51 protein-coding genes and 2 pseudogenes are annotated in these 55698 nt (G+C 69.2%); 29 read left to right on the top strand and 24 right to left on the bottom strand.

Translation table 11 applies throughout. The features are described from left to right. Positions 1 to 88 precede the first annotated feature (88 nt). Complete coding sequence (locus tag L0984_RS17905; RefSeq protein ID WP_234195117.1) at positions 89 to 982, top strand: alpha/beta fold hydrolase; 894 nt, start codon at positions 89 to 91, stop codon at positions 980 to 982. Positions 983 to 988: 6 nt separating this feature from the next. Here L0984_RS17905 and L0984_RS17900 read toward each other — a convergent pair whose 3' ends face one another. Next, positions 989 to 1669: a TetR/AcrR family transcriptional regulator gene (locus tag L0984_RS17900; protein WP_234195115.1), complete on the bottom strand. Its 681-nt coding sequence runs from the start codon at positions 1667 to 1669 to the stop codon at positions 989 to 991. A gap of 123 nt (positions 1670 to 1792) precedes the next feature. On the opposite strand from L0984_RS17900, the gene L0984_RS17895 reads away from it, so the two are divergent. From L0984_RS17895 to L0984_RS17850, 10 genes are all read left to right on the top strand, one after another. Beyond that, the gene (locus tag L0984_RS17895) at positions 1793 to 3547 is read left to right on the top strand and encodes an FAD-dependent monooxygenase (protein ID WP_234195113.1); all 1755 of its coding nucleotides are present in this window, start codon (positions 1793 to 1795) and stop codon (positions 3545 to 3547) included. Further along, positions 3544 to 4119: a VOC family protein gene (locus tag L0984_RS17890; protein ID WP_234195112.1), complete on the top strand. Its 576-nt coding sequence runs from the start codon at positions 3544 to 3546 to the stop codon at positions 4117 to 4119. Before L0984_RS17895 ends, L0984_RS17890 begins: the two co-directional genes overlap by 4 nt. Positions 4120 to 4146: 27 nt before the next feature. Then, positions 4147 to 5151, top strand: coding sequence for an ABC transporter substrate-binding protein (locus L0984_RS17885; RefSeq protein WP_234195111.1), 1005 nt, complete (start codon positions 4147 to 4149; stop codon positions 5149 to 5151). Between the two features lie 8 nt (positions 5152 to 5159). After that, entirely contained in the window at positions 5160 to 5945 is a 786-nt protein-coding gene (locus tag L0984_RS17880) for an ABC transporter permease (protein ID WP_234195110.1), read from the top strand. A gap of 3 nt (positions 5946 to 5948) precedes the next feature. Further along, entirely contained in the window at positions 5949 to 6779 is an 831-nt protein-coding gene (locus tag L0984_RS17875) for an ABC transporter ATP-binding protein (RefSeq protein WP_234195109.1), read from the top strand. Then, on the top strand, positions 6776 to 7522 hold the full coding sequence (locus L0984_RS17870) for an ABC transporter permease (protein WP_234195108.1): 747 nt from the start codon (positions 6776 to 6778) through the stop codon (positions 7520 to 7522). The genes L0984_RS17875 and L0984_RS17870 overlap by 4 nt, the downstream gene beginning before the upstream one ends. A gap of 23 nt (positions 7523 to 7545) precedes the next feature. Next, on the top strand, positions 7546 to 8328 hold the full coding sequence (locus L0984_RS17865; RefSeq protein WP_234195107.1) for a fumarylacetoacetate hydrolase family protein: 783 nt from the start codon (positions 7546 to 7548) through the stop codon (positions 8326 to 8328). Continuing rightward, entirely contained in the window at positions 8325 to 8723 is a 399-nt protein-coding gene (locus L0984_RS17860; protein WP_234195105.1) for a nuclear transport factor 2 family protein, read from the top strand. The genes L0984_RS17865 and L0984_RS17860 overlap by 4 nt, the downstream gene beginning before the upstream one ends. Before the next feature lie 20 nt (positions 8724 to 8743). Continuing rightward, positions 8744 to 9727 (top strand): Bug family tripartite tricarboxylate transporter substrate binding protein, encoded by a 984-nt coding sequence (locus L0984_RS17855; protein ID WP_234195104.1) that lies wholly within the window; start codon positions 8744 to 8746, stop codon positions 9725 to 9727. A 278-nt stretch (positions 9728 to 10005) separates the two neighbouring features. Beyond that, complete coding sequence (locus L0984_RS17850) at positions 10006 to 10602, top strand: nitroreductase family protein (RefSeq protein WP_234195103.1); 597 nt, start codon at positions 10006 to 10008, stop codon at positions 10600 to 10602. A gap of 27 nt (positions 10603 to 10629) precedes the next feature. Here the strand turns inward: L0984_RS17850 and L0984_RS17845 are convergent, their stop codons facing one another. From L0984_RS17845 to L0984_RS17815, 7 genes are read right to left on the bottom strand one after another with little or no spacing between them, the layout of a single operon-like run. After that, positions 10630 to 11574, bottom strand: a complete 945-nt coding sequence (locus L0984_RS17845; protein ID WP_234195102.1) for an NAD(P)-dependent oxidoreductase — start codon at positions 11572 to 11574, stop codon at positions 10630 to 10632. 14 nt (positions 11575 to 11588) lie between these two features. After that, positions 11589 to 12566 (bottom strand): Bug family tripartite tricarboxylate transporter substrate binding protein, encoded by a 978-nt coding sequence (locus L0984_RS17840; RefSeq protein ID WP_234195101.1) that lies wholly within the window; start codon positions 12564 to 12566, stop codon positions 11589 to 11591. Positions 12567 to 12607: 41 nt separating this feature from the next. Next, the gene (locus L0984_RS17835) at positions 12608 to 13585 is read right to left on the bottom strand and encodes an MBL fold metallo-hydrolase (RefSeq protein ID WP_234195100.1); all 978 of its coding nucleotides are present in this window, start codon (positions 13583 to 13585) and stop codon (positions 12608 to 12610) included. After that, positions 13582 to 13782: a DUF2783 domain-containing protein gene (locus tag L0984_RS17830; protein WP_234195099.1), complete on the bottom strand. Its 201-nt coding sequence runs from the start codon at positions 13780 to 13782 to the stop codon at positions 13582 to 13584. The genes L0984_RS17835 and L0984_RS17830 overlap by 4 nt, the downstream gene beginning before the upstream one ends. Next, positions 13779 to 15452 carry an FAD-dependent oxidoreductase gene (locus L0984_RS17825; RefSeq protein ID WP_234195097.1) on the bottom strand — a complete coding sequence of 558 codons (1674 nt, stop codon included), beginning with the start codon at positions 15450 to 15452 and terminating at the stop codon, positions 13779 to 13781. Before L0984_RS17825 ends, L0984_RS17830 begins: the two co-directional genes overlap by 4 nt. Before the next feature lie 20 nt (positions 15453 to 15472). After that, positions 15473 to 16594, bottom strand: coding sequence for an alpha/beta hydrolase family protein (locus L0984_RS17820; RefSeq protein WP_234195096.1), 1122 nt, complete (start codon positions 16592 to 16594; stop codon positions 15473 to 15475). Continuing rightward, positions 16587 to 17141, bottom strand: coding sequence for a VOC family protein (locus L0984_RS17815; RefSeq protein WP_234195095.1), 555 nt, complete (start codon positions 17139 to 17141; stop codon positions 16587 to 16589). Before L0984_RS17815 ends, L0984_RS17820 begins: the two co-directional genes overlap by 8 nt. A gap of 107 nt (positions 17142 to 17248) precedes the next feature. Between L0984_RS17815 and L0984_RS17810 the strand changes: the two genes are divergently transcribed. The 13 genes and pseudogenes from L0984_RS17810 to L0984_RS17755 all read left to right on the top strand — a co-directional run bounded on the left by L0984_RS17810 (position 17249) and on the right by L0984_RS17755 (position 32405). Further along, entirely contained in the window at positions 17249 to 18145 is an 897-nt protein-coding gene (locus L0984_RS17810; RefSeq protein ID WP_234195094.1) for a LysR family transcriptional regulator, read from the top strand. A 12-nt stretch (positions 18146 to 18157) separates the two neighbouring features. Next, complete coding sequence (locus L0984_RS17805; protein WP_234195093.1) at positions 18158 to 19111, top strand: LysR family transcriptional regulator; 954 nt, start codon at positions 18158 to 18160, stop codon at positions 19109 to 19111. A 103-nt stretch (positions 19112 to 19214) separates the two neighbouring features. Then, positions 19215 to 20003: a class II aldolase/adducin family protein gene (locus L0984_RS17800; RefSeq protein ID WP_234195092.1), complete on the top strand. Its 789-nt coding sequence runs from the start codon at positions 19215 to 19217 to the stop codon at positions 20001 to 20003. Between the two features lie 444 nt (positions 20004 to 20447). Further along, a pseudogene (locus tag L0984_RS17795) lies at positions 20448 to 21110 on the top strand (two-partner secretion domain-containing protein); the annotation flags it as partial. A gap of 91 nt (positions 21111 to 21201) precedes the next feature. Further along, positions 21202 to 21453: pseudogene (locus L0984_RS30010) on the top strand (hypothetical protein); the annotation flags it as partial. Positions 21454 to 21483: 30 nt separating this feature from the next. After that, complete coding sequence (locus L0984_RS17785; RefSeq protein ID WP_234195808.1) at positions 21484 to 24270, top strand: beta strand repeat-containing protein; 2787 nt, start codon at positions 21484 to 21486, stop codon at positions 24268 to 24270. After that, positions 24183 to 24377, top strand: a complete 195-nt coding sequence (locus L0984_RS30005; protein ID WP_370646058.1) for a polymorphic toxin type 22 domain-containing protein — start codon at positions 24183 to 24185, stop codon at positions 24375 to 24377. Before L0984_RS17785 ends, L0984_RS30005 begins: the two co-directional genes overlap by 88 nt. A 264-nt stretch (positions 24378 to 24641) precedes the next feature. Further along, positions 24642 to 24977 (top strand): hypothetical protein, encoded by a 336-nt coding sequence (locus L0984_RS17780; protein WP_234195091.1) that lies wholly within the window; start codon positions 24642 to 24644, stop codon positions 24975 to 24977. Between the two features lie 936 nt (positions 24978 to 25913). Further along, positions 25914 to 26930, top strand: a complete 1017-nt coding sequence (locus L0984_RS17775) for a hypothetical protein (protein WP_234195090.1) — start codon at positions 25914 to 25916, stop codon at positions 26928 to 26930. Positions 26931 to 26984: 54 nt separating this feature from the next. Next, the gene (locus L0984_RS17770) at positions 26985 to 27302 is read left to right on the top strand and encodes a hypothetical protein (protein ID WP_234195089.1); all 318 of its coding nucleotides are present in this window, start codon (positions 26985 to 26987) and stop codon (positions 27300 to 27302) included. Between the two features lie 173 nt (positions 27303 to 27475). Continuing rightward, on the top strand, positions 27476 to 28000 hold the full coding sequence (locus L0984_RS17765) for a hypothetical protein (protein WP_234195088.1): 525 nt from the start codon (positions 27476 to 27478) through the stop codon (positions 27998 to 28000). 174 nt (positions 28001 to 28174) lie between these two features. After that, the gene (locus L0984_RS17760; protein ID WP_234195807.1) at positions 28175 to 29917 is read left to right on the top strand and encodes a ShlB/FhaC/HecB family hemolysin secretion/activation protein; all 1743 of its coding nucleotides are present in this window, start codon (positions 28175 to 28177) and stop codon (positions 29915 to 29917) included. Positions 29918 to 30152: 235 nt separating this feature from the next. Next, positions 30153 to 32405 carry a gamma-glutamyltransferase family protein gene (locus tag L0984_RS17755; RefSeq protein WP_234195087.1) on the top strand — a complete coding sequence of 751 codons (2253 nt, stop codon included), beginning with the start codon at positions 30153 to 30155 and terminating at the stop codon, positions 32403 to 32405. Between the two features lie 80 nt (positions 32406 to 32485). On the opposite strand, the gene L0984_RS17750 is transcribed toward L0984_RS17755, so the two are convergent. Beyond that, entirely contained in the window at positions 32486 to 33820 is a 1335-nt protein-coding gene (locus L0984_RS17750; RefSeq protein ID WP_234195086.1) for a lyase family protein, read from the bottom strand. Positions 33821 to 33843: 23 nt separating this feature from the next. Continuing rightward, complete coding sequence (locus tag L0984_RS17745; protein ID WP_234195085.1) at positions 33844 to 34863, bottom strand: Bug family tripartite tricarboxylate transporter substrate binding protein; 1020 nt, start codon at positions 34861 to 34863, stop codon at positions 33844 to 33846. A gap of 116 nt (positions 34864 to 34979) precedes the next feature. Here L0984_RS17745 and L0984_RS17740 point away from each other — a divergent pair, with 116 nt between their 5' ends. Further along, entirely contained in the window at positions 34980 to 35951 is a 972-nt protein-coding gene (locus L0984_RS17740) for a LysR family transcriptional regulator (RefSeq protein WP_234195084.1), read from the top strand. On the opposite strand, the gene hpaI is transcribed toward L0984_RS17740, so the two are convergent. From hpaI to L0984_RS17720, 4 genes are all read right to left on the bottom strand, one after another. Beyond that, positions 35945 to 36742, bottom strand: a complete 798-nt coding sequence (gene hpaI / locus L0984_RS17735) for a 4-hydroxy-2-oxoheptanedioate aldolase (RefSeq protein WP_234195083.1) — start codon at positions 36740 to 36742, stop codon at positions 35945 to 35947. The genes L0984_RS17740 and hpaI overlap by 7 nt on opposite strands. Positions 36743 to 36766: 24 nt before the next feature. Beyond that, on the bottom strand, positions 36767 to 38236 hold the full coding sequence (locus L0984_RS17730; protein WP_234195082.1) for an NAD-dependent succinate-semialdehyde dehydrogenase: 1470 nt from the start codon (positions 38234 to 38236) through the stop codon (positions 36767 to 36769). A gap of 240 nt (positions 38237 to 38476) precedes the next feature. Further along, complete coding sequence (locus L0984_RS17725) at positions 38477 to 40003, bottom strand: UxaA family hydrolase (RefSeq protein ID WP_234195081.1); 1527 nt, start codon at positions 40001 to 40003, stop codon at positions 38477 to 38479. Between the two features lie 49 nt (positions 40004 to 40052). Next, positions 40053 to 41039, bottom strand: coding sequence for a tripartite tricarboxylate transporter substrate binding protein (locus L0984_RS17720; protein ID WP_234195080.1), 987 nt, complete (start codon positions 41037 to 41039; stop codon positions 40053 to 40055). A gap of 108 nt (positions 41040 to 41147) precedes the next feature. Here L0984_RS17720 and L0984_RS17715 point away from each other — a divergent pair, with 108 nt between their 5' ends. Further along, positions 41148 to 42089 carry a LysR substrate-binding domain-containing protein gene (locus L0984_RS17715; protein ID WP_234195079.1) on the top strand — a complete coding sequence of 314 codons (942 nt, stop codon included), beginning with the start codon at positions 41148 to 41150 and terminating at the stop codon, positions 42087 to 42089. A 52-nt stretch (positions 42090 to 42141) separates the two neighbouring features. Further along, entirely contained in the window at positions 42142 to 43566 is a 1425-nt protein-coding gene (locus L0984_RS17710) for a diguanylate cyclase domain-containing protein (protein ID WP_234195078.1), read from the top strand. On the opposite strand, the gene L0984_RS17705 is transcribed toward L0984_RS17710, so the two are convergent. The 4 genes from L0984_RS17705 to L0984_RS17690 all read right to left on the bottom strand — a co-directional run bounded on the left by L0984_RS17705 (position 43528) and on the right by L0984_RS17690 (position 46195). Further along, a complete protein-coding gene (locus tag L0984_RS17705; protein ID WP_234195077.1) occupies positions 43528 to 44043 on the bottom strand; it encodes a DoxX family protein in 516 nt (171 codons plus the stop codon). The genes L0984_RS17710 and L0984_RS17705 overlap by 39 nt on opposite strands. Then, entirely contained in the window at positions 44040 to 44930 is an 891-nt protein-coding gene (locus tag L0984_RS17700) for an HvfC/BufC N-terminal domain-containing protein (protein WP_234195076.1), read from the bottom strand. The genes L0984_RS17705 and L0984_RS17700 overlap by 4 nt, the downstream gene beginning before the upstream one ends. A 98-nt stretch (positions 44931 to 45028) precedes the next feature. Beyond that, positions 45029 to 45883 (bottom strand): MNIO family bufferin maturase, encoded by an 855-nt coding sequence (gene bufB / locus L0984_RS17695; protein ID WP_234195075.1) that lies wholly within the window; start codon positions 45881 to 45883, stop codon positions 45029 to 45031. 21 nt (positions 45884 to 45904) lie between these two features. Next, positions 45905 to 46195 carry a BufA1 family periplasmic bufferin-type metallophore gene (locus tag L0984_RS17690; protein ID WP_234195073.1) on the bottom strand — a complete coding sequence of 97 codons (291 nt, stop codon included), beginning with the start codon at positions 46193 to 46195 and terminating at the stop codon, positions 45905 to 45907. A 177-nt stretch (positions 46196 to 46372) separates the two neighbouring features. Between L0984_RS17690 and L0984_RS17685 the strand changes: the two genes are divergently transcribed. Together L0984_RS17685 and L0984_RS17680 are read left to right on the top strand one after the other, a co-directional pair. Further along, positions 46373 to 46930 carry a sigma-70 family RNA polymerase sigma factor gene (locus L0984_RS17685; protein WP_234195072.1) on the top strand — a complete coding sequence of 186 codons (558 nt, stop codon included), beginning with the start codon at positions 46373 to 46375 and terminating at the stop codon, positions 46928 to 46930. Beyond that, positions 46927 to 47568, top strand: a complete 642-nt coding sequence (locus L0984_RS17680) for a DUF1109 domain-containing protein (RefSeq protein ID WP_234195071.1) — start codon at positions 46927 to 46929, stop codon at positions 47566 to 47568. The genes L0984_RS17685 and L0984_RS17680 overlap by 4 nt, the downstream gene beginning before the upstream one ends. A gap of 6 nt (positions 47569 to 47574) precedes the next feature. Here the strand turns inward: L0984_RS17680 and L0984_RS17675 are convergent, their stop codons facing one another. The 6 genes from L0984_RS17675 to L0984_RS17650 form a co-directional block, all read right to left on the bottom strand. Next, entirely contained in the window at positions 47575 to 48531 is a 957-nt protein-coding gene (locus tag L0984_RS17675; RefSeq protein WP_076506207.1) for a LysR substrate-binding domain-containing protein, read from the bottom strand. A gap of 67 nt (positions 48532 to 48598) precedes the next feature. Beyond that, the gene (locus L0984_RS17670; protein ID WP_234195070.1) at positions 48599 to 49597 is read right to left on the bottom strand and encodes a Bug family tripartite tricarboxylate transporter substrate binding protein; all 999 of its coding nucleotides are present in this window, start codon (positions 49595 to 49597) and stop codon (positions 48599 to 48601) included. 41 nt (positions 49598 to 49638) lie between these two features. Next, entirely contained in the window at positions 49639 to 50826 is a 1188-nt protein-coding gene (gene tcuB, locus L0984_RS17665; protein ID WP_234195069.1) for a tricarballylate utilization 4Fe-4S protein TcuB, read from the bottom strand. Then, the gene (tcuA, locus tag L0984_RS17660; RefSeq protein WP_234195068.1) at positions 50813 to 52273 is read right to left on the bottom strand and encodes an FAD-dependent tricarballylate dehydrogenase TcuA; all 1461 of its coding nucleotides are present in this window, start codon (positions 52271 to 52273) and stop codon (positions 50813 to 50815) included. Before tcuA ends, tcuB begins: the two co-directional genes overlap by 14 nt. 160 nt (positions 52274 to 52433) lie before the next feature. Then, on the bottom strand, positions 52434 to 53222 hold the full coding sequence (locus L0984_RS17655; RefSeq protein ID WP_234195067.1) for a cyclase family protein: 789 nt from the start codon (positions 53220 to 53222) through the stop codon (positions 52434 to 52436). 70 nt (positions 53223 to 53292) lie between these two features. Beyond that, positions 53293 to 54891 (bottom strand): phytoene desaturase family protein, encoded by a 1599-nt coding sequence (locus tag L0984_RS17650; protein WP_234195066.1) that lies wholly within the window; start codon positions 54889 to 54891, stop codon positions 53293 to 53295. Between the last annotated feature and the right edge of the window lie 807 nt (positions 54892 to 55698).

Raw genomic sequence — 55698 nt, 5'->3', positions numbered from 1 at the left:
GTCGCCCCCTCTCCCCCGCCCTCTCCCGCGAGGGGAGAGGGAGCAAGGCCCGTCGACCGGGTCAAGCCGTTCGCAGCACACTCAGCCCATGACGCCCGATCCTTCGCCGCCCCCCACCGACTTCGTCCCACTCGCACCGCGTGCCAGCCGGCTCGACGCCCTGGCGCAGCAGCTGGACACCGGCCCCAGCGGTAGCCGCGTGCGTTGGCGCGGTTGGGGAACCCACCACACGGGGCGTGCCCCGCTGGTGCTGCTGCATGGCGGCCATGGCAACTGGATGCACTGGGTGCGCAACATCGAGGCGCTGGCCCAGGACCGCGCCGTGTGGGTGCCCGACATGCCGGGCTACGGCGATTCCGATGCCGTCGACGAGGGCGGTTTCGACACGCTGCTCGACCGGCTGATGGCCGGCATCGCGCAACTGCCGGGCGCGCGGGGCCGCGGCATCGACCTGGCTGGCTTTTCCTTTGGCGGGCTGGTCGCGGCACATCTGGCCGCGCGGGCGGCTGCGGCATTGGACGAGACGGTCGCGCGCGTCCATCACCTGCTGCTGCTCGGCCCCGCCGGCCATGGCGGCGCCCGCCGTCCGCGCGGCCCCTTGCATGACTGGCATGCCGCCGCCCAGGCGCAGGACCACGCGGCGCTTGCGGCCATCATGCGCCACAACCTGCTCATGCACATGCTGCACGACGAGGCCACCATCGACGACGAGGCGCTGGCCGTGCACACCTGGGCCTGCCAGGCCACGCGCTTTCGCAGCAAACGGCTGTCGCGGGCGGGTGGCCTGCAGTCGTTGCTGGCGGCCCATGCCGGCCCCGTGGCGGCGGTCTGGGGTGCCCACGACGTGACGGCCGACCCGGCCGAGGCCGCGGCGCTCGTCGGCTGCCCGGCGCAGGTCATTCCCGGTGCCGGGCACTGGGTGCAGTACGAGGCCGCGGCGCAGGTCGATGCCTGGCTGCGCGATGCGCTCGCAGGCGACTGAGTTGAACTACCCGGCGGATGCGGATGCGGATGCGGATGCGGACGCGCCGCCAGCGGCACGGTCCAGGTCCACCGACAGCACGTCGGCCGCCAGATGCTCCAGCTGCTTCATCGTCCAGTCCATCACCTGCCGTTCGCTGATCGTGCGCTCGGAAAGCCACGCCAGCACCAGCTGGTCGTGAAAGCCGATCCAGGCGCGCAGGCAGACCCGCATCGCGGGCGTGGGCGCCTCCAGCCCCAAGGCCTCGCAGACCCGGTCGATGGCCTCCTGCCGGGAGGCCTCCCAGATCGCGGCCACCTTGGCGTGCGTGGCGACGTTGTGCGAGCGGGCCCGGAAGAGGGCGTCTCCCTCGCGCTGCTTGACCGAGCGCAGATGCGCGCGAAGGAAGGCCGCCACCTGCTCGCGTGCGGTCCTGCCGCGGAATGACGCGAGCTGCACCTCGTTCATGCGCTGCGCCGCCATGCGGCTGACCTCGGCGTAGAGGTCCTCCATCGCCCCGAAGTGATGGAAGAGCAGGCCGTGCGCCACGCCGGCCTCGCGCACGATCTCGGCGGCCGACACGTCGAGGAAACCGCGACTCGCGAAGAGTCGCTCGGCCGCTTCCAGGATGCGTTGCTTGCCCGTGGGTGCCTTCTCGGCGGGGGCCTCCTTCTTGCGGCGTTGGGGCCGGCTGGCGGTATCGGTCATGCGTTCCATGATAGGTCGGGGTCGGCGCCGCGGCCTTCGCGGCTTCAGGGAAAACGAGCAATGGCGGCGACGTTCACGCGATTAAGCTGACTGACAGTCAATCAGCAATCGAGCGAATTCGCCATGTCGAGCATCAAGCTTTCCGCGGACGACCAAGTCCTGCGCCCCGACGTCCTCATCGTGGGCGGCGGGCCTTGCGGGCTCGCCGCCGCCATCGCCCTGGGGCGCTGCGGCGTGCAAACGCTGCTGGTCGAGCGCCATGCCTCCACCAGCTTTCATCCCCGGGGCCACGTGGTGAGCGCCCGGACGATGGAGATCCTGCGGACCTGGGGCCTGGACGACGCCGTGCGCGCGCGCGGCATTCCGCAGGACCGCAATCGGGGCGTGGTCTTCGTGCGCTCGGTCGCGGGCGAGACCATCGGCGAAATCGACACCTATGCGGACCGCCAGCGCAATCGCCTGGCGGAAACGCATGGGCCCAGCGCCAAGACCTCGTGTCCGCAGGACGTGCTGGAGCCCGTGCTGCGGCGCGCGGCGGAGTCGCAGACGAGCGTCGATGTGCGCTTCGGCACGCAGGTCCAGGACCTGACGCAGGACGACGACGGCGTGAGCGCGCGGATCGTGGACGCCGACGGTGCCGCGCGCGCCGTCCGGGCGCGCTATGCGATCGCCGCCGACGGCGCGCGCGGCAACCTGCGCGAGCCATTGGGCATTCCGCTCGACGGCGCCGAAGCGCTGGGCCAGCAGATCGGCGTCTATTTCGAGGCCGACCTGTGGCCCTGGGTCGCGAAGCGTCCGCATCTTCTCTGGTGGATCTACAACGCCGAGACCGTGGGCGTGCTGATCGCGCTGGATGGCCGCCACCGCTGGACCTACAACTTCGGCTACGACGCGGCCCGCGACGCGCCGGAGCGTTTCACACCGGAGCGCTGCGCCGCCATCGTGCGCGCGGCCATTGGCGTGCCGGACCTGCCGCTGCAGGTGCGCGACGTGCGCGCCTGGCGCATGCAGGCGCGCATCGCCCGGCGGCTGCGCAGCGGCCGGGTGTTCCTGGCCGGCGACGCGGCGCATCCGCTGCCGCCCACTGGCGGTCAGGGCATGAACACGGCCGTGGGCGACGTCCACAACCTGTGCTGGAAGCTGGCGCTCGTGCTGCGCGGCCAGGCCGAGGCGTCGATCCTGGATTCCTACGAAGCCGAGCGCCTGCCGGTGATCCGCTTCAACGTCGAACAGAGCGTGCGCAACGCGCGGCGGATGGAGAGCGCCGGGCTGGGCGGGATCATGAAGACCCACGAGGACTTCCGCGAAGAGGACATCGCCCGCATGCGCGAGGCCATCCCCGGCCAGCGCGCGCACTTCGACTACCACGGCCAGACCTTCGGCTATGCCTACCGCTCCGACCTCGTCCTGGGCACCGACGAGACGTTGAGCGACCTTGAGGTCGACACCTATGTGGCCTCGGCCGCGCCGGGCCGGCGCGCGCCGCATTGCTGGCTCCGCCGCGCCGAAGGGGGCGCCACCGTCTCGACCGTCGAGTTGTTCAAGGACCGGTGCTTCACGCTGCTGGCCGGTCGCGAGGGGCAGGCCTGGACCGCGGCGTTCCTGAAGGCTTCAGTGCCGGCGGGCCTGGTCGCCCAGGCTTTCGTGGTCGGGCCGCAGGGCGACCTGATCGACCACGGCGGCGCGTTCCACGACCTCTACGGCATCGGTGCCGACGGGGCAGTCCTGGTGCGCCCGGACGGCCATGTCGCGTGGCGCAGCGAGGGCGCGCGCGACGACGCAGAGAAGACCATGCGGCAGGCCATCGCCGCGCTCACCGGCCGGCCAGCAGGCGTGCGGGCCGAGCCGATCCAACCGCTTCAGGAAGCCCAGGCATGAACACCACGACCCAGACCGCCACCACCACTGCCGACGGGCCCGTCGTCCGGCCCCGGCGTCTCGCCCACGTCGCCCTGCGCACGAACCGCCTCGACGATCTCGTGGCCTGGTACTGCACGGTGCTGGGCGCCCATGTGGCCCATGCCTCGTCCAAGGTCGCCTTCCTGACTTACGACGACGAGCACCACCGCCTCGCGCTGATCGCGCTGGAGGACTACCAGCCACGCGACGACGCCTTCCGCGTGGGCCACTACCACACGGCCTTCGCCTATGACTCGCTGGCCGAGCTGCTGGGCACCTACCAGCGCCTGCGCGCGCTGGACATCCTGCCCTACCGCGCGATCAACCACGGGCCCACCGTGTCCTTCTACTACGCCGATCCGGAAGGCAACCAGATCGAGCTGCAGGTCGACAGCTTTCCCGATGCCGAGGCCACCAACGCCTGGATGCGCAGCGAAGTCTTTCGCCGAAACCCCATTGGCATCGACTTCGACCCCGACGACATGGTGTGCCGGCTGGCTGCCGGCGTGCCGGAGGCCGAACTGCTGCGTCGCCCCGATTCGCTCGATTGACACCCCTTACAGAAGAAGGAGACACGCATGATCAACCCACTCGTCCGGCGCCTCGCGATCGGTGCCCTCCTGGCCGCGGCCTCGCTGGCCGCATCGGCCCAGGCCACGAAAGCCAGGCTGGTGCTGCCCGCGCTGTCCGTCCTGTTCGCGCCGGTGTACATCGCCGAGGACGCGGGCTACTTCAAGGAGGCCGGCCTCGACGTGGACGTCAGCCAGCTGGCCGGCCCGGCCGCGCTCAACGCCCTCATCGGCGGCAGCGCCGACTTCACCACCATCGCCGGCCTGCTGCAGTTGCGCGCGGCGCAGCGGGGCCAGAAGACGCTGGCCATCGCCGGGTTGCAGGAGAACGCGACGACCGAGGTGGTCCTGTCCGCCGAGGCGGCCCAGCGGCTGTCCGCGGCCCGCTCGCCGGTGGAGCGGGCCCGCGCGCTCAAAGGGCTCACGCTGGCCGTGGATGCCGCCAACGGGCTGCCGCACGCCTTCCTGCGCTATGTGGCGCGCCAGGCCGGCATCGATGCGGACCGAGACATCCGCCTGGTCTTCATCGCGCCGCCGGGCATGGATGCGGCGCTGCAGAAGAAGGAGGTGGACGGCTTCGTCTTTTCGAGTCCCTTCACCCTCGAAGCCGTGCGCCGCGGCGCGCAACTGTGGATCAGCGGCCCGCGCGGCGACTTTGCGGACCTGAACCCGACGACCTACAACGTGCTGGTCGCGCGCGACGGCCACTGCACCAGCGCCGCGGACACGTGCAGGAAGATGGTCGCCGCGCTGGACCGCAGCCTGGCGCTGATCGGCACCGAGCCGCAGAAGGCCCTGGCCCTGCTCGGCAGACGTTTCGACAAGATGGATCCCGAGCTGCTGAAGCAGGCCTTCGAGAGCTTCCAGCGCAATACGCCGGCGCGCGCCATGCCCATGGGCAAGGCCTTTGCCCACACGGTGGAGACCATGTTCGGGCCGCAGGACGACAAGGCGGCGCTGTCCGCGCTCGCCCGGACGATCTATACCGATGACTTCGTGGGCGGTACCCGTTGAGCCAGCGCATGCATTCCGCCACGCATCGTCCGTGGCTCGACCGGCTGGTGCTGGGCGTGGTGGTGCTGGCAGCCTGGGAGGCGGTGTCCCGTCTGCTGGGCGCCTACTGGATCAGTTCGCCGCTGCTGGTCGTGAGCCGGCTCGTGGCGATGGCCGCGAGCGGCGACCTCTGGTTCCATGGTCGCTTCACGCTGGGCGAGGCGCTGGGCGGCTTCCTGCTGGGTGCCCTGCCGGGTTGCGCACTGGCCATGGCGCTGCGCCGCCATCCATGGACGCGTGAGGCGGTCCTCGCCCTCGCGGGCATCGGCTACGCCATACCCAAGACGGCGATGGTGCCGCTGTTCATCCTGTGGATGGGCGTGGGGCCAGGGGCCAAGGTGGCCCTGGTGGCCACGGCCATCTTCTTCATCGTGTTCTACAGCACCCTGGACGGCGTGCGGGCCGTCGACACCCGCCTTCTGGCCACGGTCCGCGTCTTCGGCGCGAGCGAATGGCAGCTGCTGCGGCATGTGGTGTGGCCGGCGGTCGTGCCCTACCTGTTCGGCGGGCTGCGCGTGGCCGTGCCCTATGCCATCGCCGGGGCCATCGTCGGCGAGATCATCTCGTCGAACCGCGGCATCGGCTACCTGGTGCAGTACGGCGCCTCGGACTTCGACACCACGCTGGTGTTCGTCGCCCTGGTCACCGTGATGGGCATCGTGCTCGGCCTGGGCGCGGTGCTGTCGATGCTCAACCGGCGGCGGCTGCGCTGGCAGGCCCCGCAGGCGCGTGCGGCGCGCTCCATCGGAGCCTGAGGCATGAGACCCGAGACACCCGCGGTGGCCCAGTCCGCCGCACTGCTGCAACTGTCGCAACTCGGCGTCTGCTACGACGGTGGCAAGGCCCAGGGGCCGCGCTGGATCCTGCGCGACGTGGACCTGACGGTGCACGAGGGCGAATTCGTGACCATCATGGGCTCCTCGGGTGCCGGCAAGTCGACGCTGCTGAACGTGGTGGCCCAGACGCTTGCGCCGTCGGCCGGCCGCATCCTGTTCCGGGGCCGACCGGTGGGTGGCGAGGGCATGCCGGCCCAGCCCGGCAGCGGCCGGCAGATCGGCTATGTGACGCAGGACGACAACCTGCTGCCCTGGCGCTCGGTGTGGGACAACGTGATGTTCCCGCTGACGCTCGCCGGCAAGCCGTCGGCGGCGGACGTGGAGCGCGTGCGACATCTGGTGGAGCAGGTGGGCCTGGCGCGGTGGGCCGGGCACTACCCGCACCAGCTCTCCGGCGGCATGCGCAAGCGCGCCTCGCTGGCGCGCACCCTGGCCTACAACCCGCCGGTCGTGCTCATGGACGAGCCCTTCGGGGCCCTCGACGCCGAGACCCGCGCGCAGCTGCAGGCGGAGCTGCTGGCGCTGTGGGCGGTGGAGCGCAAGACCATCCTCTTCGTCACGCACGACATCAACGAGGCCATCGCGCTGGGCGACCGGGTGGTGCTGCTGTCCGGCTCGCCGGGCCGCGTGGTGCTCGAGCGGCGCATCGACATCGCCCGCCCGCGCGATCCGGAATCGATCTTCAAGGCCCCCAGCTTCGGCGCGCACTACGACGCCATCCGCGGCTGTCTGCGCCACGGGGCCGCGCCATGAACGGGCGCACGCAGCTGGCCGCGCGTCTGCTGGGGCTCGCCGGCTTCGCGTTGGTCTGGGAGCTGGCCAGCCGCTCGCTGGGCGCCTACTGGGTGCCCGGCATCGGGCAGGTGGTGGGCCGCATCGCCCAGGATTGGCAGGCCGGGCGACTGCTGGCCGCCGTGGCATCGACGTCGGCGCTGCTGGCGGCAGGCACGGTGCTGGGCGCACTGGCGGGCGCCGGCCTGGCCGTGCTGCTGCGCCTGTCGGCCCGTGCCGACGCCATGACGCAGCCCTTCGTCACCGCGCTGATGAGCATCCCGAAGCTCGGGCTGGTGCCGCTGCTGGTGCTGTGGTTCGGCACCGGTTGGTTGCCGAAGGTGCTGCTGGTGGCGCTGACGGTGCTGTTCATCGTGTTTTCGCTGACCCATGCCGGCCTCTCGGCGGTCGATGGGCGCCTGCTGATGGCCGCGCGCGTCTTCGGCGCGACGCCGGCCCAGCTCACGTGCCATATCGTGGTGCCGAGCGTGCTGCCCTTCATCTTCACCGGCCTGCAGGTGGCCCTGCCCTGGGCGGTGAGTGCCGCGCTGGTCGGCGAGTACCTGGCCGCCAAGACCGGCATCGGGCACGGCATCGAGCAGGCCCGCCAGCTCGGAGACGCCATCGGCGTGTACCAGGGCATCGTGCTGGCCACCGCGCTGGTGCTGGCGGCCGGCGGGCTGCTGCGCGCGCTGCGCCGGCTGGCGCCCGACATTCATCCATAGCGCAGGACAAGGACCATGAAGCCATGAAGATCTACAAGTTCCTCCACGAAGGCCGTGCACGCTTCGGCGTGCTCGAAGACGGGGGCACCGTGCGCGCCATGCGCGGCTCGCCTTTCGACGGCGACCTGGCCCTCGGCGACGAGCGCTGGCGCCTGGACGCCCTGCAACTGCTGGCGCCCACCGTGGAGCGCCCGCGCATCTTCGGCGTCGGCTTCAACTACCGCTCGCACATCCTCGAGACGGGGCGGCCACTGCCGGACATCCCGCCGCTGTTCATGAAGCCGGACACGAGCCTGCTCGCACCTGGCGGGGCCATCGTCTATCCGCGCGGCAGCACCATCGTCCACTACGAGGCCGAACTCGTGGCGGTGATCGGCCGACGCGCCCGGCATGTGCGGCAGGAGGACGCGCTCGCACATGTGCTGGGCTACACCTGCGGCAACGACGTGAGCGAGCGCACCATCCAGCGGCAGGAAATGGCCATGGGCCTCATGACGCTCGGCAAGGCCTTCGACAGCTTTGCGCCGATCGGTCCGTGCATCGAGACGGCCCTGGACCCGGGCGCCTTGCGATTGCGCGGCAGGCTCAACGGCACCCAGGTGCAGGAGGGCGAGACGGCCGACCTGCTCTTCGGCGTCGATGCGCTGGTGGCCTATCTGAGCCGTGCCATCACCCTGCTGCCCGGCGACCTCATCATGACCGGGACGCCGGCCGGCGTCGGGCCCCTGCGTCCCGGCGACAGGGTCGAGGTCGAGATCGAGGGCATCGGCACGCTCGTCAATGACGTGGTGGAGGAGCGGGCATGACCGTCGCCGATTCGCTCGAAGACCTGCGGGCGCGGGTCCTTGCCGCGGACGAGGCGCGCTACCAGGCGCTGTACGCGCAGGACAGGGCGGCACTGGAGCGCCTGCTCGCACAGGACTATCTCCACACCCACGCGAACGGCAAGACCGAGGACCGCGCCGCCTTCCTGGCGACGATCCTCGCGGGCCGCTTCCGCTTCGTGGACGCGGTCCGCACGGAGCAGCAGGTCCGGCTGGCCGGCGGCGCCGTCGTGCTGAGCGGCAAGACCACCACCACCCTCGATGTCGGCGGCGCCACCAAGGTCATGCGCAATGCCTTCGTGACCGTCTGGGTCGAGGCAGCCGGCGGACCGCTGCAGATGCTGCATTGGCAGGCGACGGCCTTGCCCGACGCCTGACAAGGTGTGAAGGAGATCCCATGATCGAGATGACTCGCGGCCGCGTCGTGCCCCTCCTGACGGCCTTCCTGGCTGGCCTGCTGCTGCCCGTCGCCGCGGTGGCGCAGACCGCCTTTCCGGCGCGGCAGATCCACCTGGTGCTCCCGGCCGGTGCCGGCACCGGCGTCGACATCATCGGGCGCATCGGTGCCCAGCGTCTGTCGGACGTGCTGGGCCAGCCGGTGGTGGTGGAGAACGTCGTGGGGGCCAGCGGCGTCATCGGCGTGCAGCGCGTGACGCGGGCCCGGCCCGATGGGCACACGCTGCTGTTCACCTTCAATCAGACGATGACGATGAACCCGCATGTCGTCGCCAACCTGCCTTACGACCCGCAGAAGGACCTGGTGCCGGTGTCGCGCTTCGCGGCCTCGCCCTTCGTCTGGATGGTCAACACGCAGGTGCCCGTCCACTCCCTGGCAGAACTCATCGACGACGCCAAGGCGCGGCCGGGCAAGCTCGCGATGGGGGTCACGGGCTATGCGTCGGCCGCCTACCTGGGCGCGCAACTGCTCGCCGTGCAGACCGGCGCCGAATTGCTCCCGGTCAACTACGCCGGCAATTTCAGCGCGGACCTTCTGTCGAATGTGGTGCAGCTGTCCATGAGCCCGGCCGCCCAGGTGCCCTCGCTGCTGGCCAGCGGCAAGGTGCGGGCGCTGGCGCAGACCGGTGCCCGGCGCGCCGCCGCCATGCCCGACCTGCCGACGGTCAGCGAGACCGTGCCCGGCTACGTGATCGACGCGTGGTACGGCGTCTGGGCGCCGGCCGGCACGCCTGCGGACGTGGTCGCCACGCTCAGTGAGGCATGGCAGAAGGTCGCGGCGATGCCCGAGGTGCGCAGGCAGCTTGCCGCCGTGTCTGCCGTGCCTGTGGGCAGCAGCGCGGACGCCCTGCGGACGGTTGTGGACGACGAGCTGAAGCTCTGGGGCCAGGTGGTCAAGGCGAGGCGCATCGCGCCTTCCCAGTAGCGGCAGGGACAGCGCAGCGCGCTGGGTGGTCGAGGAAAGCCGAGCCGCTCGCGCCGGCGTTCGCGCAAGGCACGGCAGCCCTTCGGCCCCACCGTTGCACGGGTGCGGCGACGCCGTGACGCAGGCGCTGCGGCAGGGCAGTGCCCTGCCCCCGGGCCTGACCAGCCGTGGGTTGACCCGCTCATGCACACCCCACGGCTGGCATCATGCGGGCATGCGCAGGCCTGCCCTCGTGGCACGGCCTTTGCACACGTTTCCGTTCCCCTGGAGTTTTTCGAATGAGCAACCCCCGTCAACCCGCCCATCCCATCGATCCCCTGTTCACCGAGCGCTGGTCGCCCCGCGCCTTCACCGAGGAGGCCATCGCCGAGCCGGCCCTCATGAGCCTGCTCGAAGCCGCGCGCTGGGCGCCCTCGGCCTACAACGTGCAGCCCTGGCGCTTCATCTACGCCCGCCGCGACACGGCCGCCTGGCAGCCCATCTTCGACAGCCTGGTCGAGTTCAACCAGATGTGGACGAAGCGCGCCGCCGCGCTGGTGGTGATCGCCTCGGCCCGCGAAGCCGTGTTCCCGGGCAAGACCGAGCCGGTGCCCAACGCCTCGCATGCCTTCGACGCTGGCGCCGCCTGGGCCAGCCTGGCCTTCCAGGCGCAGTTGTCGGGCTGGTCGGCCCATGCCATGGCCGGCTTCGACGCCGGCAAGCTGCGCACGGCCATCGGCCTGCCCGAGATGTACGCCATCGACACCGTCGTGGCCGTGGGCCGGAAGGGCGATCCGGCCGTGCTGCCCGAAGGCGTCCGCGCCCGCGAAGTGCCGAGCGACCGCCGCCCGCTGGCCGAGTCCGCCTTCGAGGGCAAGTTCGGCGCGCAGGGCTGAGCCGCCGCCGCAACGCGGCTCGGCGGCTCAGGCCGCCCCGGCCGAGGGGCTGCGGATCTCCACGCCCATCTGCGTCTCCACCCAGCGCACCAGCTCGGAGACGCTCGCGCCGGGGCCGCGCGAGCGGTCGGCGGCCTGCCACAGCGCCAGGCCGGCGGCACTGAGCGGCGCGGGCATGTCCTGCGACTTGGCGAGGTCCAGCGCGATGCCCATGTCCTTGAGCATCAGTTCGAGCTTGAACGGGTCGTCGAAGCGCCGGCTGAGCACCCGCTGGTCGATGTGAGTGCGGGTGATCCACGAGCCGCCGGTCGATTCGTTCAGCACCTGGGTCATCACGGCCGGGTCCAGCCCGGCCCGCGTGCCGAGCGCCAGGCCTTCGGCCGTGGCGGTGAGCGTCAGCGCCGTCACCACGTTGTTCAGGCACTTCATGGTGTGGCCGGCGCCCAGGCCGCCCAGGTGGAAGACCGCGCGGCCCATCGCGTCCAGCAGGGGCCGCACGCGCGCCACGTCCGCGGCGGTGCCGCCCACCATGAAGACCAGCTCTGCAGCCTGGGCGCCCCAGGCCGCACCCGAGACGGGCGCGTCCACCATGCCGATGCCGCGGGCCGCCAGGCCTTCGGCCGTCTCGCGCGTGAGCCAGGGCTCGGCCGAGGAGGTGTCCAGCAGCAGGCCGCCCGCCTGCCAGCCGGCCAGCAGGCCGGTCTCCGGCGCGAAGACCACGTCGCGCACGACGCGGCCGTTGGGCAGCATGGTGATGACGATGTCGCTGTGGCGGGCCACCTCGCAGGCCGTCGCGCAGGGGCGGATGCCCGGCTGAGCCTCGGCCAGGGCGGCCGCGACGCCGGGCTGCGCATCGTGCGCCGCCACGGCGTGGCCGGCACGGGCCAGGTGGCCGGCCATGGGGCCGCCCATCACGCCTAGGCCGATGAAGCCGACGCGCAGGGCGGCGGGCGGGGAAGCCAGGGCGTGCATGTCGGCAGTCCCGTTCAATCCAGCTGCACGCCGGACGTGCGGATGACCTGGCCCCAGTACGCGCTCTGGGCGCGCGCCATGTCGTAGAACTCCTTGGGCGTGCCCGGCAGGGCCTCGAAGCCGAACTCGCCGAACACCTGCTGCACGCGCGGCGCCTGCAGCGCCTTGCGCAGCTCGGCGTTGAGCTTCTCGACCACCGGCGCCGGCATGCCCGCCGGCCCGATGAGGCCGTGGAAGGCGAAGGCGTTGACCTCTGGGTAGCCCAGCTCGTTGAAGGTGGGCACGTCGGGCAGGGCCTTGGCGCGCTGGGGCAGCGCGATGGCCAGGGCGCGCAGCTTGCCGCTCTTGAGGTAGGGCAGGGCGGTGCCCAGGTCCAGCATCATCATCGGCACCTGGCCGCCCATCATGTCCTGCAGCGCGGGCGCGGCGCCCTTGTAGGCCACGTGCGTGATGGTGAGGCCGGCCTTCTGCTTGAGCAGCTCCATGGCCATGTGGTGCGGCGTGCCGATGCCGGGCGAGCCGTAGCTGGCCTTGTCGCCGCTGGCCTTCACATAGGCGACGAACTGCTGCAGGTTCTGCGCCTGGAAGTCGCTGCGCACCACCAGCGCGATCGGAATGCGGCCGATGGCGCCGATGTAGGTGAAGTCGGAGGCCGGCTTGTAGGGCAGCTTGGCGAACATGTGCTCGTTGAAGAGCAGGGCAGCGTTCTCCGCCTGCATGACGGTGTAGCCGTCGGGCTTGGCCTGCATCAGCAGGCCGGCCGCGATGTTGGTGGAGGCGCCGGGCCGGTTGTCGATCAGCACCGGCTGGCCGATGGAGGGCTGCATGGCGTCGGCCAGCTGGCGCGCGATGCTGTCGGTGCCGCCGCCGGCGGCATAGGGCACCAGCCACTTGATGGGCTGGCTGGGATAGGCGCCCTGGGCCAGCGCGGCACCGGCAGTGGCGGCGGCCAGGGCCAGGGCGGCGCCCAGGCGGTGGAAGAAGCGGGTCATGGGGTTGTCTCCTGTGTTGTGATCGATGCGAAGTAAGGCGCTCAGCCGTGCAGCACCTGCCAGAGCGCGCGGTCGCGCTCGGCGGTCCACACGACCGGGTGCTCGGTGCCGGTGAGCTCGTCGTAGGCGCGCGAGACGTCGAAGGGCAGCACATGGCGGAACACCGGCCAGTCGCCGAAGCGCGGCACCATGGCCGCCTCGGCGCGCGCAAAGCAGCCCTTGAGCGATTCGCCGGCGTCGATGCCGGCCTGCACGGCGTCCAGCAGCGTGGCCAGGAAGTCCTGCGTCAGGCGGATGGCCTTCGTGCAGGCGGCCTCGCCCTGCAGCACGGCGCCGCGGCCGGGCACCAGGGTGCGCGGGCGCAGGGCGGCCACGGCGTCGAGCGTGGCGGCCCAGTCGCGGATGTAGGCATCGCCGGCATAGACGCCGCAGCGGTTTTCCACGACATCGCCCGAGAAGCACACGCCGGCCTCCGGCAGCCAGGCCACGGTGTCGCCGCTGGAATGGCCGCGGCCCAGCGCCAGCAACTGCAGCTCGCGGCCGCCGCCCAGCCACAGGCTCATGCGGCTGTCGAAGCTGATGGTCGGCTGGGTCAGGCCCGGGATCTCTTCCACGCCTTCGAACAGGCGCGGAAAGCGGCCCACCTCGGAATCGAAGTCGGCCTGGCCGCGGGTGCGGATCCAGTCCAGCGTACCCTGGCTGGCGATGATGGCCTGCACCTCGTCGAAGGCGCTGGCACCCATCACGCGCACGGCGTGGTAGTGCGTGAGCACGATGGTGCGCACCGGCTTGTCGGTGACGCTGCGGATGGCCGCCAGGAAGTCGCGCGCCATGCGCGGCGTGGGCCGGGTGTCGATCAGCACGACCTGGTCCTCGGCGACGACGAAGCCGCAGTTGGGATCGAAGTCGCTGATGTAGCCATAGACGTCGGGCGCCAGCAGGGTCAGGCGCGGCTTCTGCTCGCGGGTGTCGGAGGCCGAGGCGAAGGAGACGGTGGCGGGCGCGGTGGTGGCGGTCATGGGGCAGGGGTGTCGGTGTCGAGGGCGGCGGCGCGGATGCAGTCCAGCAGCACCTGCTGGTCGCCGCACTGGTTGGCCAGCAGCAGCACGAGGCGGGCATTGAGGTCGGCGCTCTGCGCTTCGCTGAGGCCCTCATGGGCCTGCAGCAGGGCGGCATAGAAGCCGTCGGGATCGGGGATGTGGGGCTCGGTGATCATGGGGCGGGCGTGGAAGGGACAGCGGGCGCCAGGGCGGTGTCGAGTGCCTGACGCAGGCCGTCGGCCGTGGCGGCGGGCAGCAAGGCGGCGCGGTAGGCGTCGGGGCGCACCAGCAGCAGGCTGCCGGGCTGTTGCAGGCCCAGGTGCGCGAGTTCGGCCGCACCCGCCGCATGGCCGGGCAGGCCGCAGGCGGCATCGGCACGCGGGCCCACCGCCACCAGCCGGACCGGCCGCCCGGCGACGGCGCCCAGGGCCGCATCCACCAGCGCCGGCTCGGGCGCATGCCACAGGCCCAGCCAGTGCGTGCCGGGCCGCAGCAGCGCCGCGAGCGAGGTGGACTGGCCTTGCGCATCGGCCAGGGGCACGTTCTGCACCGTCCGACTGCCGCCGGGCTGCCAGGGCGAGGGCGGGTAGTCGTTGGCGACCGACATGCGGCCGGTGTTGACCAGACTGCGCGCGAAGGGATGGCGCGCGGCGAGTGCGACCACGGCGCGGCGCAGCACATGTTCGGCGGGTGACCGCGGCGCCAGGAAGCGCGCCGAGCGGCTGGTCACCGCCAGGTTCTGCACGGCCGCGGGCCGGCGCTCGGCGTCGTAGCTGTCCAGCAGGGTGGCGGGTGCCTGGTCGCTCAGCACCAGGGCCAGCTTCCAGGCCAGGTTGGCGGCGTCCTGGATGCCGGTGTTGCCGCCACGCGCGCCGAAGGGGCTGACCACATGGGCCGCGTCACCGATGAAGAAGATGCGGCCGTGGCGGAAGCGCTCCAGCAGATGGTCGCGGTAGCCGTAGGGGCCGATCCAGACGAACTCGAAGTCCACGTCGGGCCCCAGTTGCTCGCGCAGGCGGGCGGCGGCCACCTCGGGCAGGCTGACCTCGGCGGGGTCGGCGTCCTCGGGCATCTGGTAGTCCATGCGCCAGACGCCGTCGGCCATCAGGTGCTGCCACACGCCGCGGCCTTCGTTGAAGGGCGCGTCCACCCAGGTCCAGCGCTCGACGGGCAGCGGCTTCTTGAAGCGCACGTCGCTGATGCACCAGCGGTCGGTGCTGCGCGAGGCATGGGCCGGCAGGGCCAGCTGGGTGCGGATCGGGCTGTTGGCGCCCGTGGCGTCGATCAGGTGATCGGCGTCGAGGGCGTAGCGGCCCGCGGGTGTCTCGATGTGCAGGCGCACGCCGCCCTCCAGCGGCTCGACCTGGTGCACGCGGTTCTTCCAGCGCAGGTCGGTGAGGCCCAGTTCGAGGATGCGGTCCACCAGGAACCACTCCACGTAGAACTGCTGCAGGTTGATGAAGGGCGGCTGCGCCGAGACGCTGTCGGTGCGCAGATTGAAGCTGTAGACCTCGGTGTCGCCCGAGAAGGTGCGGCCGAAGGACCAGGTGGCGCCCTTGGTCGCGATGCGCTCGTAGACGCCCAGCCGCGCGAAGATCTCCAGGCTCTTCTGCGCGTAGCAGATGCCGCGCGACGACGCGCCACGCACGCCGACGGTGTCGTCCTCGTCCAGCAGCACGCTGCGGATGCCGCGGCTGGCCAGGTCGCAGGCCAGCGTGAGGCCCGACAGACCAGCGCCGACGATCACGACCGGATGGCGGGCGGGGCTGCCTGCCGCGAGTTCGGGCGGTGGCACGAAGGGCCACTGCGGCAGTTCGTAGGGTGGGGCGAAGGTGAAGGCGTCCATGGTGGAAGGCGCTCCCTGTTTCAGAGGGCGTGGCAGAAGGCGGCGATGGCATCCGCCGCTTCGCGCACCAGGTGCGGCTGGCCGGCCAGGTAGTGGTTGCCGCCCACGATGTCGACGTTGCGGATGGCGCCGCCGCCCGCCGCCAGCCAGGCGTCGCGCGTGCTGGGAAAGGTGGACTGGTCGGCGGTGTAGGTCAGCAGCAGCTTGGGGCAGGTGGTGCGCGCCAGGTTGGTGGGGCCATCGGCCTGCGAGCGCGAGGACCATTGCGACAGGAAGGCCGTCAGCGAGGTGGTACGGCCCATCGCGTTGGCCGAGTAGTTGACCTGCCGCGCATCGCCCCACACGCTGCCGGGCGCGCGGTCGTTGGCGTCCAGGGAGAGGTCCACGCAGCGCGGATCGGCATGCGTGCGGTAGACGACGAAGGCCTGGTCCCGCGGCGCGCCGGGCGTGGCGCGCAGCTGTTCGAGGCGGGCCAGCACCCACTGCTCGATGCGCTGCAGCCGGGCCTGCTGGGCGCCCTTGAAGCGCGCCAGGAAGGCCGGGCTGTAGGGCCGCGCATGGCGGGGGTCGTGCATGTCGAGCGCCGGGTCCACGGAAAGCGGGTCGTGCTCGTCCGTGACCGAGGGATCGATCCAGTCGGCCAGCAGCCGGCTGCGGCCCAGGTGCGCCGCGCACAGGGCGATGCCGGCCACCGGCGGCAGGTCGGTGGGATGCAGGCCGCTCGGGTCGCCATCGGGCAGGTGGGTGGCCGTCAGCTGCTCGGCCTGCGCCTGGTAGAAGCTGGCCAGCGCCGCGCCGCCCGAATTGCCGATCAGCACCACCCGGTCGTACCCCTGCGATTGCAGGAACTGGACGCCCGCGCCCAGGTCCTGGATGGCCCGCTCCATCAGCAGCACGGTGTCGTTGCCCATGTAGCGCGAGTTGAGGCCCAGGCAGCACACGCCGCGCTCGGCCAGCGGGCCGATCAGGTAGTGGCCCATGAAGTTGCTGGTCGGATGCATGACGATGGCGGCCACCCGTGCGCCACCGGGCGGTGCCATCCAGGCGCCGTAGATGCGCGGCCGCAGCATCTGCAGGCCCGACTGGCTTTCCAGCGCGGTGCCGGGCCGCACGTCGATGACGGCAAGTTGCGGCTCAGCCATGGTGCGGGCGCACCTCGCGCAGGCGGGCCTTGCGCTGGGTCCAGTCGTCGAGCGCGGCGCGGGCCCGGCGGGCATGCGCGTCCATCTCGGCCTGCGGCACGGTGGGCGTGGTCAGCTCCACGCGGATGCCATTCGGATCGAAGAAGTAGATCGAGCCGATGATGTGGTGGTCGGTGATGCCCAGCACCGGCACGCCCGCGGCCTCGATGCGGGCCTTGGCCGCGCGCAGCTCTTCCACCGTGTCCACCCGCAGCGCGATGTGGTTGACCCAGGCGGGCGTGTTGGGCGAGGGGGCCGCCACGATGTCGTCGCCCAGGTCGAAGAAGGCGATGTACGAGCCGTCGCGCATCTGGAAGAAGATGTGCACGTAGGGGCAGTACTCGCCGGTGCTGGGGACATGTTCGTTCTCGATGACATGCACCAGCGGCAGGCCGAGCAGGTCTTCCCAGAAGCGGCGGGTTTCCTCGCCATCGCGGCAGCGCCAGGCGAAGTGGTGCAGGCCGCGGATGGGCACGGGGCCGTGCGGCGATGGGGTGGGCTCTGGCATGGTGTCTCCGTCTCGCGGCGCCGCCATGGGCCCGCGTTGCCGCGATTGGGCACGAGGCACTTCTATGATGCAATCGAAATAAATTCATCGATTGATGAAGGAAGACCATGAATCTCACCCTGCGCCAGCTGCGTGCCTTCGCCGCCGTGGCCGAGGCCGGCAGCTTCACGGCGGCGGCGCGGCAGCTGCACCTGACCCAGTCGGCCCTGAGCGTGCTGGTGCGTGAGCTCGAGCGCGAGATGGGCGTGCAGCTGCTGGACCGCCACACGCGCGCGGTCGAACTCTCCGAAGCGGGCCGCGAGTTCCTGCCCTCGGTGCACCGCCTGCTGGCCGAGCTGAGCACCGCGGTGGCGGGTGTCACCGACCTGCGCGACAAGAAGAAGGGCCTGCTGCGCCTGGCCGCGCCGCAGCTGATGGCCTGCACCTTCATTCCCCGCGCGGTGGCGGCCTACCGGCAGCGCCACCCGGAGGTGGAGGTGCGCGTCACCGACACGCTGCCCGAGCAGCTGCTCGCCGGCATGCGCGCGGGCGACGTGGAGGTGGCCGTGGGCCAGGACATGCCGGTGGACGAGGCCGTGCTGCGACGCCCGCTGCTGCGCGACCGCCACTGGCTGATCTGCCCGGCCGACCATGCGCTGGCCCGGCGCCGCAGCGTGCGCTGGCGCGAGCTGGGTCCGTGGACCTTCATCGCGCCGACGCGCGACTTCCGCCAGCGCATCGCGCCGGAAGTGGACGCCGAGGTGCGCGCCATGCTCAACGGGCCGCAGACGCAGGAGGTGTCGTACATGACCACCGCGCTCGGCATGGTGGCGAGCGGCCTGGGCCTCACGGTCTGTCCGACCTATTCGGCGCCGCTGGTGCGGGCCTGGGGCCTGGCGATGGTGCGGCTGGCCGAGCCGGACTTCCACCGCGAGGTGTGCGTCTACACGCCGGCCCGGCGCTCGCTGTCGCCGGCCGCGGCCAGCTTCGTGGACATGCTGCTGGCCAATCCCACGCTTGCCTGAGGAGGGCCGTCCATGCTGCTGAACCTGCGCGAACTCCAGGCCTTCAAGGCCATCGCCGAACTCGGCTCGTTGGGCCGGGCTGCCGAGGCTCTGTCGCTGACGCAGCCGGCCCTCACCCGCACGCTCAAGCGACTGGAACGGCAGCTGGGCGTGCCGCTCTTCGAGCGCCATCCGCACGGCATGGCGTTGACGAGCTACGGGCAGGCACTCGTGCCGCATGCGGGGCTGCTGCTCAGCGGCTCGGACGAGGCGCTGCGCGCGGTCAACGAGCTGCTGGGCCTGTCGCGCGGCACGGTGCGCATCGGCGCGGTCTCCAGCGCCGTGGAGCACCTGCTGCCGCCGGCCATCGAGCGGCTGCTCGCGGCCCATCCGCCATTGCAGGTGCAGATCGTGGAGGGGCTGTCCGACGAGCTGCTGCTGGCGCTGGCCCGGGGCGAGGTGGACCTGGCCTTGGGCTTTTCGGCGGCCGAGGACGAGGACGTGGTGCGGGTCTCGGAAAGCGGCTGGCAGGAGGGCTGCCATGTGGTCTGCGGGGCGGGGCATCCGCTGCTGGCACGCTCGCCCGTGGGCCTGGCCGACCTGGCGGGCGAGCGCTGGGTGCTGCCGCCCCGGCGCATGGGTCCGCGCGAGGAATGGCAGCAGCTCTTCTGGGACCACGGCCTGCCCGCGCCGGCGGTGGCGGTGGAGGCGCGCTCAATCAACGCCATCCGCGCGCTGGTGGCGACCCGCGGCTTCCTCAGCTGGATGCCGCGGTTGCTGCTCGGCGGCGCGCAGCCGATGCCCCGGCCCATCGAGGTGCTGCCCGTGCGCGAGGTACAGGCGGTGCGCAGCTTTGCGCTGTACCAGCGTCGCCGTGGACTGCTGCCGCCGGCGGCCGCTGCCCTGCGCGACGAGCTGCTGAAGCAGGTGGCGGCCCTGCCATCCTCGGCGCCGCCGCGGCGCCCCGGGCGGGCGGCTCGGGGTTAACACCGCATACCGATCCGCTATGGCATCGCACGCCGATGTCATGGGGGCCTCGGCACGACGCTTCCTAGACTGCCGTGCATTCCCACTCAAGGAGACCGGCAAGATGGACGACCAGGATTGGCAACGGGTGCTGCAGGCGCGGCGCGAACGGGTGCGCGGCCAGGTCAGCGCGCAGGAGTGGGCGGCGCGCGAGGACCTGGCCGCCTGCTATCGGCTGTGCGTGCACTACCGCATGACGGACATGATCTACAACCACATCTCGCTGCGGGTGCCCGGCCGGCACGATCAGTTCCTCATCAATGCCTTCGGCCTGCTCTACAGCGAGGTCAGCGCCTCGAACCTCATCAAGGTGGACCTGGACGGCCAGCCGGTGGACGAGACCGAACTCGAGGCGAACCCCGCCGGCTTCGTCATCCACGCGGCGGTGCACAAGGCCCGGCCCGACGTGGACTGCGTCTTCCACACCCACACGCGTGCGGGCGTGGCCGTGTCGGCGCAGCAGGAAGGACTGCTGCCACTGTCGCAGCACGCCATGCGCTTCTACCAGCGCATCGGCTACCACGACTACGAAGGCATCGCGCTCGACCTGGACGAGCAGCAGCGCCTGGTGCGCGACCTTGGACCGCACAAGGCGCTGATCCTGCGCAACCACGGCCTGCTCACGGCCGGCGCCACGGTGCGCGATGCCTTCGAGGAGATGTACTACCTGGAGTTGGCCTGCCAGATCCAGCTCGATGCCACCGCCAGCGGCCGGCCCGTGGTGCTGCCCCCGCCCGCGGTGTGCGCCCATGCCGCCGAGCAGTTCGCCGGCTCGAACAGCTACATCCGCAACCGCGACTGGCAGGCGCTGAGGCGCATGCTGGACCAGACGGATCCGGGTTATCGGCAGTGAAGGGCGCGCAGGCGCCGGGCCATGCGTGCCGGACGTGGCCTGGGGCGTGGCGCTGGGGGCGATGGCGGCCTGCTGCCCGCTCCGGCGGCATCGGCGGACGGCCCAGAAAAAAAGCCCGACCAGGTCGGGCTTCAACGCATTTCTGCGGATTGGCAGGGAGGCGCCAAACACCCCGTTGCCGAGGCAGGCAAAGTTTAAGGGTGGAGGTATCGTATGGGGATAGGAAATTCTTCACTGTTTGTCCATTCCCCTTTTGGTTGATGGGGCGACAAAAAGATAATCAACGTTAAAAAATAGAAATTAAAGTCAATCAGTTCACCCCCGTTTCCCGGTCTTAAAAAGGTGCGCCTTTTTGTGACCTATTTCCAATGACGCCCGTTTCGGGAAAAGGAGAATTCGCCGCGTCATTGAAAAGGGAGTGGTGCGCATCTGGCACCGGGGCGAATGAACAAGAATTTCCACCGAGTCATCTTCAACGCCATGCGTGGCCAGCGCATGGTGGTTCAGGAAACGGCAACGAGCACCAGCAAGGGCCGCAACGGCGCTTCGGCTGGGACGGGTGAGGGGCAGCGGCCCTGGGCGCTTCGCGGGTTGGTCGCGGCCCTCGCACTGACCAGCTGGCTGCCTGTGGTGCATGCCCAGATCGTTCCCAACCCACTGGCACTGCCCTCGCAGCGTCCCCAGACATTGGTGGCGCCCAACGGGGTGCCCCTGGTCAACATCACCACGCCATCGGCTGGGGGTGTCAGCGTCAACCACTACAGCCAGTTCGATGTCGGTGCGCCGGGTGCCATCCTCAACAACAGCCGCACGCCTGTGCAGAGCCAGCTTGGCGGCTATATCCAGGGCAACCCCTGGCTCGCCACGGGGCCGGCGCGCGTCATCGTCAACCAGGTCGCCAGCAGCAACCCGAGCTACCTCAACGGCTACGTCGAAGTCGCTGGCCAGCGGGCCGAAGTCATCATTGCCAACCCCAGCGGCATCAGCGTCAATGGCGGCGGCTTCATCAACGCCTCGCGCGTCACGCTGACCACGGGCACCCCGCAGTACGGCCTGGGCGGCTCGCTGGACGGCTATGTGGTCAATGGCGGCACCGTCACCGTGGACGGCAAGGGGCTGGACCTGAGCACCACGGGCTACGCGGCCATCCTCACCCACGGTCTCCAACACCAATGGCGGGCAGATCGGCGTCGAGCCGGTGTCGGGCAGCTCGGGGAGTGGTTCAGGGTCTTCTGGCGGATCCACCTCGGGTGGGTCTTCGGGTGGTTCATCGGGCACGTCCTCGGGAAGTTCTTCCTCAGGCGGCTCCTCCGGCAGCACCGGGGGAACCACGGGCGCCAATGCTGCTCCGCCCGAGCCGGGCACCCTCACGGCCGGCGGCGCCATCCTCAACGACGGCGGCAAGATCTATGCGGGTGGCCCCATCACGCTGCAGACCCAGAACCTGGTCAACAACGGCGGCACGCTGAGCGTGGCAAGCATGAGCCTGAAGCAGCCGGGCTTCAGCAACCAGGGCGGCACCATCAATGTCTCGGGTGCCTTCTCTGCCGATCTGGGAACGCTGGACAACACGGGCGGCACGCTTCACGCAGGCAGCCTCAATGTCGCCACCTCGGGTGACCTCATCAACGTCGACGGCACTTTGACCAGCGACAGCGATGCAAGCCTGCAGGTTGGCGGCAAGGTGGACAACATGCGAGGCACCCTGTCGGCCCAGGGTCGCATGAGCGGCATCGTGGTCGGCGCCACTGACAACACCTCAGGGAATATTGCTGCGAACAACAGCCTGCAGTGGAGCGCTGCGAGCCTAACCAACGACGAGGGCAATGTCGGTTCGGCCAATGGCTCTGCCCAACTGAATGTCACGGGCGCAATCACCAACGGCCAAGGCAGTCTGGGTGCGGGGACAGACCTGCAGATCCAGGCGGGCAGCCTGAGCAACGCCCAGGGCGGCAGCGTTCGGGCAGAAGGCAACATTCAGCTGAGCACATCGGGTGCCGTCACCAACGACGGCGCCATCACAGCCGCAGGCAACACGGCAATCACGGCAGGCAGTGTGAGCGCCGGCACCAGCAGCGTGATGGGCGCAGGCATCAACAAGGATGGCACGCTCGCCGCCAGTGGTGATCTGACCATCACAGCCTCCAGCACGCTGACAGCCAATGGCACGAACCTGGCGGCTGGAGGCCTTGCACTGCAGGGCAGCAGCGTCGACGTCTCCCACAGCACCACCAGTGCCAGCAATGTGAGCTTGAACGCCACGAACGGCAACGTGGACACGAGCGCTGCCAAGGTGGTCACCCCCGGCACTCTCACGATCACGGCCGATGCCAACGCGGCCCAGTCGCTGGTCAATACGGGCGGCACCCTCAATGCGGGGCAACTGCAGATCAATGCCGCGAACATCAGCAACACCGTAGGCGGCCAGCTCGTGCAGACCGGCACGGCCGCCACGACGATTGCGGTGAGCGGCACCCTGGACAACAGCGGTAGCGTGATCGCCGCCAACAGCCAGGACCTGAGCTTGTCCGCCACGAGCCTGGTGAACGCGGGCGGCCAGATCGCGCACGCCGGCACCGGCACGCTCACCTTGAGCGGCGGAAGCTTCGATGGCGCAGGCGGCGAGGTGGCCAGCAACGGCGCATTGGCCGTGAGCCTCACCGGAGCCTTCAACCAGGATGGCGGCACGACCAGCGCCACGGCGATCAGCATCGACGCCGGCAGCCTGAGCAACAAGGCCGGCCAGATCGTGCAGACCGGCACCGGCGCCACGCACATCGGCGTCAGCGGGGCCCTCGACAACACGAATGGGGCCATCGCGAGCAACGGGCAGACGGCAGTGACGGCCGGCACGCTGACCAACGGCGGCGGCCAGATCCGCACGGCTGGCAGCGCAAGCCTGAGCCTCACCACCAACGCCAGCCTCTCCGCCGGTGGCGACCTCACGGCCCGTGCTGCCACGCTCGCGGCGGGCGACAGGCTCATGGGCCAGAACCTGCAGATGCTGGCGCAGCAACCTGGCATGGGCTGGATCACGGCCGAAGATGCGCCGTGGCAGCAGGTGCTGATTCACAACGTGGGCGACCGCGTGGCCGGCGCGCTGGTGAGCACGGCACTCAACGGCGGGGACCTGGAGCGCAACCTGGGCAACGCGATTGCCACGGGGCTGCTGGACACGGTGGCATCGACGAGCGCGAACTGGATCGGCGGTGCCACGAGCGGCAATGCGCTGGCCAATGCCATAGCGCATGCGGTGGCCGGCTGCGTGGTGGGCGCGGGCCGGGCCGCGGCGGGGGCCGGTACGAGCACGAGCAAGGGGTGCAGTGCGGGGGCGCTGGGGGCGGTAGTGGGGGAGCTGGCGGCGGGAGCGGCCCAGAATCAACTGATGTCACCCGGTGAGATCGTGAATATGAGCCAAGGCCTTGCGGGAATCGCAGGCGCGCTCGTGACGGGAGATTCGGCGGGAGCCAATATTGCCTCGCAGGCCGGCGCCAACGCTGCGCAGAACAACAGGATTCTTCACCCGGACGATGTGAGTATGGCGGCTGCGCTGGCAGGCAAGGGCCCGTACTCCGAGGCGGAGATCCTGGATGCGATGCGGTGGAGCAATGGCCGGAACACGAACGGCACCGTGTCGCCGGCGACGCAGCAGGCCTATGGGATGGACGGAACCTCGCTGGGCGCCAATTCGCCGACTCGCACCCTGTCGGGCGACCTGAGTTCCGACCCGGGCCTGCGAGTCGTTCCGACGGGCAACAGCGCCTCGTCTGCCTCTTTCCAGGAGGCGTTGCCAAGTGCGCCCTCTCGTGATCTGATGAATTTCATCACGGCAAGCACGGGCGGCAGCAGTTCTCCGTACCAGTTCAATACGGCGGGCATGACGTATGGGCCGCCTGCGACTCCAGCCCAAACACAATGTGCGAGTGCCGAATGTGCGGCAGGATTGGCAGGATCTCAAGGTAGGGGGTTGCTGCCCGACTATGTTTCACTTAATCCTGGGGTTCATACGCTAACAGGAGCTTCGTCAATCAACTCGTATGATGGAACTGCATATATTGGAGGAGGAGTAAGCATCATGAATTCAAATCCAGGATTTGGATTTTCCACAGGAATCGCGGCAGGCTATATTTTGGGCGTAAATGATGCATCGGGAACAAACGAATTTCTTGAGGTTCGGGAATGCAAGCTTCAGTTTCAATTCCGATTTTTGGAAGATTTAATTTTACCTTTGGCGTCAATCATTCCTATGGTGGGGCGACAGCGATAGAGTTTGGCGTCGCGCCTCCGGGGGGGCTCGGTATCGGCTATTCTCCCTATGGCTACTCCGCGCCGGTTACAGGAGGAAAAAATAATGATTCCTTTCCCTGGTTCTGATAAGGAGAGGTATCGACGTATGACCCGATTGGGAAAAATTTTATACTGTGCTTTTATTATTATTTGTTATGGAACTTTTATAGCGCTGATTTTATGGAAATTCTTCTGAGTCAGGATCAAGAATAGTATGCCTTCGCTGGGACTATGGGCTCTGTACTTTCCGGTTTTATTCCGCCGAATGCTACCGTAGTTCTAAGCTGATCGATCACTAAAACACGTAGATTAACTGAAGGCAGATGGTATAAAACTGCTTTACATAAAGCAATGAAAAATATTATTTTGATTGTCGCTTCGGTTTTGATATTCCCGATTGTCTCGAGAAGAATAAAAGATGTTGGCTACTTAAAAGCGTTTTTTATTGGATTTGCTTCTTTCCCAGCGCTGTGCCTAGCATACTTTATTTACAAAACAGGTTGGATTAAAGGTTACGAATCATTTCTTCATAGCTTGGAAAATATGGTAGTGCAAGATCTTATCTTCATGGTCATAGCTTGCTCTTTTTGTGGGATTGGGGCAATTGTGATGGTGTATTACGGGCGTCTCGTAGCAAAGGCAGGGTCCGAGAAGAAGAATATCGCGGATGCCGATAAAAATCCATAGTGGGACTCCATTGTACGGAGACTGACTATGTCCGCCGTCCTAATAGTGAAGCCGTCCGCGCTGTACGTTGGGCACAGCCTGAAAAAGCTCGAGTTCCCCAAGCTATGAAAAACTAAAAATTCACGAGGTATGTGCTCCCTTGTCAATGCCTTTAAGTGCCTGCAATTATGGCCGCTGAAGTGACTGTACAGACTGTTCCGTTAAGCAAGGCATTGCAGGTGTGACAGCCGGAAAATGGACCTCTATTGCACTTGTTGGGCTTTATTAGGTGGTGGTACGGATTTGACGCTGGATTCAGAAACGGCCACGCCGAGTAGTGTTTTTTTGGGCTAGCGTGGGCGGAGCTCTCGGGGGCGCGACGAAGCTAGCAGGAAATGCGTACCTCGGCCTTCCAAACCAATGGATTCCCACCAATCTGGCCAATGTCGGTACCGCTTTGCTTGGATCTCAAGTTGTCGGGTCGACGGCTAAAGACGTCGGCAATGCGAGCACAATAGTAATCGAAGCGCCTTGGTGGAATACGCCTATCAAAGACATGATCCCTTCTCAAAAACGTTGAAACTAGCTGCAACTTCAAAATGCCAAATATATTTAGCAATGAGACGATCTTTAGTTTCAATTTCATGCCTCTAATTTTCGAGCCTAATTTACTCAATCAAAAAATAAATGTAAGCTATAGAAAAAGCAAAATTTTTATATATTACATGATTTCAACATTTTTCGTATTTTCTCTTATTTATCTTTGCATGTTCATTTTTTTTGGATGTATTTATAATATTAATATTGCTAGAAATTTGGCGCTGACTGCATTTTTCCTGATGCTTGGTTTAGTTGGTGGAATATCGGTCGGGATTGCAAAATTATTTGATTTTTATAGAGCGGCAAAGTAGCGGGGCTTATTAGTTCAAGTCTATGCTTGTTGCTCCAGCCGCGGTCGTGACCGACATTACCTCGCAGGGTGAGGCGAATGCTGCGCAATACAACCGGATTCTTCATCCGGACGATGTGAGTATGGCGGCGGCGCTGGCAGGCAAGGGCCCGTACTCCGAGGCGGAGATCCTGGATGCGATGCGATGGAGCAATGGCCGGAACACGAACGGCACCGTGTCGCCGGCGACGCAGCAGGCCTATGGGATGGACGGAACCTCGCTGGGCGCCAATTCGTCGACTGGCACCCTGTCGGGCGACCTGAGTTCCGACCCGGGCCTGCGAGTCGTTCCGACGGGCAACAGCGCCTCGTCTGCCTTTTTCCAGGAGGCGTTACCAAGTGCGCCCTCTCGTGATCTGATGAATTTCATCACGGCAAGCACGGGCGGCAGCAGTTCTCCGTACCAGTTCAATACGGCGGGCATGACGTATGGGCCGACAAGCAACTCCAGTTCGACGGAAAACCCACAGTACTTTTCTTGCGCGTCGATTACCTGCCTGGCTTATGGGGCGAACTACAACCCCAACAATCCTATAAATCAGGCTTATATTCAGCAAACCCAAGACGTTCTCGCGGCGGCAGGAGTGATAGCAAGCGGGCCCGCAGTGGTGGTTGGGGGGGCGATGGGGGTGCCTGCACTACTCGGTGCGACCGCTGCGTATAACCCATATGCATCGGGACTAATCGGTGCAATGACAGGCGGAACACTTTACTCTATGCAAACATATTTTGGCGCGGTGTACCAAACGCAATTTGGAAACAGTCAAAATCAAAGCGCGGCAGATTATTTCTCTCAGCATTTTTCGATTAGCCAGCTTGCGATTAGCTCCTCCCTTGGCTACGGAGGAGGCGCGCTTGGGGCTGGAGCTTACCAAGTGATGGGAGTTCCGAACTCTGGGATCGCGCAAGCCGCTAATCCAGCGACATGGCCACTTGTCACACCTGTCCGCGCGATTACGGCGAGCGGTCCGGCTTTAGTGAATTGGTTAATTAATGATGCGCGCGAACCTCAGAAGAACAAATAAAATAGATATTGATTTAAAATTATCCATTCATCTAATAGGATTGGTTTTTTAAATATGATTGAAGTATTTATTGCTGCAATGCTGGCTTTCGCCGCTGGCGCTTTCGCATTTCCAACTATTATCTGGTTTGGAAGGTTGCGATTTTATTTTTCTTTTTCATTGGGACTTATTTTTCCCCCGTTGAGTATTCTTGCTCTTCTTGTTTTTAAGAAAGGCTGGGCCCCAGGCCTAACAGAGTTTTTCCATCACAAGTGGAATACAGATGATTTATTGTTTTTGCTTTTTGGCTGTTCGGTTGTCGGAATTTTCTTCATGATTTTGACATATTGCGGTCAGTCAATGGCACAAAAAGCTAAGGAGCAAATTAACTAAAAGATAATTGAAAAAACGCCCGGCGCTCTCCCAGTGCATTAACAAAATTAGATGCCAGAAATTTTCATTTAATAAATTGCAGAGGAATTTAAATTCATCTTCTTTAATATTTCAATAATTTTATTTTCATGTAATTTAGCCGTATCCAATCCTAGAGAATTTTAATCTGATTTATGAAGTTCATCTACTGTATATCATTGTCGCTTTTGGCTCTGCTCGGAGGATGCAGTTCCTTCGTCAATGAGCGAAGGTTCATCCAGACCTATGACGGGCCTGCGCTTGCCGAGAGCGAGAGCGCGTTGCTCAAGCCATCCGCCGATATCGTCATCCACGCGATTGATGGGGACAAAAATAAAAAATTCTACGCAATTCGTGCCTTTGTTTCCAATATTGATGCTGATATATCCTTCGCTCCCGGTCGGCACATAATTTCTGTCTCTTACTTGGCCCACACTTCTAACGGTGTAATTTCTTCGCGTGGTGCTATCGATCTTATTTTCGATGCACAGGTCAATCGAAGATATTTGCTGAATGCCATTCAAAGCCCGGACATGAGGACTTGGGTGCCGCAGATCGTCGATGTAACGAATTTTCCGGAGCGTTGGTGCCTCACAGTCAATGGTGAATGTATAGGTGGTCGATTTAACCCTGGTCCTTCTAAGCCGATTAATCCGACGCCAGGCAAAAATTCAAATTGAAAAATTTGCAGTACTACGGCATCCGGCAATTAATTTTCAATAGGGGGCCGAAGTTTTATGTATATGAAACTGTCATTTCATAAGAATTTTGATTCAAGTTGATTGCGCTCTTGTTCTGGGTGCGTCACGAAGATGAAAGCCGGAAGGCTAGGGTTGAACCTCAAAGGGGAGGAAATGAATAGACTGTCACGTTCGGCCGTGCTTATTTGCGCCGCCATCTCATCGCTCGCCTTCGCGCAGCAATCACCCACCAGTCCACAGTCGGTCAATGAGCAGCAGCGTCTGCAAGAACGACAACGGGCACTTCGTGAGGCCAATGAACGAGGCGTCGATGCACGCCTGAAGGCACCTGCCTCTACTAGTGCGCCTCGCATTCCAGAATCCGAATCCCCATGCTTTCGGATAGATCGGGTGGTGCTGGTCGGTGACGAGGCTGCTTCGTTCCATTGGGCCGTTTCACCTTCCGTGCTGTCCGGGATTGCCGGGGACGATTCACCCCTTGGCCGTTGCCTGGGCACTGGTGGCGTCAACGCTGTTCTGTCGCGAGCCCAAGCCGAGGTCATCGCCCGCGGCTGGACCACAACCCGTGTGCTGGCTGGCCCGCAGGATCTCACCCGTGGCGTGCTCACCTTGACCCTCGTGCCCGGGCGCATCGCCGCGATTCGTCTGTCTTCGGACTCCACCGTGCCGTTGCTGGGCGCTGCTGCCTTTCTGGCTTCAGCAATCCCGGCGCGTTCGGGAGACCTCCTGAACCTGCGCGCCATCGAGCAGGGCCTGGAGAACCTCAAGCGCTCCCCCACGGCTGAGGCAGACATCCAGATCGAGCCCTCGTCTGCGCCCGGTGCCGCGCCAGGGCAGAGCGATCTGGTGGTGAAGTACGTGCAGGCCAAGAAGTGGCGTGCGGCGCTGAGCCTGGACGACAGCGGCACCGAGGCCACCGGGCGCTACCAGGCGGGTGTGACGGCGTCCCTGGACAACCCGCTGGGCCTCAACGACCTCTTCTATGTCAACGCCAACCACAACATCGGCCGGCGCTTCCTGAACGACGATGGCCTGGGCACCGAGGGCCAGACGGTTCACTACTCGCTGCCCTGCGGCTGGTGGATGCTGGGCTTCACCGCCTCCAACAGCCAGTATTTCCAGACGGTGCAGGGCTACTCGCAGGACTACATCTACGCTGGCAAGACCAACAACGCCGAGGTCAAGCTCTCTCGCATGGTCTGGCGCGACCAGCACCGCAAGACGCTGCTGAGCCTTCGCGGCTGGCGCAAGGAGTCGCGCAACTTCGTGGACGACGCCGAACTCGATGTTCAGCACCGGGTGACGGGTGGCTGGGAGCTCGCTGTCAATCACAAGGAGTTCATTGGCGAGGCCACGCTGGAGGGCACGCTGGCCTACCGGCGCGGCACGGGCGCCTTCGGATCCAAGCCGGCCCCCGAAGAGGCCTTCGACGAAGGTACCTCGCGCATGCGGCTCTACACGGCCGAGGTCAATGCCAACGTGCCCTTCAAGCTGGGCGATGAGAAGCTGCGCTACACGAGCCTCGTGCGGGCGCAGTGGAACCGCACACCGCTAGTGGCGCAGGACCAGTTCTCCATCGGTGGGCGCTTCAGCGTGCGGGGCTTCGACGGCGAATCGAGCCTGATGGCCGAGCGCGGCTGGTTCGTGCGCAACGACCTGGGCTGGGCCCTCGGTCAAAGCGGGGCGGAGCTATACCTGGGCGTGGACTACGGCCATGTGGGCGGTCCGAGCACGCGGTCCCTGCCGGGCAATCACCTGGCGGGCATGGCGGTGGGGGTGCGTGGCGCCTGGCAGCAGGTGAACTACGACCTCTTCATCGGCGCGCCGCTGTGGAAGCCCGAGGGCTTCAGGACGGGGCGCTACGCGGTTGGGTTCAGTGCCAGCGTGAGCTTCTGAGGTGCTTGGCAGCCTGAAAGAGGCGGGTCCTTGGCGCTTCCAGAAAATTCCGCGAGATCCCGGCGGGCCGCGGTAACCGGAAGCGCCCAACGCACCTGCTGCTCCGCCCCATTCCCCGCGCGCGCCCCTCGACTGTGAAGGGCGTGACATCTGCATGGCAGCGGATCCGGCACATTCCGTGCTTTTTCACGTTCAATCGGTCCTCCGGACCTTTCCGCTGAACTCCCCTCATCCCATGCACTTCCCTCTCTCCCGTACCGTGACGGCCACGCTCCTCGCCGTCGCGGCCGGCTGGCTCACCGGCTGCGGTGGCGGCTCGGGCGCCAACGTCTCCCTGGCCGCAGCCCTCCCGCAGCCGCCTTCCGCGGGCACGCCCGCGCCGGCGCCGGCGCCGGCACCCGCAACCCCCGAGCCCACGGCGCCCACGCGCACCGTCAGTTTCGACCCGGCGCTGTGCACGCTGCAGGCGGGTGCACCCTACGGCCAGACCGTGGGCATCACGGGCACCAACATGATGGTCACCTCGGCCGACGTCCAGGCCTCGCTGGCGGGCTGCCGCATCCTGGCCTCGGGGGGCTCCGCCATCGATGCGGCCATTACGGTGCAGGCCATGCTCAACGTGACCGAGCCCTTCGCCTCGGGCCTGGGCGGCGGCACGGTCATCACCTACTACGACGCCGCCACCAGGAAGGTGCGCGCCTTCGACGGCTTCTCGGCCGCCCCGGCCACCACCGGCGGCGTGGCGGACATCTACCGGGCCGTGGCGCAGGACGTGAGCACCGCCAACGGCTTCAATGTCTGCAAGACCGGCCTGACGGCGGGCGCCAGCATCTCCTCGCAACAGGGCAACACCAACATCTCCGCCCGCGCGGCCGGCGTGCCAGGCACGCTGGCGGTGCTGGACCTGGTGCACAAGTCCTATGGCCGGCTCGCCTGGAACAAGCTGTGGGACGAGAGCATCGCCACGGCCACCGACGGCTTTCCGATGACCAGGTACATGTACCAGACGCTGTACGCCGACTCGGGGGAATACGACGACGACGGCAACGCGGTGTCCGCTGGCAGCGGCGTGCCGGCCTGGGTCAACTCGGCCGGCACGGTGCGCGGCGCGGCCCGTTGCAAATACCCCGACATCAACGCCCGCTACTGCCTGCCGAGCGACACCACCAAGCAGCAGCCGCTGCCCGTGGGCACGCTGATCCGCAATGCCGAGCTGGCCGACACGCTGACCAAGGTGCGCGACGGCGGCGCTGCCGCCTTCTACGATCCGGCCGGCACCATCGCTCCGGCCATCGTGGCCAAGCTCACCACCAGCCAGCTGCCCTGCACGTCGGTCCTGCCCACGGCCGGCACCAGCAGCAGCCCCAACACCGCGAGCACCATCGCCCGCATTCCCAGCCTGATGACCGCGGCGGACTTCGCCAGCTACAAGGCGGTGGAGCGCAAGCCGCTCGTGGGCACGCGCTTCGGCATGACCATCTACACGCAGCCGGCGCCGTCCTTCGGCGGCGTGGTCACGCTCTACAACCTGGCGCTGCTGGAGCGCAAGGCGATCGCCGACACGGCCTTCAACAGCACCGGCTACCTGCACCTGGTGACCGAAGGCAGCCGGCTCGCCAATGCCGACCGCCGCAACGTGGTGGGCGATCCGGCGTACTCCAACATCAACGAGCGCGTGGCGGCCCTGCTGTCGCCGGCCTACCTGGCCAGCCGTGCCGCGCTGATCGGCGACACGGCAATGGGCACGGTGCCGACCGGCGGTACCGCCGACGGCATCCCCGCCTTCAACAGCACCGACCCGACGGTCTACGACCCGATGGCCAGCGCGCAGACCTCGCCCGTCGTGCTGGCGCGCCACACCGCGCCGCGGCCGACGCGCCTGGCAAAGGCCGCGGCCGAGGCCGGCCAGGAAGACTGGAACACCACGAGCAACGTCGCCATCATCGACGGCTGGGGCAATGCGCTGTCGATGACCACCACCATCAACACGCACTGGGGCGCGCACATCGAGGCGGCGGGCATGATGATCAACAACGTCATGTCCAACTTCTCGGCCAGCACGCCGGGCCTGGACGTCAATGGCTACGCGGCCTTCAAGCGCCCGCGCAGCTCCATCGCCCCGGCCATCGCCTTCGATGCGGACGGGCGCCTGCGGCTGGTGTGGGGCTCGGCCGGCGGCGGCCCGATCCCCGACTACATCGTCAAGACCTTCCTGGGCCATGTGGTCTACGGCATGGACCTGCAGGCCGCCATCAACGCCGACAACTTCACCGGCCAGAACGGCATCGCCCAGTTGGAAGCCGGCAAGCCCATCGCGGACGAGGTGGCGCGCCTGATCAGCGGCTACGGCAACACCAGCAGCAACGCGCAGGTGACGGGGCTGACCAGCGGCCTGTCGGGCATCGCCGTGGGCTATGACGTGAACGGCTTCCCGGTGTACCGCGGTGCGGCGGACAACCGGCGCAATGGCGGGGCGAGCGGGTACTGAAGACGGACGGCGCCTGCGGCAGTCCGTGACGCCAGGCGCCGCGCAGCGCCTGCGATGCCGGCCGCCCGCTTCCTTCGCGGTCAGCGGCGCCCGCGCTCGCGGGCCCTGGCCACCGCCGCATCGGTGATCGCCACGGCCTGGCCCAGGTGGCGCGTGGCATCGAACAGCCCCGGCATCTCGGCCAGCAGCGGCGCGAGCGTGGCATCGGCCAGGGCCGCCTGCTGCAGCGAGCAGCCCTGCGCCTGGGCGGTGCGGGTGAGCTGCTTCATCTTCTCGTGCGCGCTGTGCTTGCCCAGGCGGCCCGCGAGGGCGAAGGTGATGGCCTCCGACAGCACCAGCCCCTGGCTGCGTGCCAGGTTGGCCGCCATGTTCTGCGGCATCACCACCAGCACGTCGAGCAGCCGCTGCAGCATCGCAAGCAGGTCGGCCATGCCGACGCACAGGTCGCGCAGCACCTCGCCATGCTGGGCCGAGTCGCGCTCGTAGACGATGCCGATCCAGGCCAGCAGCGGCTGCAGACGCGCGCTCACTTCGCGGGCACGCGACACCACCTCGATGCTGAGCGAGGGGTTGCTCTTGTGCGGCATGGTCGAGGAGCCGACGGCGCCGGTGGCTTCACGCAGCTCGTCCAGGTCGTCGCCGCACAGCAGGAAGATCTCCTGCCCGATGTGGCCGGCGGTGCCGGCCGCCAGGGCGACGGCGCAGCCGAACTCGGCGAAGCGGTCGCGGCTGCCCTTCCAGTCCACGGCCTCGGGCGCGTCCAGGCCCAGCTCGGCCATCACCTCGCGTTCGATGGCGGGGCCGGCATCGCCGAAGGAGGCATAGGTGCCCACGGCCCCGCTCAGGATGCCGGTGCGGTAGCGCGCCAGCCAGCCTTGCAGCCGCTCGATGCTGCGGCCATGCTCGGCCAGCCAGGTCGCCACCTTCATGCCGAAGGTGAAGGGCAGGGCATGGCGCCCCAGCGTGCGGGCCACCATGGGCGTGGCGCGGTGCTCTGCGGCGATGTCGGCCAGTCGCAGCTCGATGCCGCGCATCTGCGACACCAGCCGCGTGCCGGCCGCTTGCAGTTGCTGCACCAGCACCGTGTTGAACAGGTCGGCCGTGGTGGCGCCGTAATGCAGCCACTCGCGGCTGTCCGGCGCCAGCTGCCCGCGCCAGGTGTCCAGGATGGCCACCAGCGGATGGCCCACCTGCGCGCGCCGGCGGGCCCATTCGTCCTCGGGAAAGAAACGCAGATCGGCCTTGGCGGCCATGTCCTCGGCCGCGGCCTGCGGGATCAGCCCGCGCCGCGCCTGCACGCGGGCCAGCGCGGCCTCGAAGGCCAGGATGCCGGCCACGCTGGCGCGTGCCGAGAAGAGCTCGCGCACCGCGGCGCCCTCGGGCGTCGCACTGGGGTCGTCGGACAGGCAGAGCAAGGCGGTCGCCCTCGGCGTCGTTCTCAGCGGTCGAGCTTCACCGTGGCGGCGAGCTTGCGGTAGCGGGCGTCTTCCCGGGTCATCAGTTCGCCGAACTGCGCCGGCGTGCCGGGCTGCACGCGAAAGCCCAGCTTGCTCAGGCCTTCGCGCACTTCGGGCATGGCCAGCGTTTTTGCAAGGGCCGCATTCATGGTCGTGATCACGGCCGACGGCGTCTTGGCCGGCGCCAGCAGTCCCAGCCACGCGTCGGTGGTGAAGCCCTTGATCTCGCGGCCTTCGTTGAGGGTGGCGATGTCCTTGGCGCGCTCGTCGCGCTGCAGGCTCATCAGGCCCAGCGATTTCATCTTGCCGTCCTGGATGTAGCCGATGGCCGAAGGCAGCGTGACCACCGCGAGGTCGACCTGGCCGCCCAGCAGGTCGGCATTGAGCGGCGCGGCGCCCTTGTAGGGCACCGTCAGCCAGCTCACCCGGGCCTGGCTGGCCAGCATGGCGGTGGCCACGTGCTGCAGCGTGCCCAGGCCGGGCACGCCCACATTCAGGGTGCCGGGCTTCTGGCGCGCCAGGGCCAGCAGCTCGTCGATGGTGCTGGCCGGCAGCTTCGGATTGGCCACCAGCACGAAGGGCGTCACGCCGATCTCGCCGATGGGCGCCAGGTCCTGCTGCGTGTAGGGCGTGCCGGGCGTGAAGATGGGCGCGAGCGCCACCTCGTTGACGGTGCCGGCCAGCAGCGTGTAGCCGTCGGGCGCGGCACGGACCACCTTCTGCGCCGCGATGGCGCCCGAGGCGCCGGCCACGTTGTCCACCACCACCGTCTGGCCGAGCACCTGGCCGAGGTGCTGGGCCACCAGCCGCGTGGCGGTGTCGGTGGCGCCACCGGCCGGAAAGGGCACGACCAGGCTGACCGGTTTGGCCGGATAGGTCTGGGCACCGGCCAGGCCGCCGGACAGGGCCAGGGCCGCGCCCAGGGCCGCGCCCAGGGCGGCGCGGGCGAGGAGCGTGCGGCGGGCAAGCCCGGGTTGGGCACGGGGGCGGAAGGTCTGCATGCGGTTGTCTCCGGCGTCAGGTTGTGTGGGCGGATTCTTGGCGCCGCCTGTCCAGGCAGCAACTCACGGCTGGGCCTAAGCTATAGGGTTGCCCTATATCGGAATCTGCTCCACCCATGTCCGCCGCCGATGCCGCCGCCTCCCTGGCCCGCCGCCTGCTGCATTACGCCCGTCCCCGGCAGCTCCAGCTGGTCGTGCGCATGGCCGAGCTGGGGGCGATGCAGAAGGCCGCGGCCGACCTGGGCATGAGCCAGCCCTCGGCCACCGAGGCGCTCAACCGGGTCGAGGCGCTGCTGGACCTCACGCTCTTCGACCGCCACGCGCGCGGCGTGCGCCTCACGCGCGAGGGGGCGCTGCTGCTGCCCGCGCTGCGGCGCGCCCTGGACGCGTTCGACCTGCTGGCCGGCGATGCGGCCCGCCTCGCGCAGGGGGCCGGCGGACTGGTGCGCATCGCCGGCATTGCGGCGGCCAGCACGGCCATCGCCGCGCCGGCGCTGCCGGCCCTGTGCGCGGCCCAGCCAGCGCTGTGGCTCGACTACCGCGAGATCGAGGCCGCCGACATTGCCGCCGTGTGCCAGGACCGCACGGCCGACCTGGTGCTGTGCCGGGCCTCGGTGCAGGTGCCGGCGGGCCACGACTTCACGCCCTTGCGCATGGACCGCATGGGCATCTATTGCGCCAGCGACCATCCACTGGCGCGAAAGCGCAGCGTGGACCTGCAACGCTGCGCCCAGGAGACCTGGCTGCTGCCGCCCGAAGGCTCACCGCCGCATGCGGCCTTCTCGGCGTTGTGCGAGGCGCTGGGTGCCCCGCCGCCGGTGGCGCGGGTGAGCACGCGCACCCTGGCGCTCGGCGTCGCGCTGGTGTGCGAACTGCGGCTGCTGTACCTGGGGTTGGGCAGCCACATGGACCGCTTCGTCGCCGCGGGCCGGTTGCACCGGCTGCCCCTGGACGTGCCGGGCGCGCCAGCGCCCATCGGTTGCCTGCATCCGCGGCAACCCGCATCGGAGGCGGCGGCCACGGTGCTGGCGCACCTGGTGCGGTGGGCGGCGGGCGGGGAGGGCGGTGCTGCGGCCGACGCTCAGTAGGGGCCGGCCTGGGGGGCGGCGGCCACGCCTTCGCCGCGGCCGAAGTCGGCCGCCAGCCTGCGCGTGGCCTGCACCAGCAGCGTGATGTCCAGGCCCACGGCCACGAAGGTGGCGCCCAGGTCCAGGTAGCGGCGTGCCAGCGTGGCATCGCTGGTCAGCGTGCCGGCGGCCTTGCCGCTCGCCACGATGGTGCGGATGGCGTCGTCGATGGCCGCCAGCACTTCGGGATGGCCGGCCTTGCCGCGGTGGCCCATCGACGCCGCCAGGTCGGCCGGGCCGATGAAGACACCATCCACGCCATCGACGGCGCAGATCGCCTCCAGGTTCTGCAGCGCGGTGCGCGTCTCGGCCTGCACCAGCAGGCAGACCTCGTCGTTGGCCTCGTCCAGGTAGTCGCGCCGTGCGCCCCAGCGCGAGGCCCGGGCCACGGCGGCGCCCACGCCGCGGATGCCTTCGGGCGGATAGCGCGTGGCCGACACCAGCGCGGCCGCCTGCTCGGCCGTGTCCACCATGGGCACCAGCAGCGTCTGCGCACCGATGTCCAGCAGTTGCTTGATGAGGGCGGTGTCGCCATTGACGGCCCGCACCACCGGATGGCTGCGGTAGGCCGCCACCGATTGCAGCTGCGGCAGGATGCTGAGCACGTTGTTGGGCGCATGCTCGCCGTCGATCAGCAGCCAGTCGAAGCCGGCCGTGGCGCAGGCCTCGGCCGCGTAGGCATCGGCCATCGACAGCCAGAGGCCGACCTGGGCCTGGCGCGCGGCCAGGGCGTTCTTGAAGGGATTGCTCATGGCGAAGTCTTTCTCTCGTCTCGTTCAGTCCAGCTGTCCCTGGCAGACGTACTTGATGTGCAGGTAGTCGTCGAGCCCGTGCACCGAGCCCTCGCGGCCGTAGCCCGATTCCTTGACACCCCCGAAAGGCGCGGCCTCGGCCGCCAGGGCGCCTTCGTTGATGCCGACGATACCCGTCTCGAGCGCATCGGCCACACGCCAGATGCGCCGCACGTCCTGGCTGTAGAAGTAGGCGGCCAGGCCGAAGGGCGTGTCGTTGGCGGCGGCGATGACCTCGGCCTCGTCGTCGAAGCGGGTCAGCGGCACCACCGGGCCGAAGGTCTCCTCGCCGCTGCAGGCCATCCGGGCCGTCGCGCCGGTGAGCACGGTCGGCGCGAAGTAGTGCGGACCCAGCGCCTGCAGTCGCTCGCCGCCGACGAGCACGGTCGCGCCCTGGGCGACCGCATCCTGCACATGGCGCTCGATCTTCTCGACCGCGCGGTCGTTGATCATGGGGCCGATCTGCGAGGCCGGATCGCTGGCGGGCCCCACCTTGAGTGCGCCGACCCGCCCGGCCAGCTTGCGGGCGAAGGCATCGTGCACGGCGCCATGCACGAACACGCGGTTGGGGCAGACGCAGGTCTGGCCCCCATTGCGGAACTTGGCGGCCATCAGGCCCTCGACGGCGGCGTCCAGGTCGGCGTCCTCGAAGACGATGAAGGGCGCGTTGCCACCCAGCTCCAGCGACAGCTTCTTGAGCGTCTCGGCGCTGCGCCGCGCCAGGTGCTTGCCCACCGGCGTGGAGCCGGTGAAGGTGATCTTGCGCACCCGCGGATCGTCCAGCCAGGCATCGACCACGGCGGGCGTGCGCGCGCGCGAGGCGGTGACGATGTTGAGCACGCCGGGCGGCACGCCGGCCTCGTGGGCCAGCAGCACCAGGGCGAGCGAAGTGAGGGGCGTGTCCTCGGCGGGCTTGCACACCACGGTGCAGCCGGCGGCCAGGGCCGGGGCGATCTTGCGGGCGATCATGGCCGCCGGGAAGTTCCAGGGCGTGATGGCGGCGACCACGCCCACCGGCTCGCGCAGCGCGAACATGCGCCGGCCCGGCACGGGTGCGGGGATCACCTCGCCGTTCATGCGCGTGGCCTGCTCGGCGAACCATTCGATGTAGCTGGCCGCGTAGGCCACCTCGCCCTTGCCCTCGGGCAGCGGCTTGCCCTGCTCGCGGCTGATGAGGCGGCCCAGGTCCTCCTGGTGGGCCATGACCAGGTCGTTCCAGCGCTTGAGGATGGCTGCGCGCTGGCGGGCCGGCACCTTGCGCCAGGTGGCGAAGGCCGCCTGCGCGGCGTCGGCGGCGGCACGGGCCTGCGCCGGCCCCGAGTCCGGCACCTGCGCGATGCGGTCGCCGCTCGCGGGATCGGTCACGGGCAGCCAGCCTTCGGCGTCGTCGCGCCATTGGCCGTCGATGAAATTGGCGGTGCGCACCAGCTCGGCACGCGAAAGGGTCAGGGACATGGGTCGAGGCTCAATGTGACGAGTGGAAAGCGGTAGGCGCACCGAAGGCCGCGGAGCAGGCCATGCCAGTGCACCTGAGGAACTGGCTCTGCCAGGCCTCGGGGTGCGCCCCCTCCAAGCCGAAGGCGCCAGAGAGGGGCTGAGGGCCGCGGCTCAAAGCCTGCAAGTGCAGGCTTGGACGTGCCCGAAGAGCAGCCGCCTCTGGCGGCCGCCCCGAGCACTGAAGCGGCATGGGGGGTGTCAACTCACGATCCCCAGGTGCCAGGGCACGAACTCGTGGTCGCCCAGCCCCAGCGCCTCGCTCTTGGTCTTCTCGCCGCTGGCGTGCCGCAGGATCTGCCCGAAGATGCGCTCACCCATCTGCGGCACGTCGAGCTCGCCGTCGAGCACCAGACCGCAGTTGATGTCCATGTCCTCCTCCAGCCGGCTGTACATGGCCGTGTTGCTGGCGAGCTTGATGGTGGGCGCGGGCTTGCTGCCGAACATGGAGCCGCGGCCGGTGGTGAAGCAGATCAGGTTGGCGCCGCTGGCGATCTGCCCGGTGGTGGCCACCGGGTCGTAGCCCGGCGAATCCATGAAGACGAAGCCATGCTCGGTGATCGGTTCGGCGTATTCGTACACGGCCCGCAGCGGCGTGGTGCCGCCCTTCATGGCCGAGCCGAGCGACTTCTCGAAGATGTTGGCCAGCCCGCCCGCTTGGTTGCCCGGGCCCACCACGCCATTGAACTGGCCGTTGTGGCCGCGGGTGTAGCGCTCCCACCAGGCGAGGCGGTCCAGCAGCTTCTGGCCCACGGCGGGGCTGATGGCGCGGCGGGTGAGCATGTATTCGACGCCGTGGATCTCCGGCGTCTCCGACAGGATGGCCGTGCCGCCGTGGCGCACCAGGATGTCCATGGCCGCGCCCAGGGCCGGGTTGGCCGTGATGCCCGAGAAGCCGTCCGAGCCGCCGCACTCCAGCCCGATCTTGAGATGGCTGGCCGACACCGGCACGCGCTGCACGTCGTTGGCCGCGGGCAGCATGGCCTCGACGGCGCGGATGCCGGCCTCGATGGTGGCACGGGTGCCGCCCACCTCCTGCATCACGAAGGTCTTCAGCCGCTCGCCGGCCGCCACGCCCTGCGAGGCGACCAGGTCGGCCACCTGGTTGCGCTCGCAGCCCAGCCCGACGATCAGCACCGCCGCCAGGTTGGGATGGTTGGCATAGCCGGCGATGGTGCGGCGGAGCACGTCGAAATGCTCGCTGGGCGAGGACATGCCGCAGCCGCTGGTCTGCGCGAAGGCCACCACGCCGTCGACGTTGGGATAGGCCGCCAGCCGCTCGGGCGTGAAATGCGCCGCCACGCGCTGGATCACGGTGGCCGAGCAGTTGACGGACGAGATCAGCCCCACGAAGTTGCGCGTGGCCACCCGGCCGTCGGGCCGCACGATGCCCAGGAAGCGGGCGCGCGCGGCCTCGGGCAGGTAGTCCACCGGCCGCACATCCATGCCGAAGCCCGGGTCGCGGTCGAAGTCGATCAGCACGATGTTGTGCGAATGCACATGCTCGCCGGCCTCGATGTCGCGGGCGGCGGCGCCGATGACGGTGTCGTACTTGCGCACCGGCTCGCCGGCGGCGATGCGGCGGGCCGCGATCTTGTGGCCCGCCGGCACCTGGGCGCGCAGGCGCAGGCCCAGCTCCGGCAGCGGCTGGCCCAGCGCCAGGGGCGCGCGGGCGATGAGCACGTTGTCGTTGGCGTGCAGGCGGATCAGGGTGGCGGCGTCGGGCATCGTCGTGGGGTGGGGCGGTTTGGAGGGGCGCGCCTTGCGGGGGCGGCGTTCAGCTCTTGAGGAGCGCCTTGAGGTTCAGGCGCTCGATGAGCACCTTCTCCTTGTCCATGGTGGCGGCGACGTACTTCTGGTAGTCGGGCGCGTCCAGGTACATGAGGGGCGCATCGATGCGGGCGCAGGCCGCGGTGAACTCGGGGCTGGCGGCCGCCGCCTTGAAGGCGCTGCGCAGCCGCGCCAGCACGGGCGCCGGCACGCCCGCGGGGGCGCCGATGCCGTTGGGCGCGTCGACCACCACGTCGTAGCCGGCTTCGCGCAGCGTGGGCGTGTCCTTGAACTCGGCCGAACGCTGCTCGCCCCAGGTGGCCAGCAGCCGCAGCTGGCCGGCACGCACCTGCGGCGCCCAGGAGCTGGAATCGGCCAGCACGTCCACATGGCCGCCCATCAGCGCGGCCAGCGCCTCGGCACCGCCCTTGAAGGGAATGGCGTTGAACTTCGCGCCGGCCGCCATCGCGAATTCCTCCATGCCCACATGGGTGGCACCGCCGAAGCCGGCCGTGCCGTAGGTGACCAGGCCGGGCCGGGCCTTGGCGTCGGCCACCAGGTCCTTGAGCGTCTTCCAGGGCGCGTTGCTGCGCACCGCGATGCCGAAGGTCTGGCCCGACACGCGGGCGATGTAGCTGAGGTCCTTCATGGGATCGATCTGCACCATGCCCAGTTGCGAGAAGCGGGTCACCGAGATCGGGATCTGGCCGATGGTGTAGCCGTCGGGCCTGGCCGAGGCCAGCGCCTTGAGGCCGATCATGCCGGAGGCGCCGGTCTTGTTCTCCACCGCGATGGCCTGGCCCAGCTCGCGCGAGGCGGCCGTGCACAGGGCGCGCATGGTCACGTCGGCGGTGCCGCCGGCCGGCCAGGGGCACAGGAACATGATGGCGCGCTCGGGGTAGTCGGCGGCATGGGCGCTCTGCAGCGCGGGCAGGGCGGCGGCGGCGGCCGTGCCCAGGCTGCCCAGCACGAAATGGCGGCGGGTGGTGTTCATCGCGGTGTCTCCGTTCTTTTGGGGTGCGGCGGATTCTGGGTGGCCGGGCCATGAGACGCCAATGAAGAAGCGGACTGGCTTCATGCCGTTCTGGTTATGCTCGTTGCCATGGCCGACATCGACCGCGTGCTGCGCTCCAACCTCAAGCTCCGGCATCTTCAGCTGCTGGTGGCGCTCGATGAATTCCGGCACCTGGGCCGGGCGGCCGAGTTCCTGTCGGTCACGCAGCCGGCGGTCTCCAAGGTGCTCGCCGAGATCGAGCGCATGTTCGAGCTGCAGCTGTTCACCCGCTCCACGCGCGGCACCGAGCCCACGGCCTACGGCGCCACCGTGGTGCGCTTCGCCCGCTCGGTGCTGGCCGACTACCAGCGCACCCGCGAGGAGATCGCCGCGGTCGCCAGCGGCGGCGCCGGCCGCGTGAGCGTGGGCGCCATGGTGGTGGCCATGCCGGGCCTGCTGGTCGATGCCGTGCGGCTGCTCAAGCAGCGCAGCGCCCTGACCTCGGTGCTGGTGGAGGAGGGCGACCTCACCCGCCTGCTGCCGCGCCTGCGCGTGGGCGAGCTGGACCTGATCGTCGGCCGGCTGGAGCCCGGCTATGCCTCGCCCGACCTGGAGACCGAGGCCCTGTACACCGAGCGCATGTGCATCGTGGTGCACCGCGACCACGCCTTCGCCACGCGCCGGCGCAAGCCAAGCTGGGCCGAGCTGGCGGGCCAGCCCTGGGTCATGCCGCCGCCCTGGGCCTCGTCGCGCATCAAGCTCAACCAGCAGTTCTACCGCCACCAGCTGGTGCCGCCGGCCGATGTGGTGGAGACGGCCTCCTTCCTCGCCACCTTCGCCTTCGTGCGCGACCTGCAGGCGGTCGGGTTCGTGGCCGAGACGGTGGCCCGGCGCTTCGAGGCCGAGGGCTTCCATGCCATCGCGCTGCCGGTGCCCATCGAGCTGCCGCCGGTCGGCGTCATCACCCTGCGCGGACGGCGCCGGCCACCGGCCGCGGTGCAACTGCTCGAGTGCCTGCGCGCGGCGACAGTGCGCCACGGCCTACCCTGAGCGCGGCGTCCCGTGGCTAGCATCGGCCGGCCGAAGACCTGAGGACGCGCCCTTGCCCAGCACCCACCACGACACCGACCCCGGCATGACCGAAGCGGGCCGCCTGCGCGCGCTGGCCGAGCTGCAGATCATGGACACGCCGCCCGAGTCGGCCTTCGACGACCTGGCCTGGCTGGCGGCCTCGATCTGCCAGGTGCCCATCGCGCTGGTCACGCTGGTCGACGCCGAGCGCCAGTGGTTCAAGGCCCGCTGCGGGCTGGACTTCGACAGCACGCCCCGCAACGAGGCCTTCTGCACCCACGCCATCGCGCAGTCCGACCTGCTGGAGGTGCCCGACATGCGTGCGGACGCCCGCTTCGCCGGCTATCCCTCGGTGCTCGGCGCGCCGCATCTGCGCTTCTATGCGGGCATGCCGCTCATCGGCGAGGCCGGCTGGCGCTACGGCACCTTGTGCGTCATGGACCGGACGAAGCGCCGGCTGTCCGAGGTGCAGCGCGAGTCGCTGCGGCGTCTGGCCGCGCGGGCGGCCGACCTGCTGGAGAACCGCCGCCAGCGCATCCTGGGCGAAAGCCGCGCCGCCGCCATCGCCGAACTGCTGGAGGCCCTGCCCGACGGCGTGGTGACCTGCGACGGCGGCGGCACGCTGCAGGAATTCAACAAGACGGCGCGCGAGTGGCATGGCGTCGACCCGCGCGCCCTGCCGCCAGCGCAGTGGCCGGCCTACTTCGGCCTGTGCGAGCCCGACGGCCGAACCCTGCTGGCGCCCGAGCGCGTGCCGCTGGCCCGCGCCTATGCGGGCGAGAAGGTGCGCGGCCAGGCCATCGTGATCCGCACCCCGGGCATGGAGCCGCGCACCGTGAGCTGTAATGCGAGCCCGCTGCGCGCGCCCGACGGCCACAGCCTGGGGGCGGTGTGCACCATGCACGACATCACGGCGCAGGCCCGGGACTCCCGCCAGATGGAGGTGCTGGCCATGACCGATGCGCTGACCGGCCTGCCCAACCGCACGGCCTGGTTCGCCGAGCTGGAGCGGGCCCTGGCCCGCGCCCGTCGTGCCGGCCTGCCGGTGGTGGTGGCCTTCATCGACCTGGACGGCTTCAAGGACATCAACGACGCCCATGGCCATGCCGTGGGCGACGAGGTGCTGCGGGAATGCGCCCACCGCCTGCAGGCCAGCTGCCGCCAGGGCGACTACCTCGCGCGGCTGGCCGGCGACGAGTTCGTGCTCTTCCTGGACCACGCCAATCCGGCGGTGGCCGACCTCGCCGCAGTGGCGCAGCGCATCCACGCGGCCCTCGGCGCGCCGGTGCATGTGGCCGGCCGGGCGCTGGGGCTGGGGTGCAGCATCGGCTTTGCCACCGCGCCGGCCGACCAGGCGCAGGCTGCCGACCTGCTGCACCAGGCCGATGCCGCCATGTACCGCGCCAAGCGCGACAAGTCAGTGCCCTTCGTGGTGGTCGACGCCGCCGGCGCCTGACGGCATCCGCCGCCCGCGGCGGCGCCGCTGCAGCCAGCCATCGACGGACCAGCGGCCGCCGCCGTGCACCAGCAGGTACAGCAGCAGCCCGGCCCAGGACAGGTGCGTGGGCCAGGCCGACGGGTAGACGAAGAGCTGGATCACCAGCGTCATGCCCAGCAGGCCGAGCGCCGGCAACCGCGTGGCCAGGCCCAGCACCAGCAGCACGGGCAGCACATGCTCGGCCGTGGCTGCCATCTGCGCGGCCAGCTCGGGCGGGATCAGCGGCAACCGGTATTCGGTGCGGAAGAGTTCGTAGGCGCTGTCGTTGATGTGGAACCAGCCATCGACCTTGGTGCGGCCCGACTGCCAGAAGATGGCGGCGATGGCCAGGCGGTCGATCAGGGCCAGGGCATCGTGCCAGGCGGCGCGCTGGCCGAAGGCGGCCAGGCGGTCCGCCCAGGTGGAGGTGGGGCGCAGCAGCGGGGGCGTGTTCATGGTTCGTTCGCCGTGGTGAGGTCGAGGCCCAGCACCTGCCAGCCGAGCAGCTGGCCGATGAGGGAAGCGATGGCGCAGCCGGGATCGGCCGCGAGGGCCTGGGCACTGGCGTCCAGCAGCGGCAGCTGCCGGGCGCAGGCGTCCAGGAAGGCGCAGCCGGCGCGGTCCAGCGGATGCCATTCGACGACCTCGCCCGGCCGCACGAGCAGGGCACCGTCGGGCTGCCAGGGCAGGTCGGCCAACGCATCCGCATCCGCACCGCTGCGTGCGGCCTGCCAGATCGCGAATACCGGCATGTCGGCATGCCAGGCCCAGCGGGCCGAGGGCAGGGGGCGCAGGCGCAACTGCCCCAGGGCCTCGTGCGGCAGGCCGGCGAGGTGGCCGGCGTGCACCGGCGGCGCCTCGGCCGCCTGGTGGGCTTCGAGCCACAGCCGGTCGAGCCGGCACACCGCGCCCAGCCAGGGCAGCCCCGCGGTGGACGGCAGTCCGGCCAGGAAGTCGGGCAGGCCCTCGCCATAGCGCAGCAGGCGGGCGTCGGTGGGCCACTCGTGCCGCAGCAGGTACTCGGCGGCGGCGCTGCGCAGCCAGTCCTCGCCCACCAGCCGGGCGGTGGCCGGATGGTTGGCCACCAGGGCCTCGATGCAGGCGCGCCGCAGGCCGTTGCGGTAGACGGCCAGGCCGGGTTGGCTGGCCAGCGGTCCTCCGGCCTCGGGTGCGAGCAGGGCCGTGTGCAGCAGGTCCTGGAAGTCGGCCGCGGGGTCGGTCGTTTGCAGCAGGGGCCCGAACTCGTCCCCGGGCTCGGTCGTGTGCAGCGGCCGAGATGCGACGCGCGGCTTGGCTCCCTCTCCCCTCGCGGGAGAGGGCTGGGGAGAGGGGGCTGCGCCCATGGCCACGTGCGCGACTGTCGGGGCGCCCGCGCCCCCTCTCCCCAACCCCTCTCCCGCGAGGGGAGAGGGGCTCGAAGAGGTGCTTCTCGCGCTGTGTTTCATTTCAGAATCTCCAGCAGAGAGGACTCGTCCAGGCATTGCTGGGCCCGGGCCCGCTCGGCCATCAGGTCGGCGAAGGCGGGCACGTCCTCGTCGCGTTCGAGCAGCACGGGCCGCGGTCCGTGCCGGCGCAGAAAGCGCGTGAGCAGGGTCCACACGTCGGGCGCCACGGCGCGGTCGTGGGTGTCCACCAGCAGGGCCTCGCCATGCACCGGGTCGGGCGCGTGGCCGGCGATGTGCAGTTCCATCACCGCCTCCGCCGGAAAGGCGTCGACGTAGGCCGCGGCGTCCTGCCCCAGGTTGCGGCAGGACACCTGCACGTTGTTCAGGTCCAGCAGCAGGCCGCAGCGGGTGCGGGTCACCAGTTCGGCCAGGAAGTCGATCTCGGCCCATCGGTGGCCGTCCAGGCGCAGGTAGTGCGACGGGTTCTCGATGGCCAGGCGCCGGCCCAGCGCCTGCTGCGCCTGGTCCACGCGTTCGGCCAGGCGCGCGAGGGCCGCATCGGTGCGCAGCACGGGCAGCAGGTCGGGCAGGTAGCGGCCACCGATGCGCGACCAGGCCAGGTGCTCGGAGACGAGCACTGGCCGCAGCCGATCCACCAGGGCGCGGAAGCGCCGCAGGTGCGCTGCGTCGAGCGGCTCGGTGCCGCCCAGCGACATCGCCACGCCATGCAGCGACAGCGGATGCCGCGCGCCGATGCGCTCCAGCCAGGCCAGGCGCGGGCCGCCGTCGACCATGTGGTTCTCGGGATGGACCTCGAACCACAGGCCCTCGGCATCGGCGGCCAGGGCCTCGTCGAAGTGCTGCGGCTTGAGGCCGAGGCCCGCGCCGGGCATGGCCGTTGAAGGGTGCATGGCGATGCGGCGCCCGGACGATCAGGACTTCATCGGCGTCAGCGAGCCCATGCCCTTGGGTGTCTTCATGCTGGTGCAGGTGCCGGCGGGCACGTTCTTCCAGGCGTTGGCCTGGTAGTCGACCTTGGAGGTGCCGGCGCAGGTGGTGCCGGGGCCGGCGGCGCAGTCGTTCTTGCCGGCCATCGCGACGCCGTAGCACTTCTCCATCTTGGCCATGGTGTCGGCGGGCTTGCTGTCCTGGGCATGGGCGATGCCACCGGCCAGGGCGGCGAGCAGGAAGGCGGCGGAGGCGAGGGGGCGGGTCGAGGTCATGGGGAAGGCTCCTGAATGAAGGGGGTTGGAAACGGCCACCGCCATCGCGGCGACCGCTGGTTAATTCAGCCCGGCCACGTTGCGGGTTACGCGGCCGGCACAATCGCCCGCAAAAAAGAAAGTCCCGGCGCGTGTAACCCGCGCGCCGGCTGCGGCGAACTGAGAGAGGCTTTCCGAATGAGTACCGCCGAAGCCCACCTGCGCACGCTGTTCCTTCGTGGACTCGATGGCGATGCCGCGGCCTACCGCCAGTTCCTGTCGGAGCTGGCGGCGCACCTGCGCGCCTTTCTGCGGCGGCGCATGTTCGGCTGGCCCGACGACGTCGAGGACCTGGTCCAGGAGTGCCTTCTTGCCATGCACAACCAGCGACACACCTACCTGCGCGACCATCCGGTGACGGCCTGGGCGCATGCCATCGCGCGCCACAAGCTGATCGACCACCTGCGCCAGAAGTCCTCGCGCGAGGCGCTGCACGAGCCGCTGGACGACGCGCTCGAACTGGTGGCCGACTCGGACACCGACGCGCAGGAGGCGCGCCGCGACCTGCTGGTGCTGCTGGACACGCTGCCCGACCGCCACCGCCTGCCCATCGTGCACACCAAGCTGCAGGGCCTGTCGGTGGCCGAGACGGCCAAGCTGACCGGCATGTCCGAATCGGCCGTGAAGGTGGGCGTGCACCGCGGCCTCAAGGCCCTGGCCGCCCGGCTCGGCATCGACAAGGAGGCGGCCGCATGAAGACCGACGACCTGGTGAACCTGCTGGCGCAGGACGCGGCGCCGGTGCCCGCGGCGGCCGCCTCGCGCCGCCTGTGGCTGGCGCTGGCCTGCAGCGTGCCCCTGTCGCTGCTGATCATGCAGGCGGGTTACGGCATGCGCGGCGACCTGTGGCGCGTGATGGCGCTGCCCATGCTGTGGGTCAAGCTGTCCGTGTCGCTGTGCGTGGCGGCGGCCGGGCTGCTGATGGTGCGGCGCCTGGCCAGCCCGGGCGTGGGACCGGGCCGTGCCGGCTGGCTGGCCGTGGTGGCGGTCGGCTTGCTGTGGGCCCTGGCCGTGTGGCGCTGGATCGACATGCCGCAGACCGTGCGCATGCCCGCGCTGATGGGCCAGACCTGGCGCACCTGCGTGGTCAACATCGGCCTGATCGGGCTGCCGGTGTTCGTGGCAGCCTTCTGGATGCTGCGCGGCATGGCCGCCACGCGGCCGCGCCGGGCGGGTGCCGCGGCCGGCCTGCTGGCGGGCGGCGCCGGCGCCACGGTGTACGCGCTGCACTGCCCCGAACTGACGGCGCCCTTCCTGGCCACCTGGTACGTGCTCGGCATGCTGCTGCCGGTGGCCGCCGGCGCCGTGCTGGGGCCGCGGCTGCTGCGCTGGTGAAAAAGCTCAGACGAGCGTGACGCCCGCCCAGCGGCCGTCCTCGACCAGCGCGCGCACGCTGTCGCGCATCACGCCGCGCGCCGCCAGCACGGCAGGCGCAAGCTCTTCGTCGGCCCGGCTGCACAGCAGGTTGACGCGGCGGGCCACCGGCGCGTCCAGCCGCGCGTGGTGGAAGCGCCGGTCGGCATCCGGGTAGCGACCCAGGGCGGCCCAGGGCTGCAGCGTGGCGCCCAGGCCCGCGTCCACGGCCGCCATCACCATCGCCAGCGAATCGACCTCCAGTGCCACCTGCGGCGCGATGCCTGCGCGGTCGAAGGCGGCGTCGATGGCACTGCGCAGCCCGTGCGGGCCGGTGGGCAGGATCAGCGGCTCGGTGCGCAGCGCCTCAATGTCCACCTGCGGCGGCAGCGCGGGCTGGCCGATCGAGCGGATCAGGAACAGGGCTTCTTCCATCAGCGGCAGCACCTGCCAGCCGCGGCCGGCGCCGCCCGCCGGTTCGTGCAGCGCCAGCGCGTCGGGCCGGTGGCCGAAGAGGATGGCGAGGTCCAGTTCGCGGGCGCGCAGCATGGCCGCCAGGTGGCCCGACATGCCCTCGACCATGTGCAGCCGCACCTCCGGATAGCGCTCGCGCATGGCCTGCATCAGCGGCAGGCCCAGCAGCGCCGAGGTGGTGGGCGCCAGGCCGATGCTGACGCTACCCGACAGCCGCGCCTGCTGTGCCGAACGCACTGCCTGCTCGGCATGGCGCAAGGTCAGCTTGGCCTCGTGGAAGAAGGCCAGTCCCGCCTCGGTGGGCGTGACGCCCTGCGGCGTGCGCTGCAACAGCCGCGTGGCCAGTTCGCCTTCCAGGCGCGAGACCTGCTGGCTGAGCGCGGACTGCACCACGTCCAGCTCCAGGGCGGCGCGGCTCATCGAGCCGGCCTCGACGATGCGGACGAAGTAACGCAGCTGGCGCAGTTCCATGGGCCGCGATTGTCCTCAGCGGCCGGGCCGCCGTCGCCCGGTCATGCCAGGGGCCGGCTCCCGGCCCTCATTCCGCCGTCAGCTTGCGCGCCCGGGCGATGGCGCCCCACTGGTCGTATTCCTTGCGCATGAAGGCCGCGAACTCGGCGCGCGTGGTGGGCTGGGGCGTCAGGCCGTGCTTGGTGAGGGCCTCGCTCACGCCCGGGTCGTTCAGCACCTTGACGATCTCGCGGTTCCAGCCGTCGAGGATGGGCGTGGGCGTCTTGCCCGGCGCGACGAAGGCATACCAGTTGAGCGCCTCGAATCCCGGATAGCCCGACTCCGCCATGGTCGGGATGTTGGGCAGGTAGGCCGGTCGCTTGAGGCTGGTGGTGGCCAGCGGGATCAGCGTGCCCGCCTCCACATGCGGCATGGCCGTGGGCGGCGCCGCGAAGTACGAGGCGATGCGCTCGCCCAGCAGGTCCTGCAGTGCGGGGGCGCCGCCCTTGTAGGGCACGTGCACCATGTTCACGCCCGCGCGCTGGTTGAACAGCTCGCCCGCCAGATGCGAGGCCGAACCCGCGCCGGTGGAGGCGAAGTCGATGCTCTTGCGCTTGGCGAGCGCGACGAATTCCTGCAGGTTGTGCACGCCCAGGCCCTTGTGCACCACCAGCACGTTGGGAAAGTACACGCCGCCCGAGACGGGCGCCAGGTCCTTGAACGGGTCGTAGCTCAGCTTCATCAGGTGCGGCGCGATGGTCAGCGGTCCGACCGAGCCGAAGAGCAGCACCGTGCCGTCGGTGCGCTGGCCGGCCACGTACTGGTGCGCGATGTTGCCGCCGGCGCCCGCCTTGTTGTCCACGATCACCGGCTGGCCGATGTTCTCGGACAGCTTCTTCGCGATCAGCCGCGCGGCGGCATCGGCCGCGCCGCCGGGCGCGAAGCCAACCACCAGCGTGACCGGCTTGCGGGGCGGAAAGTCCTGCGCCTGGGCGGTCGAGTGGAAGGCGGGCAGCAGCGCGGCGCCGCCCAGGGCGGTGCAGGCCAGGCGCGCCAGCAGGGCGCGGCGGTGGGAGGAAGTCGTCATGGTGTCTCCGAGCAGGGTCTGGAAGGGGGAAGGCGCGGGCCTCATTCGCCGCCGGCCGCGGCCGGGTTGGGCAGTCGCTTCTCGACGGCAAAGCGCAGCAGCGCGGCGCTGCGGAAGATCCCGTGGGCGAACTTGCCGTAGGGCAGGGTGGCGAAAAGCGCCATCACCGCGCCCAGGTGCAGGCACAGGGTGAGCGGCATGGCGGCGCTGCCGCGCGCCAGCCACAGCGCGAGGCCGCTGGCGCTGGTCAGGAACAGCAGCGCAATGAAGCCGCGGTCCATCGGCCGCTGGGCCGCATCGCCATGCATCGGATGGCGCCGCAGGTGCAGCCAGCCCAGGCCGGCGCTGCCGGCCATCAGCATCACGCCGCCCACCACGCCCAGCAGCTTGGGCAGGCTGGGCAGGTCGTAGGGCGCGGGCAGCCCCAGCGCGTAGTGGTAGAGCGTCGCCACCGACGTGGCCGCGAAGCACAGCAGGAAGCCGTAGAAGGTCAGGTGGTGGAAGCGCCGCCGCGCCAGGGTGGGGCCGTCGTCGGCCTCGTGGCAGCCCTCGCCGTGGCCGCCGTCCAGGTAACGCAGCCGGGCGATGTCGCCGGCTGCCTCGGCACCGGCGGGGCCGCTCACCGCCACCGCACCGGTGACCGGTGTCACGGCCCGCCAGAACCGGCGCACGCCCAGGGCCAGCGCCAGCACCGCGAACAGGAACACGGGCGCGAACAGGCCCACCATCAGGTTGTGGGGGAACAGGTCGTAGAAATTCCCGCCCGCCGGTATCGTCCGCCACAGCCCACCCTTCAGGGCCAGGGCCAGCGCCAGGAACAGCCCCAGGCCCAGCGCCAATGCCACCGACAGCGTGAGGCCGTTGCGCTCGTACAGCCGGCCCAGGGCCGGCGGCCAAGCGTAGTCCTGGTAGGTGCGGGCCCGCACCCGGGCCATGGCCTGCGGCACGTTGACCGCGAAGGCATGCGGCGGTGCGTACTGGCAGGCATGCAGGCAGGCGCCGCAGTTGTGGCAGAGGTTGGCCAGGTAGTGCACGTCCGCCACAGGAAAGGCCAGCCGCCGCGTCATGGCCGGAAAGACGGCGCAGAAGCCTTCGCAATAGCGGCAGGCATTGCAGATCTGCAGCTGGCGGGCGACCTCGTCCTCGGCCGCGGTGGCGGCCGGCACCGGCACCACCTCGCCCAGCGCCAGCTGCCGGGCCTCCTTGACCATGGCATCAAGCGCTTGCATGGGCGTTCTTCTCCTTGTCGTCGGCGATCACGTTCGCCAGGGTTGTCATGGGTTGCTGCCGGGCCGCCAGGGCCGCGTTCCGGCCGGCGATGCGGCCGAAGGCGGTGCCGATGCTCATGCCCACGCCGGCGGTGTAGCCCTTGCCGAGCACGTTGCCGGCCATCATTTCGCCGGCCACGAAGAGGTTGGCGCTGGCCGCGCCGCCGAAGCGCACGGCCGAGGTGTCGTCGGTCTGCAGGCCCAGGTAGGTGAAGGTCACGCCCGGGCGCACGGCATAGCCGTAGAAGGGCGCCTGCACGATGGGCCGGGCCCAGTGCGTCTTGGCGGGCGCCAGGCCTTCGGTGTGACAGTCGTCCAGCACCGTGTGGTCGAAGCGGCCCACGCGGCAGGCGGCGTTGTAGGCCTGCAGCGTCTGCATGAAGGTGTGGCCCGGCAGGCCCAGCTGGGCGGCCAGCTCGGGCAGGCTGTCGGCCTTCACGCCCGGGAACACCGGCGGCATGAAGCGGCCGATGGCCTGGCTGTCGATGATCGAGTAGCCGATCTGCCCCGGCTGCATGGCCACGAGGCGGCCCCAGATGGCGTAGCGCTTGGGCCAGAAGTCCTCGCCCTCGTCGTAGAAGCGTTCGCCCTCTCGGTTGACCACCACGCCCAGCGACACGCAGTCGATGCGGGTGCAGATGCCGCCGTCGTAGAGCGGCGCGCGGGCATCGATGGCCACCATGTGGGCCTGCGTCGGGTCGCCGATGCGGTCGGCGCCATGGGCTTCCAGCAGGTGGCGCAGCAGCACGCCCTGGTTGAAGGCGGTGCCGCGGATCAGAAAGTTGTCGGAGGGGAACTCGCCGCGCGCATTGCGGCCCCAGGCCTCGCGCAGCCAGTCCCGGTTGGACTCGAAGCCGCCCGCCGCCAGCACGCAGCTGCGGGCGGCGATGCGCTCGCCGGCCACGGTGTGCGCGGCGACGAAGCGGCCGTCGGCGTCGATCTCCAGCCGGTCGACCGGCGCCTCGTAGCGCACCTGCACGCCCAGGGCCTCGGCGCTGCGGTAGTAGGCATTGACCAGCGCCTTGCCGCCGCCCATGAAGAAGGCATTGGTGCGCGCCACGTGCAGCGCGCCCGACAGTGGCGGCTGGAAGTGCACGCCGTGGCGGCGCATCCAGGGGCGGCAGTGGGCGGAATGGCGGATGGCCAGCCGCGCCAGCGGCTCCTGCGTCAGGCCGCCGGTGACCTTGAGCAGGTCCTGCCAGAACTCCTCTTCCGGGTAGGCCTCGACCAGCACGTCCTGCGGTGCATCGTGCATGCAGCGCAGGTTGCGGGTGTGGGCCGAATTGCCGCCGCGCCAGGCGCGGGGCGCGGCCTCCAGCAGCAGCACGCTGGCGCCGGCCTCGCGCGCCATCAGCGCGGCGCACAGCGCGGCATTGCCGCCGCCGATGACGAGCACGTCGGGTTGCATCGTGGGACTGTCTCTTCCTTTGAATGGTCTCGCCGGCCGCGGAGTCGGGCCGGACGAGGCGCACTGTAGGAAGCAGGACGCCCGCGGTGCAGGGGGGCGCGGTCATGGGGGTATCACGCCGCCAGATGGCTGCGTGCCCGCCGGCCGCGTGCTGGCACCCTCAGTCGGCGTTGGCCACCAGCGCCAGCACCCGCAGCGGGCTGCCCGAGCCGCCTTCGATCTTCAGCGGCGCGGCCAGCACGATGGCGCCCTGGGGCGGCAGCTGGTCCAGGTTCCTGAGGCACTGCAGGCCGTACTTGTTGGCGCCGTGCATCAGCGTGTGGCAGGGGTAGGCCACCGGCCAGGCATAGGACTGGCCGGCGTCGGTGTTGATGGTCTCGACGCCGAAGCCGCGCACGTTGCGCTCGCCGATCAGCCATTCGACGGCCTCCTGCGTGGGGCCCGGCGTGTGGGCGCCGTCCTCGCGCATGTTGACGAAGGCGGCCGGGTCGTTGATGCGCTTGGACCAGTCGGTGCGCAGCAGCACCCAGGCGCCGGCCGGGATGCGGCCGTGGGTTTCTTCCCAGGCGCGCAGGAAGTCCACGGTGAGCAGCCAGTCGGGGTTCTCGGCCACCGGCGCGCTGGCGTCGATGACGCAGGCGGGGCCGATGAACACGCTGGGGTCGATGGTGTCCACCGTGTTGGCCGGATGGTCCTTGCCGGTGATCCAGTGGGCGGGCGCGTCGAAGTGCGTGCCGGTGTGTTCTCCGCAGGAGAAGTTGTTCCAGTACCAGCCGGGGCCCGCCTCGTCGTACTGCGAGATGCGCTCCATCTTGAAGGCCCACACCTGGCCGAACTGCGGCGGCAGCTGCAGGGCCGGGAAGCTGGACGACAGGGTCTGCGTCAGGTCGACGATGCGCAGGGCGCCGGTGGCGATGTCCTGGGCGAACTGGGCGAGGGAGGCGGTCATGGTCGTGGGCTCCGTGAGGAAGGGCGAACGGGAAATCGTCGAAGAGGGCAGGGGGCGGCGGATGCGTGCGTCACAGCGCGCCGAGGGCCCGGGCCACGTGCACGCCCGAGGCGCCGCCGAGGCCCGGCCCGGGATGGGTGGAGGCGCCGATGTGCCAGAGATGGGCGACCGGCGTCTCGTGGTTGCGCAGCCCGCGCAGGGGCCGCCAGAGGAAGTACTGGTCGAGGGCGCAGTCGCCGCCATACGGATCGCCCCCCACCAGGTTCATGTTGAGGCGCGGCAGGTCCGCGGGCGAGAGCACGGCACGGCCGAGGATGCTGCCGGGCAGGTTGGGCGCATGGCGGGCGATCTGTGCGATCACGCGGTCGGCGTAGGCCTCGCGCAGGGCGGTCGTCCATTGGCCGCCGGGCGGCACGTCCAGTTCGCCGGCCGCATCGCCGAGGGGTTCGCGCGGGCATTCGGGCAGCTGGATCCACAGGATGTGCCGGCCTTCGGGCGCGCGGCTCGGGTCCAGCGCCGTGGGCTGTGCCACGCAGATCGTGGGCGCGGCCGGCAGCAGGCCGCGCTCGGCCTCGTTGACGGCGCGGGAGATGGCGTCCGGCCCGCCGCTCAGGTGCAGGTAGCCGACCTTGTCGAGCGCGCGATCCGGCCACTGCGGCGGCTCCGAGAGGGCCAGGTGGATCTGCATGTTGCCCTTGCCGTAGCGCCACTGGCGCGCCTGGCCGGCGATCTCGGGCGGGATGTGTTCCGGCGCCAGCAGGCGGCCGTAGAGCTGCGTGGGCGTGGCGCTGACGACCACCTCGCTGGCGCGCAACTGACGGCCGCCGACCAACTGCACGCCGACGGCACGGCCGCGCTCGACCAGAATGCGTTCGACGTCGCAGCCGGTCTCCAGCGTGCCGCCGGCCTCACGGATCAGCCGCTCGAAGGCGCGCACGGTGTTGGCGTTGCCGCCCTGCACCAGCGGCATGCCGACGGCCTCCAGCGTGAAGGCGACGACCTGGGCCATCAGCGCGGAGAGGGGCGAGTCCGGCCCCAGGCCGCAGTGCAGCACCCAGGGCGCGAGCAGCGCACCGACCAGGTCCGACCCGAAGCGCTGCTGCAGCCAGGGCCGGGCGGGCGTCAGGGCCTCGCCGAAGAAGCCGGCCAGGGCGTGCGGGCCGTCCTTCCATGCGGCGCCGGCGAGGGTGCGGGCCGTGTTCAGCTTCCACAGCTCGTTGCCCAGCAGCGAGAACACGAGCGGCGCGCGTTCGGCCATGCCCGCCAGCGTCTGCACGAAGGCCGCGCCGTCGCCGGCATGCAGGGCCTCCATGCGCTGGCGGTTGAGCTGCCGCGAGGTGGAGAGCACCAGATGCCGGCCATCCGGCATCAGCACGCCGGTGGGGCTGTCGGTGTTGCAGTAGGCGAGGCCCGCCTCGTGCAGCGCCTTGCCGAGTGCGGCGTAGGCGGGGCCGACGAGGAAGAGCGGGTGTGCGGTGGAGAGCGTGTCGTGCTGGAAGCCGGGCAGCGTCAGTTCGTCGGTGCGGATGCAGCCGCCGAGCGTGGACTCGCGCTCCAGCACGCGCACCTTGCGCCCCTTGCGGGCGAGCAGGGCGGCACACACGAGGCCGTTGATGCCGCTGCCGATGAGCAGCACGTCGTCGGGGGCTGGGTTTGGGGGGCTTGCCATGGTGGGCATCTTTGCCGTGGTTGTGGGCCGGGGCTATCCGGTTCGGGTGGGTGGCTATCCGAATCGCGACGGAAGTTCTTGGGGCGTGGTTTTTGGTTTGGGTGTCGGCTTTTGCCGGTGTCATGCAGTGGGGGGCGGCGGTGGCAGGTGGCAGGTGGCAGGCGGCAGGCGTATCGTGGGCTTGAGGTGCAGGTCTGGGGTGTTCTCGTGGGGGCAAGGCCGGGGGCGCGCGCCGGTGCCGGGCCCTGGGTGCGCGGGCTCATACGGGGTCGGTCGGCCCTGCGGGCCGACTGCGCTGCGGTGCTCGGATGGACGGGCACGCGGCATAACTCGCTACGCGCTTCGCGCTGCGCTCAGACAAACGCCGCGAGTCAGATCACGAAGCAGGCCTGTCCTTCGGCAGGCCTGCAGCCCGTCCATCCTGCGCGCCTCGCCGACCCCGAAATCGCCCGCGCACCCTGGGCCCGGCACCGGCGCGTGGAGACTGGCGTGGGTGATCGACGGAGGCCAGTGCCCCCGCGTCGATCGCACAGAGCCTCTTGCTCCCTCTCCCCTCGCGGGAGAGGGCTGGGGAGAGGGGGGCGGTGGCCCGCAAGAAGCGCAGTGGTGATGTGACCGCCCCCTCTCCCCAACCCCTCTCCCGCGAGGGGAGAGGGGCTACGCGCAGCACGCATGCCGGCCGATCAACCCCGCCTCAGGCCCTGGTGCCGGTGAGGGCGTGGCGGCGCGCCTGTGGGGCGCCGAGGAGCGCAGGGCGGACGGGCTGCGGGCCTGCCGAAGGACAGGCCCGCTTCGTGAACTGACTCG

Source organism: Pseudacidovorax sp. NFM-22 (genome assembly GCF_021401245.1).
Taxonomy (GTDB): domain Bacteria; phylum Pseudomonadota; class Gammaproteobacteria; order Burkholderiales; family Burkholderiaceae_C; genus Xenophilus.
The sequence above is the reverse complement of the archived record's forward strand: the minus strand, read 5'-3'. Positions and strand labels throughout refer to the sequence as shown.

What these genes read in the sequence shown, in the direction of transcription:
- L0984_RS17715 (WP_234195079.1), top strand. Translation starts at nt 41,148, where the DNA reads ATGGCCGACATCGACCGCGTGCTGCGCTCCAACCTCAAGCTCCGGCAT.
- L0984_RS17805 (WP_234195093.1), top strand. Translation starts at nt 18,158, where the DNA reads ATGCTGCTGAACCTGCGCGAACTCCAGGCCTTCAAGGCCATCGCCGAA.
- L0984_RS17650 (WP_234195066.1), bottom strand. Translation starts at nt 54,891, where the DNA reads ATGGCAAGCCCCCCAAACCCAGCCCCCGACGACGTGCTGCTCATCGGC.
- L0984_RS17825 (WP_234195097.1), bottom strand. Translation starts at nt 15,452, where the DNA reads ATGGACGCCTTCACCTTCGCCCCACCCTACGAACTGCCGCAGTGGCCC.
- L0984_RS17725 (WP_234195081.1), bottom strand. Translation starts at nt 40,003, where the DNA reads ATGCCCGACGCCGCCACCCTGATCCGCCTGCACGCCAACGACAACGTG.
- L0984_RS17900 (WP_234195115.1), bottom strand. Translation starts at nt 1,669, where the DNA reads ATGACCGATACCGCCAGCCGGCCCCAACGCCGCAAGAAGGAGGCCCCC.
- L0984_RS17690 (WP_234195073.1), bottom strand. Translation starts at nt 46,195, where the DNA reads ATGACCTCGACCCGCCCCCTCGCCTCCGCCGCCTTCCTGCTCGCCGCC.
- L0984_RS17905 (WP_234195117.1), top strand. Translation starts at nt 89, where the DNA reads ATGACGCCCGATCCTTCGCCGCCCCCCACCGACTTCGTCCCACTCGCA.
- L0984_RS17655 (WP_234195067.1), bottom strand. Translation starts at nt 53,222, where the DNA reads ATGACCGCCTCCCTCGCCCAGTTCGCCCAGGACATCGCCACCGGCGCC.
- L0984_RS17720 (WP_234195080.1), bottom strand. Translation starts at nt 41,039, where the DNA reads ATGAACACCACCCGCCGCCATTTCGTGCTGGGCAGCCTGGGCACGGCC.
- L0984_RS17845 (WP_234195102.1), bottom strand. Translation starts at nt 11,574, where the DNA reads ATGCACGCCCTGGCTTCCCCGCCCGCCGCCCTGCGCGTCGGCTTCATC.
- L0984_RS17745 (WP_234195085.1), bottom strand. Translation starts at nt 34,863, where the DNA reads ATGCAGACCTTCCGCCCCCGTGCCCAACCCGGGCTTGCCCGCCGCACG.
- L0984_RS17895 (WP_234195113.1), top strand. Translation starts at nt 1,793, where the DNA reads ATGTCGAGCATCAAGCTTTCCGCGGACGACCAAGTCCTGCGCCCCGAC.
- L0984_RS17785 (WP_234195808.1), top strand. Translation starts at nt 21,484, where the DNA reads ATGAGCCTGAAGCAGCCGGGCTTCAGCAACCAGGGCGGCACCATCAAT.
- tcuA (WP_234195068.1), bottom strand. Translation starts at nt 52,273, where the DNA reads ATGCAACCCGACGTGCTCGTCATCGGCGGCGGCAATGCCGCGCTGTGC.
- L0984_RS17800 (WP_234195092.1), top strand. Translation starts at nt 19,215, where the DNA reads ATGGACGACCAGGATTGGCAACGGGTGCTGCAGGCGCGGCGCGAACGG.
- L0984_RS17870 (WP_234195108.1), top strand. Translation starts at nt 6,776, where the DNA reads ATGAACGGGCGCACGCAGCTGGCCGCGCGTCTGCTGGGGCTCGCCGGC.
- L0984_RS17860 (WP_234195105.1), top strand. Translation starts at nt 8,325, where the DNA reads ATGACCGTCGCCGATTCGCTCGAAGACCTGCGGGCGCGGGTCCTTGCC.
- L0984_RS17755 (WP_234195087.1), top strand. Translation starts at nt 30,153, where the DNA reads ATGCACTTCCCTCTCTCCCGTACCGTGACGGCCACGCTCCTCGCCGTC.
- L0984_RS17880 (WP_234195110.1), top strand. Translation starts at nt 5,160, where the DNA reads ATGCATTCCGCCACGCATCGTCCGTGGCTCGACCGGCTGGTGCTGGGC.
- L0984_RS17890 (WP_234195112.1), top strand. Translation starts at nt 3,544, where the DNA reads ATGAACACCACGACCCAGACCGCCACCACCACTGCCGACGGGCCCGTC.
- L0984_RS17730 (WP_234195082.1), bottom strand. Translation starts at nt 38,236, where the DNA reads ATGTCCCTGACCCTTTCGCGTGCCGAGCTGGTGCGCACCGCCAATTTC.
- L0984_RS17835 (WP_234195100.1), bottom strand. Translation starts at nt 13,585, where the DNA reads ATGACCGCCACCACCGCGCCCGCCACCGTCTCCTTCGCCTCGGCCTCC.
- L0984_RS17810 (WP_234195094.1), top strand. Translation starts at nt 17,249, where the DNA reads ATGAATCTCACCCTGCGCCAGCTGCGTGCCTTCGCCGCCGTGGCCGAG.
- L0984_RS30005 (WP_370646058.1), top strand. Translation starts at nt 24,183, where the DNA reads ATGCAAGCTTCAGTTTCAATTCCGATTTTTGGAAGATTTAATTTTACC.
- L0984_RS17740 (WP_234195084.1), top strand. Translation starts at nt 34,980, where the DNA reads ATGTCCGCCGCCGATGCCGCCGCCTCCCTGGCCCGCCGCCTGCTGCAT.
- L0984_RS17770 (WP_234195089.1), top strand. Translation starts at nt 26,985, where the DNA reads ATGATTGAAGTATTTATTGCTGCAATGCTGGCTTTCGCCGCTGGCGCT.
- L0984_RS17855 (WP_234195104.1), top strand. Translation starts at nt 8,744, where the DNA reads ATGATCGAGATGACTCGCGGCCGCGTCGTGCCCCTCCTGACGGCCTTC.
- L0984_RS17705 (WP_234195077.1), bottom strand. Translation starts at nt 44,043, where the DNA reads ATGAACACGCCCCCGCTGCTGCGCCCCACCTCCACCTGGGCGGACCGC.
- L0984_RS17840 (WP_234195101.1), bottom strand. Translation starts at nt 12,566, where the DNA reads ATGACCCGCTTCTTCCACCGCCTGGGCGCCGCCCTGGCCCTGGCCGCC.
- tcuB (WP_234195069.1), bottom strand. Translation starts at nt 50,826, where the DNA reads ATGCAAGCGCTTGATGCCATGGTCAAGGAGGCCCGGCAGCTGGCGCTG.
- L0984_RS17885 (WP_234195111.1), top strand. Translation starts at nt 4,147, where the DNA reads ATGATCAACCCACTCGTCCGGCGCCTCGCGATCGGTGCCCTCCTGGCC.
- L0984_RS17760 (WP_234195807.1), top strand. Translation starts at nt 28,175, where the DNA reads ATGAATAGACTGTCACGTTCGGCCGTGCTTATTTGCGCCGCCATCTCA.
- L0984_RS17850 (WP_234195103.1), top strand. Translation starts at nt 10,006, where the DNA reads ATGAGCAACCCCCGTCAACCCGCCCATCCCATCGATCCCCTGTTCACC.
- L0984_RS17830 (WP_234195099.1), bottom strand. Translation starts at nt 13,782, where the DNA reads ATGATCACCGAGCCCCACATCCCCGATCCCGACGGCTTCTATGCCGCC.
- L0984_RS17765 (WP_234195088.1), top strand. Translation starts at nt 27,476, where the DNA reads ATGAAGTTCATCTACTGTATATCATTGTCGCTTTTGGCTCTGCTCGGA.
- L0984_RS17875 (WP_234195109.1), top strand. Translation starts at nt 5,949, where the DNA reads ATGAGACCCGAGACACCCGCGGTGGCCCAGTCCGCCGCACTGCTGCAA.
- hpaI (WP_234195083.1), bottom strand. Translation starts at nt 36,742, where the DNA reads ATGAGCAATCCCTTCAAGAACGCCCTGGCCGCGCGCCAGGCCCAGGTC.
- L0984_RS17685 (WP_234195072.1), top strand. Translation starts at nt 46,373, where the DNA reads ATGAGTACCGCCGAAGCCCACCTGCGCACGCTGTTCCTTCGTGGACTC.
- L0984_RS17865 (WP_234195107.1), top strand. Translation starts at nt 7,546, where the DNA reads ATGAAGATCTACAAGTTCCTCCACGAAGGCCGTGCACGCTTCGGCGTG.
- L0984_RS17820 (WP_234195096.1), bottom strand. Translation starts at nt 16,594, where the DNA reads ATGGCTGAGCCGCAACTTGCCGTCATCGACGTGCGGCCCGGCACCGCG.
- L0984_RS17670 (WP_234195070.1), bottom strand. Translation starts at nt 49,597, where the DNA reads ATGACGACTTCCTCCCACCGCCGCGCCCTGCTGGCGCGCCTGGCCTGC.
- L0984_RS17680 (WP_234195071.1), top strand. Translation starts at nt 46,927, where the DNA reads ATGAAGACCGACGACCTGGTGAACCTGCTGGCGCAGGACGCGGCGCCG.
- L0984_RS17700 (WP_234195076.1), bottom strand. Translation starts at nt 44,930, where the DNA reads ATGGGCGCAGCCCCCTCTCCCCAGCCCTCTCCCGCGAGGGGAGAGGGA.
- L0984_RS17780 (WP_234195091.1), top strand. Translation starts at nt 24,642, where the DNA reads ATGAAAAATATTATTTTGATTGTCGCTTCGGTTTTGATATTCCCGATT.
- L0984_RS17675 (WP_076506207.1), bottom strand. Translation starts at nt 48,531, where the DNA reads ATGGAACTGCGCCAGCTGCGTTACTTCGTCCGCATCGTCGAGGCCGGC.
- bufB (WP_234195075.1), bottom strand. Translation starts at nt 45,883, where the DNA reads ATGCACCCTTCAACGGCCATGCCCGGCGCGGGCCTCGGCCTCAAGCCG.
- L0984_RS17815 (WP_234195095.1), bottom strand. Translation starts at nt 17,141, where the DNA reads ATGCCAGAGCCCACCCCATCGCCGCACGGCCCCGTGCCCATCCGCGGC.